The 55,705-nt window shown below is 73.1% G+C and carries 59 protein-coding genes and 1 tRNA gene (2 of these 60 only partly in view); 28 read left to right on the top strand and 32 right to left on the bottom strand.

What is annotated here, in order from left to right:
* The 8 genes from ABD976_RS13880 to ABD976_RS13845 form a co-directional block, all read left to right on the top strand.
* On the top strand, positions 1-143 hold the 3' portion of the coding sequence (locus ABD976_RS13880; protein WP_345362979.1) for an 8-oxoguanine deaminase. It extends 1,207 nt beyond the left edge of the window; 143 of the gene's 1,350 nt are visible here — the last part of the coding sequence; its start codon lies off the left edge, out of view; it ends in the stop codon at positions 141-143.
* Positions 140-2,434 (top strand): xanthine dehydrogenase subunit D, encoded by a 2,295-nt coding sequence (gene pucD, locus ABD976_RS13875; RefSeq protein ID WP_345362978.1) that lies wholly within the window; start codon positions 140-142, stop codon positions 2,432-2,434. The genes ABD976_RS13880 and pucD overlap by 4 nt, the downstream gene beginning before the upstream one ends.
* 65 nt (positions 2,435-2,499) lie before the next feature.
* Positions 2,500-2,994: a nucleoside deaminase gene (locus tag ABD976_RS13870; protein ID WP_345362976.1), complete on the top strand. Its 495-nt coding sequence runs from the start codon at positions 2,500-2,502 to the stop codon at positions 2,992-2,994.
* A 615-nt stretch (positions 2,995-3,609) separates the two neighbouring features.
* Positions 3,610-5,049: an NCS2 family permease gene (locus ABD976_RS13865; protein ID WP_345362974.1), complete on the top strand. Its 1,440-nt coding sequence runs from the start codon at positions 3,610-3,612 to the stop codon at positions 5,047-5,049.
* Between the two features lie 9 nt (positions 5,050-5,058).
* The gene (locus ABD976_RS13860) at positions 5,059-5,631 is read left to right on the top strand and encodes a nucleotidyltransferase family protein (protein ID WP_345362972.1); all 573 of its coding nucleotides are present in this window, start codon (positions 5,059-5,061) and stop codon (positions 5,629-5,631) included.
* A 121-nt stretch (positions 5,632-5,752) separates the two neighbouring features.
* Positions 5,753-6,058: a hypothetical protein gene (locus ABD976_RS13855; RefSeq protein WP_345362970.1), complete on the top strand. Its 306-nt coding sequence runs from the start codon at positions 5,753-5,755 to the stop codon at positions 6,056-6,058.
* Between the two features lie 109 nt (positions 6,059-6,167).
* Positions 6,168-6,761, top strand: a complete 594-nt coding sequence (locus tag ABD976_RS13850; RefSeq protein WP_345362968.1) for a TetR/AcrR family transcriptional regulator — start codon at positions 6,168-6,170, stop codon at positions 6,759-6,761.
* Between the two features lie 78 nt (positions 6,762-6,839).
* On the top strand, positions 6,840-7,568 hold the full coding sequence (locus ABD976_RS13845; protein ID WP_345362966.1) for an MOSC domain-containing protein: 729 nt from the start codon (positions 6,840-6,842) through the stop codon (positions 7,566-7,568).
* Between the two features lie 21 nt (positions 7,569-7,589).
* Here the strand turns inward: ABD976_RS13845 and ABD976_RS13840 are convergent, their stop codons facing one another.
* Positions 7,590-7,811 carry a DUF3618 domain-containing protein gene (locus ABD976_RS13840; protein ID WP_345362964.1) on the bottom strand — a complete coding sequence of 74 codons (222 nt, stop codon included), beginning with the start codon at positions 7,809-7,811 and terminating at the stop codon, positions 7,590-7,592.
* A gap of 132 nt (positions 7,812-7,943) precedes the next feature.
* On the opposite strand from ABD976_RS13840, the gene ABD976_RS13835 reads away from it, so the two are divergent.
* A tRNA-Leu gene (locus tag ABD976_RS13835) sits at positions 7,944-8,017 on the top strand.
* 87 nt (positions 8,018-8,104) lie between these two features.
* Positions 8,105-9,631: an FAD-dependent monooxygenase gene (locus tag ABD976_RS13830; RefSeq protein WP_345362962.1), complete on the top strand. Its 1,527-nt coding sequence runs from the start codon at positions 8,105-8,107 to the stop codon at positions 9,629-9,631.
* A gap of 10 nt (positions 9,632-9,641) precedes the next feature.
* Here ABD976_RS13830 and ABD976_RS13825 read toward each other — a convergent pair whose 3' ends face one another.
* Positions 9,642-11,606, bottom strand: a complete 1,965-nt coding sequence (locus ABD976_RS13825) for a heavy metal translocating P-type ATPase (RefSeq protein WP_345362960.1) — start codon at positions 11,604-11,606, stop codon at positions 9,642-9,644.
* On the bottom strand, positions 11,603-11,965 hold the full coding sequence (locus ABD976_RS13820) for an ArsR/SmtB family transcription factor (protein ID WP_345362958.1): 363 nt from the start codon (positions 11,963-11,965) through the stop codon (positions 11,603-11,605). Before ABD976_RS13820 ends, ABD976_RS13825 begins: the two co-directional genes overlap by 4 nt.
* Positions 11,966-12,087: 122 nt before the next feature.
* Between ABD976_RS13820 and ABD976_RS13815 the strand changes: the two genes are divergently transcribed.
* Positions 12,088-12,726, top strand: coding sequence for a class I SAM-dependent methyltransferase (locus ABD976_RS13815; protein WP_345362956.1), 639 nt, complete (start codon positions 12,088-12,090; stop codon positions 12,724-12,726).
* Here the strand turns inward: ABD976_RS13815 and ABD976_RS13810 are convergent, their stop codons facing one another.
* Positions 12,727-13,095: a BlaI/MecI/CopY family transcriptional regulator gene (locus ABD976_RS13810; protein WP_345362954.1), complete on the bottom strand. Its 369-nt coding sequence runs from the start codon at positions 13,093-13,095 to the stop codon at positions 12,727-12,729. It abuts the gene before it with no gap.
* 222 nt (positions 13,096-13,317) lie between these two features.
* On the opposite strand from ABD976_RS13810, the gene ABD976_RS13805 reads away from it, so the two are divergent.
* The 5 genes from ABD976_RS13805 to ABD976_RS13785 all read left to right on the top strand — a co-directional run bounded on the left by ABD976_RS13805 (position 13,318) and on the right by ABD976_RS13785 (position 16,935).
* Positions 13,318-13,896, top strand: coding sequence for a hypothetical protein (locus tag ABD976_RS13805; RefSeq protein ID WP_345362952.1), 579 nt, complete (start codon positions 13,318-13,320; stop codon positions 13,894-13,896).
* Positions 13,897-13,906: 10 nt separating this feature from the next.
* The gene (locus ABD976_RS13800; protein ID WP_345362950.1) at positions 13,907-14,341 is read left to right on the top strand and encodes an imine reductase family protein; all 435 of its coding nucleotides are present in this window, start codon (positions 13,907-13,909) and stop codon (positions 14,339-14,341) included.
* Between the two features lie 29 nt (positions 14,342-14,370).
* Positions 14,371-15,093, top strand: a complete 723-nt coding sequence (locus ABD976_RS13795) for a hypothetical protein (RefSeq protein WP_345362949.1) — start codon at positions 14,371-14,373, stop codon at positions 15,091-15,093.
* Between the two features lie 241 nt (positions 15,094-15,334).
* The gene (locus tag ABD976_RS13790; protein ID WP_345362947.1) at positions 15,335-16,201 is read left to right on the top strand and encodes a phosphotransferase family protein; all 867 of its coding nucleotides are present in this window, start codon (positions 15,335-15,337) and stop codon (positions 16,199-16,201) included.
* Positions 16,202-16,461: 260 nt separating this feature from the next.
* On the top strand, positions 16,462-16,935 hold the full coding sequence (locus ABD976_RS13785; protein WP_345362945.1) for a hypothetical protein: 474 nt from the start codon (positions 16,462-16,464) through the stop codon (positions 16,933-16,935).
* 100 nt (positions 16,936-17,035) lie between these two features.
* Here the strand turns inward: ABD976_RS13785 and ABD976_RS13780 are convergent, their stop codons facing one another.
* The 6 genes from ABD976_RS13780 to ABD976_RS13755 form a co-directional block, all read right to left on the bottom strand.
* On the bottom strand, positions 17,036-17,506 hold the full coding sequence (locus ABD976_RS13780) for an Imm1 family immunity protein (RefSeq protein WP_345362943.1): 471 nt from the start codon (positions 17,504-17,506) through the stop codon (positions 17,036-17,038).
* Positions 17,507-17,635: 129 nt separating this feature from the next.
* The gene (locus ABD976_RS13775) at positions 17,636-18,076 is read right to left on the bottom strand and encodes an Imm1 family immunity protein (protein ID WP_345362941.1); all 441 of its coding nucleotides are present in this window, start codon (positions 18,074-18,076) and stop codon (positions 17,636-17,638) included.
* Positions 18,073-18,834 carry a DddA-like double-stranded DNA deaminase toxin gene (locus tag ABD976_RS13770; protein ID WP_345362939.1) on the bottom strand — a complete coding sequence of 254 codons (762 nt, stop codon included), beginning with the start codon at positions 18,832-18,834 and terminating at the stop codon, positions 18,073-18,075. Before ABD976_RS13770 ends, ABD976_RS13775 begins: the two co-directional genes overlap by 4 nt.
* 135 nt (positions 18,835-18,969) lie before the next feature.
* Positions 18,970-19,476: a hypothetical protein gene (locus ABD976_RS13765; RefSeq protein ID WP_345362937.1), complete on the bottom strand. Its 507-nt coding sequence runs from the start codon at positions 19,474-19,476 to the stop codon at positions 18,970-18,972.
* The gene (locus tag ABD976_RS13760) at positions 19,473-19,682 is read right to left on the bottom strand and encodes a hypothetical protein (protein ID WP_345362935.1); all 210 of its coding nucleotides are present in this window, start codon (positions 19,680-19,682) and stop codon (positions 19,473-19,475) included. The genes ABD976_RS13765 and ABD976_RS13760 overlap by 4 nt, the downstream gene beginning before the upstream one ends.
* Entirely contained in the window at positions 19,679-19,915 is a 237-nt protein-coding gene (locus tag ABD976_RS13755; protein WP_345362933.1) for an HC3 family zinc finger protein, read from the bottom strand. Before ABD976_RS13755 ends, ABD976_RS13760 begins: the two co-directional genes overlap by 4 nt.
* Before the next feature lie 149 nt (positions 19,916-20,064).
* Between ABD976_RS13755 and ABD976_RS13750 the strand changes: the two genes are divergently transcribed.
* The 3 genes from ABD976_RS13750 (at position 20,065) to ABD976_RS13740 (ending at position 21,616) form a co-directional block, all read left to right on the top strand.
* A complete protein-coding gene (locus ABD976_RS13750; protein WP_345362931.1) occupies positions 20,065-20,910 on the top strand; it encodes a helix-turn-helix domain-containing protein in 846 nt (281 codons plus the stop codon).
* Positions 20,907-21,110, top strand: coding sequence for a DUF397 domain-containing protein (locus ABD976_RS13745; RefSeq protein WP_345362929.1), 204 nt, complete (start codon positions 20,907-20,909; stop codon positions 21,108-21,110). The genes ABD976_RS13750 and ABD976_RS13745 overlap by 4 nt, the downstream gene beginning before the upstream one ends.
* A gap of 107 nt (positions 21,111-21,217) precedes the next feature.
* Complete coding sequence (locus tag ABD976_RS13740) at positions 21,218-21,616, top strand: VOC family protein (RefSeq protein ID WP_345362927.1); 399 nt, start codon at positions 21,218-21,220, stop codon at positions 21,614-21,616.
* Here ABD976_RS13740 and ABD976_RS13735 read toward each other — a convergent pair.
* Genes ABD976_RS13735 through ABD976_RS13715 form a run of 5 tightly spaced genes read right to left on the bottom strand, consistent with a single transcriptional unit; the run spans position 21,603 to position 26,328 of the window.
* The gene (locus tag ABD976_RS13735; protein ID WP_345362925.1) at positions 21,603-22,658 is read right to left on the bottom strand and encodes a Gfo/Idh/MocA family protein; all 1,056 of its coding nucleotides are present in this window, start codon (positions 22,656-22,658) and stop codon (positions 21,603-21,605) included. The genes ABD976_RS13740 and ABD976_RS13735 overlap by 14 nt on opposite strands.
* Positions 22,655-23,392, bottom strand: coding sequence for a ThuA domain-containing protein (locus ABD976_RS13730; protein ID WP_345362922.1), 738 nt, complete (start codon positions 23,390-23,392; stop codon positions 22,655-22,657). The genes ABD976_RS13735 and ABD976_RS13730 overlap by 4 nt, the downstream gene beginning before the upstream one ends.
* A gap of 14 nt (positions 23,393-23,406) precedes the next feature.
* Positions 23,407-24,204 carry a carbohydrate ABC transporter permease gene (locus ABD976_RS13725; protein WP_345362919.1) on the bottom strand — a complete coding sequence of 266 codons (798 nt, stop codon included), beginning with the start codon at positions 24,202-24,204 and terminating at the stop codon, positions 23,407-23,409.
* 4 nt (positions 24,205-24,208) lie between these two features.
* Positions 24,209-25,117 (bottom strand): carbohydrate ABC transporter permease, encoded by a 909-nt coding sequence (locus tag ABD976_RS13720; RefSeq protein WP_345362917.1) that lies wholly within the window; start codon positions 25,115-25,117, stop codon positions 24,209-24,211.
* Positions 25,117-26,328 carry an ABC transporter substrate-binding protein gene (locus ABD976_RS13715; RefSeq protein ID WP_345362915.1) on the bottom strand — a complete coding sequence of 404 codons (1,212 nt, stop codon included), beginning with the start codon at positions 26,326-26,328 and terminating at the stop codon, positions 25,117-25,119. Before ABD976_RS13715 ends, ABD976_RS13720 begins: the two co-directional genes overlap by 1 nt.
* Before the next feature lie 460 nt (positions 26,329-26,788).
* Here ABD976_RS13715 and ABD976_RS13710 point away from each other — a divergent pair, with 460 nt between their 5' ends.
* The 5 genes from ABD976_RS13710 (at position 26,789) to ABD976_RS13690 (ending at position 32,371) form a co-directional block, all read left to right on the top strand.
* Positions 26,789-28,042 carry an ROK family protein gene (locus tag ABD976_RS13710; protein WP_345362913.1) on the top strand — a complete coding sequence of 418 codons (1,254 nt, stop codon included), beginning with the start codon at positions 26,789-26,791 and terminating at the stop codon, positions 28,040-28,042.
* Positions 28,043-28,081: 39 nt separating this feature from the next.
* Positions 28,082-29,266 carry a xylose isomerase gene (gene xylA / locus ABD976_RS13705; protein ID WP_345362911.1) on the top strand — a complete coding sequence of 395 codons (1,185 nt, stop codon included), beginning with the start codon at positions 28,082-28,084 and terminating at the stop codon, positions 29,264-29,266.
* Positions 29,259-30,266 (top strand): sugar phosphate isomerase/epimerase family protein, encoded by a 1,008-nt coding sequence (locus ABD976_RS13700; RefSeq protein ID WP_345362909.1) that lies wholly within the window; start codon positions 29,259-29,261, stop codon positions 30,264-30,266. The genes xylA and ABD976_RS13700 overlap by 8 nt, the downstream gene beginning before the upstream one ends.
* Positions 30,267-30,345: 79 nt before the next feature.
* Positions 30,346-31,788: a xylulokinase gene (gene xylB, locus ABD976_RS13695; RefSeq protein ID WP_345362907.1), complete on the top strand. Its 1,443-nt coding sequence runs from the start codon at positions 30,346-30,348 to the stop codon at positions 31,786-31,788.
* A 43-nt stretch (positions 31,789-31,831) separates the two neighbouring features.
* Entirely contained in the window at positions 31,832-32,371 is a 540-nt protein-coding gene (locus tag ABD976_RS13690) for a DinB family protein (protein ID WP_345362905.1), read from the top strand.
* 66 nt (positions 32,372-32,437) lie between these two features.
* Here ABD976_RS13690 and ABD976_RS13685 read toward each other — a convergent pair whose 3' ends face one another.
* Together ABD976_RS13685 and ABD976_RS13680 are read right to left on the bottom strand one after the other, a co-directional pair.
* The gene (locus ABD976_RS13685; RefSeq protein WP_345362903.1) at positions 32,438-33,067 is read right to left on the bottom strand and encodes a response regulator; all 630 of its coding nucleotides are present in this window, start codon (positions 33,065-33,067) and stop codon (positions 32,438-32,440) included.
* Positions 33,064-34,287, bottom strand: a complete 1,224-nt coding sequence (locus ABD976_RS13680) for a sensor histidine kinase (RefSeq protein WP_345362901.1) — start codon at positions 34,285-34,287, stop codon at positions 33,064-33,066. The genes ABD976_RS13685 and ABD976_RS13680 overlap by 4 nt, the downstream gene beginning before the upstream one ends.
* A gap of 174 nt (positions 34,288-34,461) precedes the next feature.
* Between ABD976_RS13680 and ABD976_RS13675 the strand changes: the two genes are divergently transcribed.
* The gene (locus ABD976_RS13675) at positions 34,462-35,532 is read left to right on the top strand and encodes an ABC transporter permease (RefSeq protein WP_345362899.1); all 1,071 of its coding nucleotides are present in this window, start codon (positions 34,462-34,464) and stop codon (positions 35,530-35,532) included.
* Positions 35,533-35,549: 17 nt separating this feature from the next.
* Positions 35,550-36,224 (top strand): ABC transporter ATP-binding protein, encoded by a 675-nt coding sequence (locus tag ABD976_RS13670; protein WP_345362897.1) that lies wholly within the window; start codon positions 35,550-35,552, stop codon positions 36,222-36,224.
* Between the two features lie 232 nt (positions 36,225-36,456).
* On the opposite strand, the gene ABD976_RS13665 is transcribed toward ABD976_RS13670, so the two are convergent.
* From ABD976_RS13665 to ABD976_RS13625, 9 genes are all read right to left on the bottom strand, one after another.
* On the bottom strand, positions 36,457-37,269 hold the full coding sequence (locus ABD976_RS13665) for a pentapeptide repeat-containing protein (protein ID WP_345362895.1): 813 nt from the start codon (positions 37,267-37,269) through the stop codon (positions 36,457-36,459).
* A 34-nt stretch (positions 37,270-37,303) separates the two neighbouring features.
* Positions 37,304-37,606: a hypothetical protein gene (locus ABD976_RS13660; RefSeq protein WP_345362893.1), complete on the bottom strand. Its 303-nt coding sequence runs from the start codon at positions 37,604-37,606 to the stop codon at positions 37,304-37,306.
* A gap of 38 nt (positions 37,607-37,644) precedes the next feature.
* The gene (locus tag ABD976_RS13655; protein ID WP_345362891.1) at positions 37,645-38,430 is read right to left on the bottom strand and encodes a TetR/AcrR family transcriptional regulator; all 786 of its coding nucleotides are present in this window, start codon (positions 38,428-38,430) and stop codon (positions 37,645-37,647) included.
* A 58-nt stretch (positions 38,431-38,488) separates the two neighbouring features.
* The gene (locus ABD976_RS13650; protein ID WP_345362889.1) at positions 38,489-40,474 is read right to left on the bottom strand and encodes a hypothetical protein; all 1,986 of its coding nucleotides are present in this window, start codon (positions 40,472-40,474) and stop codon (positions 38,489-38,491) included.
* Positions 40,471-41,196, bottom strand: a complete 726-nt coding sequence (locus ABD976_RS13645; protein ID WP_345362887.1) for a hypothetical protein — start codon at positions 41,194-41,196, stop codon at positions 40,471-40,473. The genes ABD976_RS13650 and ABD976_RS13645 overlap by 4 nt, the downstream gene beginning before the upstream one ends.
* 106 nt (positions 41,197-41,302) lie before the next feature.
* The gene (locus ABD976_RS13640) at positions 41,303-41,947 is read right to left on the bottom strand and encodes a Crp/Fnr family transcriptional regulator (protein ID WP_345362885.1); all 645 of its coding nucleotides are present in this window, start codon (positions 41,945-41,947) and stop codon (positions 41,303-41,305) included.
* Positions 41,948-42,025: 78 nt separating this feature from the next.
* On the bottom strand, positions 42,026-43,276 hold the full coding sequence (locus tag ABD976_RS13635) for an amidohydrolase (protein ID WP_345362883.1): 1,251 nt from the start codon (positions 43,274-43,276) through the stop codon (positions 42,026-42,028).
* A gap of 67 nt (positions 43,277-43,343) precedes the next feature.
* Entirely contained in the window at positions 43,344-46,184 is a 2,841-nt protein-coding gene (locus tag ABD976_RS13630) for a penicillin acylase family protein (RefSeq protein ID WP_345362881.1), read from the bottom strand.
* Positions 46,185-46,326: 142 nt separating this feature from the next.
* Positions 46,327-47,412 carry a LysR family transcriptional regulator gene (locus tag ABD976_RS13625; protein WP_345362879.1) on the bottom strand — a complete coding sequence of 362 codons (1,086 nt, stop codon included), beginning with the start codon at positions 47,410-47,412 and terminating at the stop codon, positions 46,327-46,329.
* 257 nt (positions 47,413-47,669) lie between these two features.
* Between ABD976_RS13625 and ABD976_RS13620 the strand changes: the two genes are divergently transcribed.
* Positions 47,670-48,173 (top strand): hypothetical protein, encoded by a 504-nt coding sequence (locus ABD976_RS13620; protein WP_345362877.1) that lies wholly within the window; start codon positions 47,670-47,672, stop codon positions 48,171-48,173.
* A 73-nt stretch (positions 48,174-48,246) separates the two neighbouring features.
* Here the strand turns inward: ABD976_RS13620 and ABD976_RS13615 are convergent, their stop codons facing one another.
* The 3 genes from ABD976_RS13615 to ABD976_RS13605 form a co-directional block, all read right to left on the bottom strand.
* Positions 48,247-49,110: a fumarylacetoacetate hydrolase family protein gene (locus tag ABD976_RS13615; RefSeq protein ID WP_345362875.1), complete on the bottom strand. Its 864-nt coding sequence runs from the start codon at positions 49,108-49,110 to the stop codon at positions 48,247-48,249.
* 58 nt (positions 49,111-49,168) lie between these two features.
* Complete coding sequence (locus ABD976_RS13610) at positions 49,169-50,188, bottom strand: zinc-dependent alcohol dehydrogenase (RefSeq protein WP_345362873.1); 1,020 nt, start codon at positions 50,186-50,188, stop codon at positions 49,169-49,171.
* 74 nt (positions 50,189-50,262) lie between these two features.
* A complete protein-coding gene (locus ABD976_RS13605; protein ID WP_345362871.1) occupies positions 50,263-51,051 on the bottom strand; it encodes an IclR family transcriptional regulator in 789 nt (262 codons plus the stop codon).
* Positions 51,052-51,315: 264 nt separating this feature from the next.
* On the opposite strand from ABD976_RS13605, the gene ABD976_RS13600 reads away from it, so the two are divergent.
* Complete coding sequence (locus ABD976_RS13600) at positions 51,316-51,915, top strand: lysoplasmalogenase (RefSeq protein ID WP_345362869.1); 600 nt, start codon at positions 51,316-51,318, stop codon at positions 51,913-51,915.
* Positions 51,916-52,537: 622 nt separating this feature from the next.
* Here the strand turns inward: ABD976_RS13600 and ABD976_RS13595 are convergent.
* The 3 genes from ABD976_RS13595 to ABD976_RS13585 form a co-directional block, all read right to left on the bottom strand.
* Entirely contained in the window at positions 52,538-53,326 is a 789-nt protein-coding gene (locus tag ABD976_RS13595; RefSeq protein ID WP_345362867.1) for a S1 family peptidase, read from the bottom strand.
* 567 nt (positions 53,327-53,893) lie between these two features.
* Positions 53,894-54,553 carry a response regulator gene (locus ABD976_RS13590; protein WP_345362865.1) on the bottom strand — a complete coding sequence of 220 codons (660 nt, stop codon included), beginning with the start codon at positions 54,551-54,553 and terminating at the stop codon, positions 53,894-53,896.
* Positions 54,546-55,705, bottom strand: partial view of a sensor histidine kinase gene (locus tag ABD976_RS13585; RefSeq protein ID WP_345362863.1) — the 3' portion only. Its footprint extends 103 nt past the window's final position; the window shows 1,160 of its 1,263 coding nt (coding positions 104-1,263); its start codon lies beyond the right edge, outside the window; it ends in the stop codon at positions 54,546-54,548. The genes ABD976_RS13590 and ABD976_RS13585 overlap by 8 nt, the downstream gene beginning before the upstream one ends.

Raw genomic sequence — 55,705 nt, 5'->3', positions numbered from 1 at the left:
CGCTGGTGCTCGGTCCCCCGCCGACGGTGGCGGCGCTGCTGTGCGGCGGTCGCACCGTCGTCACCGACGGCGCGGTGGCCCCCGAACTGACCGATGAGCTCCGCCGGGCCAGCGCCCACGTCCGCCAGGAGGGAACCCGATGAGCGATCACGCACCCGCTCGCAGCCCGCAGCACCTCGACGACGCCATCACCGGCGGGATCGGCGAATCCCCGCTGCGCCCGGACGGCGTGCTGAAGGTGCGCGGCGAGTACGCCTACGCCTCGGACCTGTGGGCCGAGGACATGCTGTGGGGTGCGACGCTGCGCAGCCCGCACCCGCACGCCCGGATCAGGTCGGTCGCCGTCGGCGAGGCGCTGCGGATGGCCGGGGTGCACGCGGTGCTCACCGCCGAGGACGTGCCCGGCGACAACCGGTACGGGCTCAAGTACGCCGATCAGCCGGTGCTCGCCGCCGACGTGGTGCGCTACCAGGGCGAAGCCGTGGCGCTGGTGGCCGCCGACCACCCGGAGACGGCCCGGCGGGCGCTGGACCGGATCGCGGTGGACTACGAGGTGCTCGACCCGATCACCGACCCGGAGCGCGCCGCCCACGACACCGCGCTGACCGCGCTGCACCCGGACGGCAACGTGGTCCGCCACCAGCGGCTGGTCCACGGCGATCCGGAGGCCACCGCCGAGGTCGTGGTGTCCGGGGTCTACACGGTCGGGATGCAGGACCAGGCGTTCCTCGGACCGGAGTCGGGGCTGGCGATCCCCGCCGAGGACGGCGGGGTCGACCTGTACCTGGCGACCCAGGACCTGCACTCCGACCTCGCGCAGACCGCCCGCGCCCTGGGCCTGCCGCCGGAGAAGGTGCGGCTGACGATGTCCGGCGTCGGCGGCGCGTTCGGCGGCCGGGAGGACCTGTCCATCCAGGTCCACGTGTGCATGCTGGCGCTGCGCGCCGGCAAGCCGGTGAAGATGGTCTACAGCCGCGAGGAGTCGTTCCACGGCCACGTGCACCGGCACCCGGCGCGGATGTACTACGAGCACGGCGCCACCCGGGACGGCGAGCTGGTCTACGTCAAGGCCCGGCAGTACTTCGACGGCGGCGCCTACGCCTCGAAGACCCCGGTGGTGGTCGGCAACGGCATCACCCTCGGCGTCGGCCCCTACGCGGTGCCGAACGTGGCGATGGAGAGCTGGGGCGTCTACACCAACAACCCGCCGTGCGGCGCGATGCGCGGTCTCGGCGCGGTGCAGCCGACCTTCGCCTACGAGTCGCAGATGGACAAGCTGGCCGCCGCGCTCGGGATGGACCCGGTGGAGCTGCGGATCCGCAACGCGCTCGCCGAGGGCGACGCGGTGCCGACCGGGCAGGTGCTGGACTACCCGGCGCCGGTGGCCGAACTGCTGGAGCGGGTCCGCGCGCTGCCGATGCCGCCGGAGCGCGCCGAGCGGCCCGACATCCGCGATCTGCCCGGCGGGGCGGCCAACACCACCCACGGCGAAGGCGTGGTGCGCGGCGTGGGCTACGGGGTGACGATCAAGAACATCTGCTACGCCGAGGGCGCCGACGACTTCTCCACCGCGCGGGTCCGGTTGCAGGTCGTCGGCGGGGAACCCGCGGCGATGGTGCACACCGCGGCCGCCGAGGTCGGGCAGGGCCTGGTGACGGTGCAGCAGCAGATCGCCCGCACCGAGCTCGGCGTCGAGCGGGTGACCATCCACCCGAACGACACCTCGGTCGGCCCGGCCGGGTCGAGCTCGGCGTCCCGCCAGACCTACATGACCGGCGGTGCGGTGCAGGTGGCCTGCGCGGCGGTGCGCGAGGCGGTGCTGCGCCGGGTCGACGGGCACGACCCGGCGTCGCTGGAGCTGCGCGGCGGCGCGGTGGTGACCGCGACCGGTGCGGTGGTGGCCGAGCTGACCGAACTGCTCGGCGACGACGTGGTCGAGGAGACCCGGGAGTTCCACCACCGCGAGACCTTCCCGCTGGACGAGCTGGGCACCAGCGAGCGCGCCCAGGTCCAGCACGCGTTCTCCGCCCACCGCGCGGTGGTCGACGTGGACACCGAGCTGGGCCTGGTCAAGGTGGTGCAGCTGGCCTGCGCCCAGGACGTCGGCAAGGCGATGAACCCGGAGGCGGTGCTCGGCCAGATCCAGGGCGGTTCGGCGCAGGGCCTCGGGCTGGCGGTGATGGAGGAGATCCAGGTGCGCGACGGGGTGATCCGCAATCCGTCGTTCACCGACTACCTGATCCCGACGATCCTGGACATGCCGCCGATGGAGATCGACGTGATCGAGCGCGGCGACCCGAACGCGCCCTACGGCGTCCGCGGCGTCGGCGAACCGCCGACGATCTCCACCACCCCGGCGGTGGTCGCCGCGATCCGCGCCGCGACCGGCAAGGAGCTCACCCACACCCCGGTCGCCCCGGAACACCTGATCTGAGAACCGCGCCGAGACGACGAAGACACGTGCCGGGCGACCGGCGCGCCCCGAGGAAGGAGACCGACATGGCCGTGGACCCCGCCACCGCACCGGACGTCGAGCAGCGGTGGCTGGTGCGGTGCATCGAGCTCGCCACCGCCAACGTCGCCGAGGGCGGCGGCCCGTTCGGCGCCCTGGTGGTGCGCGACGGGGAGGTCGTGGCCACCGGGACGAACCTGGTGACCGTCGACCTGGACCCGACCGCGCACGCGGAGGTCACGGCGATCCGCCGGGCCTGCCGCGCCCTGGGCAGCTTCACGCTGAGCGGCTGCGTGCTGGTGACCTCCTGCGAACCGTGCCCGATGTGCCTGGCCGCCGCGCTGTGGTCGCGGATGGACCGGGTGCTTTACGCCGCCGACCGGGACGACGCGGCGGCGGCCGGCTTCGACGACCGGGCGTTCTACGACATCGTCCGTGACCCGAGCGCGGGCAGCCCCACCCCGGTGGTCCGGGTGGACACCCCCCGCCGCAACGACGCCTTCGACGCCTGGCGGGCCAAGGCCGACCGGGTCGACTACTGACCCCTTACCCGTTCGGTACCTGAGTGAAGGGCCCCCTTGCCCAAGTTAGGACCTGTTTCAGAATGATCTGCGTGGCGGTGCGGGTAGCGGAACCTCAGCGGCCTTCTCGCTCCGGGAGCCGCTCCTGATGTACCAACCACGTACACGGCGTCACGGCTGTCCTCGCGAGAAGACCGCTGAGAACCCGCGGCGGTGCCGGTTGCGTGCCTCACCGCATGCGGCTCCGCCGCATTCTGAAAGGACCCCTTACTGGGACAAGGGCGCCCCTCACCCGGAATCACCCGGCGGTGGCCGCGCCGATCGGCTCCCGAGGTCCCGATCGGACGGCGCCGCGGCCGTCCTCACGAGCAGACCGCTGAGGACCCGCCGCGGTGCGGGCCGCGCGCCCCATCGCACAGCGGCTCCGCCGCTCCCCGAGCACGACCCTCACCCGTTCGGTAGCTGAGTGAGGGGCCCCCTTGCCCGAGTTACTGGGACAAGGGTGCCCCTCACCTGGAACGGATTCACCCCGCGGTGCGGCGGTGGCCGCGCCGATCCCCCACCGTCGACGTCCCGCTCCCCGGGACGCGACCCGACGTGCCCGCGCACGGGCCCACCAGCACGGGAGGACGGCCCATGACCCAGCGATCGGAGACTTCCAGACCCACCGCGCGCCCCGGCGCGGTGGACCGCTTCTTCGCCATCACCGAACGCGGCTCCACGCTCACCCGCGAGCTCCGCGGCGGCCTGACGACGTTCGTGGCGATGGCCTACATCGTGATGCTCAACCCGCTGATCCTCGGTTCGTCGGCGGACGCGACCGGGGCCCAGCTCACCTCCGCGCAGCTCACCACCGCGACCGCGGCCACCGCGGGGGTGATGACGGTCCTGATGGGCGTGGTCGGCAACGCGCCGCTGGCGATGGCCGCCGGGCTCGGCATCAACGCCGTGGTCGCCTACACCATCGCCCCCGCGATGACCTGGGCGCAGGCGTTCGGCCTGGTCGTGCTGGAGGGCGTCGTCATCGTGGTGCTGGCGGTGAGCGGTCTGCGGGAGCGGATCATCAACGCCATCCCGGACGCGCTCAAGACCGCGCTGACCGTCGGCATCGGCCTCTACATCGCGCTGATCGGGCTGGTCAGCGCCGGGTTCGTGACCCGGGTGCCGGACGCGGCGGGCACCACCGTCCCGGTGCAGCTCGGCGACGGCGGGCACCTGTCCGGGGTGCCGGTGGCGGTGTTCTGCCTGAGCCTGCTGCTGATGCTGGTGCTGATGGCCCGCCGGGTGCCGGGGGCGATGCTGATCGGCATCGCGGTGAGCACCGGTGTCGCCGTGCTCGCCCACGCCGCGCTGGGCCTGGACCCGCAGGGGTGGGGCACCGTGGTCCCGGAGCTGCCGGAGCGGATCGTCGGCAGCCCGGACTTCAGCCTGTTCGGCCAGGTCGACCTGTTCGGCGGTTTCGCCTCGGCCGGGGGCATCGCGGCGGCGGTGTTCCTGTTCACCCTCGTGCTGTCCGGCTTCTTCGACGCGATGGGCACCATCACCAGCGTCAGCAGCGAGGCCGGGCTGGTCCGCGACGGCAAGGTGCTCGGGATGGGACGCATCCTCGCGGTGGACGGGGTGGCCGCCGCGGCGGGCGGGTTGTCCGGATCGTCCCCGAACACGGTGTTCCTGGAGTCGGCCACCGGCGTGGCCGAGGGCGCCCGCACCGGGCTGGCGTCGGTGGTCACCGGACTGCTGTTCTGCGCGACGCTGCTGTTCACGCCGCTGGCGGCGATCGTGCCCGCGCAGGCCGCGGCCCCGGCCCTGGTGCTGGTCGGCGCGATGATGATGGCGCAGGCCCGGCACATCCCGTGGTCGGACCCGGACTACGTGGTGCCCGCGTTCCTGACCATCGCGGTGATCCCGTTCACCTACATGATCACCAACGGCATCGGCGCCGGGATCATCGCCTTCGCCGTGATCAAGCTCGCCCGGGGCCGCGTTCGCGAGATCGGCTGGTTCGTCGGGGTCCTCGCGGTGATCTTCACCGCCTACTTCGGCATCGAGGCGGTCGAGGCGGTGCTCGGCGGCTAGGTTGGCGCCGTGCGGGTAGCGGGAGTGGTGCTGGCGGCCGGGGCCGGACGTCGGTTCGGCGGGCCCAAGGCCCTCGTGGAGCTCGGCGGTTCGCTGCTGGTCGAGCGGGCCGCCCAGGTCCTCGCCGACGGCGGGTGCGATCCCGTCCTGGTGGTGCTGGGCGCGGCGGCGGCGGAGGTGCGCGAGCGCGCCGACCTCGGCGGCGCGGTGCTGCTGGACAACCCCGGCTGGGAGTCCGGGATGGGGTCCTCGCTGCGGGTGGCGCTGGACGCCCTGGCCGGGGGCGGGGCGGACGCGGCGCTGGTGCTGCCGGTCGACATGCCCGGCGTCGGGCCGGAGGCGGTCCGGCGGGTCGCGGCGCGGGCGGTGGACCGGGAGGTGCTCGCGGCCGCCGCGCAGGCCGGCCGGCGCAGCCACCCCGTGCTGCTCGGGCGCGCGCACTGGGCCGGTGCGCGGACGGCCGCGGTCGGCGACGCGGGCGCGCGGGACTACCTCCGGACGCGGGAGGTGGCCCTGGTGGCCTGTGACGACGTCGCCTCCGGCCACGACATCGACACACCGGAGGACCTGCCTCGTGGTTGACCCGTAAAGTCGAGTCACCACACTTGGCGTGACCGGTCCGGAACGTACGCACCGCCCGGTGTGAGCTGTTCCGGGCATGCGCGTCACACGAACGCCCGAGCAGGCCGGAGGCTGAGCACACATGGCGACCGGACACATCACCGCGAACTACGTGCCGGACGGAGACGACTGGCAGATCACCGTCACCGCCGGAGCGGAGCGCCGCTCGGCCCGCGCCGCCGGACTCATCGCGGCGCGGGACACGGCCGACCAGATCATCGAGGAGCTGGCCCCGAGTCCGGCGGGGCGCGTGGTGATCCACCTGCTCAACGGGGACGGCTTCGCGTTCACCACCGCCTACTTGCAAGCTCGGCACGGGCTGACCGACGAGGCCACCCGGCAGGCCGCTGCCGCCGCCGCGGGCAGCGCCCAGGCGCTGCGGCGGTGACACGAAGGCGTGCACAGTGGACCCGATGGCCCCGGTTCCCGGGCCGGGCTTCCCTAGGATGACTGCCGTGACAGCGTCGACGAGCAGTGCGCCCGAGGGGGAGCCAGCGGTGGATCCGAACCGTCCCGGACGCGGTCGGCCCCGGGACGCCAGCCGGGACGCCGCCCTGCGCCAAGCAGCGATGGAAGTGCTCGCCGAGGTGGGCTACCGCGCGCTGACGATGGACGCCGTCGCCGCGCAGGCCCGCGCCGGCAAGGCCACCATCTACCGCCGCTGGGACTCCAAGCTGGACCTGGTGATCGACACCTGCACCCAGCTCGTGCAGCGCAACATCCCCGAGCCCGACAGCGGCTCCGTCGAGCACGACCTGCGGGAGTTCCTCAGCGCGTTCGCGTCGTTCCTCACCGGCCCGGTCGGCAAGGCCGCGCAGGCCCTCGTCGGTGAGCTGCCGCACGAACCGGAGCTCGCCGCCGCGTTCCGCACCTCGTTCCTGCTGCCGCAGCGCGACGTGGTGCGCAGGCTCATCGACCGCGGCCTGCGGCGCGGCGAGATCGGCCCGGAGGCACCGGTCGACACGATCGTGGAGCTCACCGGCGCCGCGCTGCTCTACCGGCTGATGCTCACCGACGAACCGCTGGACGCCGAGTTCGTCGAGCGGCTGCTCACCCAGGCGCTGCTGCCCCTGCTGCACCGCGGGACGTGACCAGCACCGCACCGGCTGGCTAAGGTGCGACGTGGACACCGCCGCGCGGCGGTGTCGGCGAGTTCGAGGAGGCGCGGGGTGCTGGCTGGAACCGTTCGAGGGCTGCACCGCTGGCCGGTCAAGTCGCTGCGCGGCGAGGACGTCTCGGCGGCGCGCCTCGACGACCGCGGGATGGCGGGTGACCGCGCGCACGCGCTGGTCGACGGGCGCCGGGGGCGCGACGGCAAGGTCCGCACCGTGCGGCAGGACTCCGGGATGCTGAGCTGGTCGGCGGCCTACGGGGACGTGCCGGATCCGGTGGGCCCGCCGGAGCTGCGCGGACCCGACGGCACCAGGTGGACCTGGGGCGATCCGGGGCTGGCCGAGGCGCTGACCACCTCGCTGGGCGGACCGCTGGCCCTGCGGGCCGCACCCGGGCAGCAGGACCGGGGCCCGACGGTGCTGGTCACCTTCCAGGCGTCCCTGGACGGGTTGGGCGAGGAGCTGGGCGCCGAGGTCGACCTGCGGCGGTTCCGGACGAACCTGCACCTGGAGGCGGACCTGCCCGCGTTCGCGGAGCAGCGCTGGGAGCCGGGCGTGCGGCTCGCCGTGGGCGAGGTGGAACTGGCGGTGACCGGCGAGCACAGCGGTCCGTGCGTGCGTTGCGCGGTGCCGAGCTGGGACGCGGCGGGCCGGGAGCGCTGGCGCGGGCTGCAGCAGCACCTGATCGGCGCGCACGACAACCTGTTCGGCGTGATCATGCGGGTGACCAGGGCCGGGGACGTGCGGGTGGGCGACGAGGCCGGTGAGCCTTCCGCGCGGGTGTGATCCTCGCGGAGGCCCCCGTCCTCACTTGAACAGCTTGCGCACCACCGCGACGGTGACCAGCGCACCGACGCCGATCAGGGCGTAGCGGACCCGGGGGTCGCTGAGCTTGTCCCGCACGGTGGACTTGCCCGCCTCGACGAACCGCTTCGGGTCCGCCTTGACGCTGAGCTCGTCCAGCGTGGTGGCCAGCGCGTCGCGCGCCTGCTGGATCTCCCGCTCGATGGTGTCCGGATCACGTGCCACGTGTCCTCCTCACGTTCACCTGGCTGCTGACACGGTAGATCACCCCTCCGCCGGGGTGCAGCGGCGGTTCACCGTGTCGCGACCGAACACCCGTTCCGCCCCGGCCGCGGGCGGCGCTAGGCTGTCCCGGCGGGGGCCGTAGCCCAATTGGCAGAGGCACTAGGTTTAGGTCCTAGCCAGTGAGGGTTCGAGTCCCTCCGGCCCCACTCCACGCCCCTGCCGGCGGGTCCGACCGCGCGGGGCGTACCGGCGATCGCCTGCCGGTGCCTGGGCGGTTCCGGGATGATCCCGGGGTGGACGTCGATGTGGTGATCGTGGGTGCCGGGCCGAACGGGTTGTTGCTCGCGGGGGAGCTCTCGCTGCTGGGGTTGCGGCCCGTGGTGCTCGAACGGTTGCGGGAACGCACCGGGGAGCCCCGCGCGAACGGTGTGATCGGGCGTGTCGTGCAAGCGCTGGACCTGCGCGGCCTGCACGACCGGCTCTCCGGCGGCGAACCGCTCGGCGAGCCGGGGCGCTACTTCCAGTTCGGCGGGCTGGCGCTGGACCTCGGCGCGCTCGCCGACAACCCGCTGCACGGCCTGCGGATCCCGCAACCGAGGCTGGAGGCGCTGCTGGAGGAGTGGGCCGTGGAACGCGGAGCGCGGCTCCGGCGCGGGCACGAGTTCGCCGGGTTCGCGCAGGACGACGACGGCGTGCGGGTCGACGTGCGCGGGCCGGACGGCGCCGCCTACGCGGTGACCGCGGCCTACCTGGTGGGCTGCGACGGCGCGAGCAGTTCGGTGCGCAAGCTCGCGGGGATCGGGTTCCCGGGCACCACCGACGAGCACTTCGTCTCCCGCAGCGGCGACGTGGTGCTCCCCGGATCGGCGTTCGCCGACGAGCTCGGGAGCATCGACGCGCCCGGGCAGCGGATGTTCCCGTTCGCCTTCAACCGCACCGAGCGCGGGGCGTTCGTCTACGCGCCGTTCCAGCCCGGCGTGCACCGGGTGGCCGTGCACGAGTGGCGGCAGCCGCCCGCCGATCCGGACGCTCCCCTGACGCCGGCCGAGCTGCGCGCCGCGGTGACCAGGGTGACCGGCGTGGACCTGCCCATGACCCGGCCGGACTCCGACGCCCCGCTCGCGTGGCGGCGGCGGGTCGGGATGCACTCCCGGCAGGCCGAGCGGTACCGCGACGGCCGGGTCCTGCTGGCCGGGGACGCCGCGCACGTGCACTCCAGCGTCGGTGCGCCGGGCCTGAACCTCGGCATGCAGGACGTGTTCAACCTGGGCTGGAAGCTCGCGGCGACGGTCCTCGGCCGGGCACCGCGGGACCTGCTGGACACCTACGAGCGCGAACGGCACCCGGCGGGCGCCCGGGTGCTCATGCAGACCCGCGCGCAGACCGCGCTGCTCGCACCGGGCGCCGAGGTCACCGCGCTGCGGGAGCTGTTCGGCGAGTTGCTCGACGAGCCCGCGGTGCTGCGGCGGCTCGCGGAGCTGCTCGCCGGGGCCGACCTGCGCTACGAGATGCCGGGCGGCGGTGACCACCCGCTCGTGGGCGGCTGGATGCCGGAGCTGCACCTCGGCACGCCCGCTGCGCGGAGCCGGCTGGCCGCCGCGCAGCACCGCGCCCGGCCGGTCCTGCTGGACTTCGCGGGCGGTGTCGCGCTCGCGGGCTGGCAGGACCGCGTGGACCTGGTGCGGGCCGACGCCGAGGACCCGCCCGCCGACGCGATCCTGGTGCGCCCGGACGGCTACGTGGCCTGGGCGGGGTCGGACACCGGCGAGCTCACCCGGGCGCTGCGCACCTGGTTCGGCGAGCCCGCGGACGCCGGGTAGCCCGCCGAGGTCACGGCCGCGGGGCCTGGTCGCCGGTGCGGTCCCGTTCCGAGCAGGCGACCCGCTCAGGAGTCGGGGGTGGCGCGCTCCCGGGGCGGAGCCGGCCGGCGCGGACGCCGTTGGCGATGACGAAGACCTCGGCGAGCTCGTGGAGGAACACCACGGTGGCCAGGCCGAGCAGGCCGAAGGCCGCCAGCGGGACGAGCGCGAGCACGAGCACCGCGGACAGCGCGATGTTCTGCAGCATGATGCGGCGGGCGCGGCGGGCGTGGGCGAGGGCGCGCGGCAGGTGGCGCAGGTCGGTGCCCATCAGGGCGACGTCGGCGGTCTCCACCGCGACGTCGGTGCCCATGGCGCCCATCGCGATGCCCACGTCCGCGGTGGCCAGGGCCGGGGCGTCGTTGATGCCGTCGCCGACCATGGCGACCGCGCCGCGATCGCGCAGCCGCCGCACCAGGGCGGCCTTGTCCTCGGGGCGGAGTCCGGCGTGCACCTCGGTGATGCCGGCCGCACCGGCCAGCGCGGTGGCGGTGCGGGCGTTGTCCCCGGTGAGCATGGCGACCGCCACCCCGGCCGCGCGCAGCGCCCGGATGGCCTCGGCTGCTTCGGGGCGGAGCTCGTCGCGGATGCCGATGATGCCGAGCACCGCGTGGTCGTGTTCGACGACGGCGACCGTGGCCCCGGCGTCCTGCAGGCGGGTCACCTCCCGGTCGAGGGCGCCGGGGTCGAGCCATCCGGGCTTGCCCAGCCTGGCGCTGCGCCCGTCCACGGTGCCGTCGAGACCGGAGCCGGGCACGGCCGTCACCTCCTCGGCGGGCACCGGGTCGGGTGCGGCGGCGAGAACCGCGGCGGCCAGCGGGTGCTCGCTGCGGGCCTCCAGCGCCGCGGCCACGGCGAGCACCCGGTCGCGGTCGACGCCGCCGGCGGGCACGATCTCCACGACGGCGGGGTCGTTGCGGGTCAGCGTGCCGGTCTTGTCCAGCGCAACCGCGCGCACCGCGCCCAGGGCCTCCAGCGCGGCGCCGCCCTTGACCAGCACGCCCAGCCGGCTGGCGGTGCCGACCGCGGCGATCACGGTGACCGGGACGGAGATCGCCAGCGCGCACGGGGCCGCCGCGACCAGCACCACCAGCGCGCGCTCGATCCAGGTCCCCGGGTCGCCGAGCAGGGCGCCGATCCCGGCGATCAGCGCGGCGAGCACCATGACCGCGGGGACCAGCGGCCGGGAGATCCGGTCGGCGATGCGCTGGCGGACGCCCTTGCGCCGCTGGGCGTCCTCGACGATGCGCACCACCGTGGCCAGCGAGTTGTCCGCCACCGCGGCGGTGGCCTCGACGGTGAGCACGCCGGTGCCGTTGACCGATCCGGCGAAGACCTCGTCCCCGGTGCCGACCTCGACGGGCACCGATTCGCCGGTGATCGCGGCGGTGTCCACGCTGGATCGCCCGTCCACGACGGTGCCGTCGCTGGCGAGGCGTTCCCCGGCGCGCACCAGCATCCGGTCGCCGACCCGCACCTGCTCGGGCGGGATGGCGGTTTCGCGACCGCCGCGCAGCACGGTGACCTGGTCGGGCACGAGCGCGAGCAGGGCGCGCAGGCCCTGCCGGGCGCGCGACAGGGAGTGGTCCTCGAGGGCCTCGCTGATGGCGAACAGGAAGGCCAGCATCGCCGCCTCGGCCACCTGGCCCAGCAGCAGCGCGCCGACGAGCGCGATGGTCATCAACGTGCCGACCCCGACGCGGCGGTGCCGCAAGGCCCGCAGCGTGCCGGGGACGAAGGTCACGCCGCCGACGAGCGCGGCCACCCCGTGCAGCACCAGCCCGGTCCCCGGCGAACCGGCCCAGCCGGCGAGGAAGCCCGCCCCGACCAGCAGCCCGGCCACGGCGGCGAGCCGCACCTCGCGCACCTGCCACAGCCGTTGCGGCTGCTCGTGGGGCTCGTGGGCGCCGTCGGTACCGCAGCACTCGGCGCTCATGCCGGATCCACCTCGGCCGCGGGCGCGCTGATCGTCGCGAGGAGTGCGCGGGCGGCGCGGGTGAGCCGGTACATCACCAGCTTGCCGTCCCGCCGGGAGTCGACCAGCCCGGCCGAGCGCAGCGACCGCAGGTGGTGCGACACCAGGCCCTGCGAGGCGCCGACGATCCAGGCCAGGTCGCACACGCACAGCTCGTCCCCGGCGTGCAGGGCGTGGGCGATCCGCAGCCGGGTCGGATCGCCCAGCGCGCGCAGGCCCTCCGCGCGCGCCGCGAGCTCGCCGGGTTCCGGGAGGGCCGCGCGCAGGCCCTCGGCGTGGTCGAAGTCGATGCACAGCAGCTCGCAGCGGTCGTCGCTCATCTCGTCAATCTAACGTGCGTTGATATGTTCGGGCAACAATCGCGGAGTCGCGCCGGAAAAAGGAGTGGCACTACTACGCCAACGTAGTAGCATTGCGATCACCGGCGGGAAGGGGTGATCGCGTGGCGTCGGATCCGGAGCGGCTGCGGCGGTACTGGGACAAGCACGCCGACCACTACGACGAGCAGATGGGGTTCTGGGACCGGCGGTTCTTCGGCGATACCCGGCAGTGGGTGTGCCGCCAGGCCACCGGCGAGGTGCTGGAGGTCGCCATCGGCACCGGGCTGAACCTGCGGTGGTACCCGGACGACGTCCGGTTGACGGGAGTCGACTTCAGCCCGGCCATGCTGGCACGCGCGCGGCGCCGCGCCGAGCTGTCCGGACGCCAGCTGGACGCCCGCGTGGGCGACGCGCAGCGGCTGGAGTTCCCGGACGACTCGTTCGACTCGGTCGTGGCGACGTTCTCGCTGTGCGCGATCCCGGACGACGCGGCGGCCGTGGCGGAGATGCGGCGCGTGCTGCGGCCGGGCGGAACGCTGCTGCTGGCCGATCACGTGGTCAGCAGCTCGGCTCCGCTGCGCGGGGTGCAGCGCCTGCTGGAGCTGATCACCGTCCCGCTCGGCGAGGAGCACTTCCGGCGCCGACCCGTCAACCACGTGCGGGCGCAGGGGTTCACCGTGCGACGGCAGGAGCGGTTCAAGGCGGGCATCGTGGAGCGGCTCGCCGCGACCTGCCCGGCGGCCACCAGCGGCACGGGCTGATCAGCCGCCGTCGACCAGCCGCCGCAGCCGGGACCTCAGGTGTTCGTCGGCGTCCACCTGGTCGACGAAGGACACCAGCGCGGCGTCCCCGTAGTCGTCCAGCAACCGCCGCACCGCGATCTCGGCGGGACTGCTCGCCGCCGCCTCGTAGGCGTAGCCGCGCCCGGCCGGTCGCCGTCGCACCACGCCGCGCTCGGCCAGCCGGGACAGGACGGTCATCACCGTGGTGTAGGCCAGCGGCGACGTCCGGTCGCGGTTCAGCTCGGTCAGCACCCCGCGCACCGGGACGGCGTCGCTCCCGCGCCACAGCACGTCCATGACCTCGGACTCCAGCGGCCCGAGGGCGGCGCCGCGCTCGGTACGTCCCACGCGACCAGGCTACTACGGCAATGTCGTACCTACATCGTCCCGCCTGCCGACGCGACGAGGACGCCGGACGCCGACGGCCGGTGGGCGGCCCCCGATCCCGCCCACCGGCCGGGTCCGGGGAGTACGCCTGCCGCAGAGGATGTCCGGACGGCGGCGAGCGCTGTTGACCTCCAGCGCGCTGGAGGTACGAGGATCGCGCCACCGACACCCGTGGAGGTCCCGTTGCGCGACGCCATGCCCGACTTCACCCGCCCCGACGCCGGAACGGTCCTGATCAGCCCGTGGGACGTGGACGACCACGGGCGCCAGCGCCGCGCGGTGGACGCCACCATCGCCGAGTGGGAGCGAGCGCCGAAACCGGCGGCGTTCCTGAGCTTGACCTGCTTCACCAGCCTCGACGGGCGCCGGGTCCTGAACTACGCCCAGTGGACCGACGACGAGGCGCACCGCGAGTTCGTCCGGCGGCACCGCCCGGAGCTGGTGCGCGGCATCGACGACGCGGTGCCCGACATCGAACGGCCCGGTCTGGTGCGCTACCGCCTGCACCGCAGCACCGGCCCGGTGGCGGCCGAGCGCGGCGGCGTCGTCTCGGTCGAGGTCCACCCGGCGGACGGCCCCGAGCAGGCCCGGCGGCTCGCGGACGACCTGGCTGACGCCGCGCGAGACGCCACCGCGCACGTCCACGTGGACGTCGACGGCACCCGCGTGCTCGTGCTCCGCGAATGGCGCGACGCTCCGGCGCACCTGGAACAGCGGTCGTTCCGGCTGTACCGCAGCCTCGTGCACCGCCCCCGCTCGTGAACCGTCACGGGTGCGGCGCCGCCTGCTCGTAGACCTCGTTGCCCTCCCGTTCGACACCCGCGCGCAGTTGATGTACCAGGCGCAGCTCGACGTCTTCCTCACCACGTTGTCGTCGCTGATGCACGCCACCGCCCTGCTGGGCAGCGCCGGGCTCACCGCGCGCGAGGTCTTCGCCGACCTGGTCGGCATGGTGGCGGCGACCCCGTCCATCATCGGCGCCGCCGGGGACCTCGCCGCGCAGCTCGACGCGGGCGAGCACCCGGGCCACCTCAGCACGGCCACCATGATGGGCGCGACGACCGACCACATCGTCGCCGCGAGCGAGTCCGCGGGCATCGACCTCGCCCTGCCCCGCGCGGTCCAGTCCCACTACCGCCGCGTGATCGAGGACGGCCGGGGCGGCGACAACTGGACCCGCATCCTCGACGCCATCCGTGACCGCTGATCATCCTTTCGGGTGGCGTGTACGGCCGAATGCCGTACTACTCGCCCCTCCTGGCGAAGATCGGCCCCGCCGAACAGAGGGGGATCTTCATGCCGGACTTCTTCACCGACAAGCAAGGCAACGTAAGGCCGATCAACGGCAAGAAGGGAGGAGGTGGGATGGCGGTCACGGCAGGAGCGACCGCGCTCGCCATCGCCGCGTACTCCGGTGGTGCCGGTGTCACCTCCGGAGGGTTCGGATCGATCGCCGGGGAAAGCCTCTTCGCCCGCACGAGCCACGCGCAGCAAGCCGCGCGGAAGGGGCAGCACGACAAGGCATGGCAGCAACTACGGCTGCGGATCCCCCGGCAGCGGGCGCCGCAGCGGACCCTCGGCTGCGTCGTGCATTCGTTCGGCGAAGTACGTGAGTTCTTCGTCCGGAACCCGTGCCGCTCGCTCGTCCGGACCTTGGTCCCGCTCGAAGACGAACACGGCAACAGCGCGGTCGTCTCGATCGCCTGGGTGCGCATGCCCACCGGCCGCGGCGCCCGCGCTCTGGAACGGCTCAACCACCGGCAAGGCACCGGAGACCTGACCGCCCTCGGGCAGGGCGCGCTCACCGCACGAGGCGTGGTGTTCACCGGTGACCACTACCGGGGCGACGCGCGGGGAAAGCTCTTCGTCCGCGCCGAAACCGCCCCTGCGGTCGGGACCATGGAACCCGGCCTCATGGAGGCGGCGGCGAAGGTCGCGGTGCTGCTCCCCCCGCCGTGATCGGCGACTTCGGGCCGACACCGACGGCCGGGCCGCACCGGACGTGCCCGGGCTCAGCTCCGTCCGGCAGTTCTCGGCCGCCTCCGGGGACACACGGCCGGACCGGGCCGACCCATGGGGCTTCACTCACCGGCGTCCGCGATCGGTCGGGTGATCGTGGCGACGAGCCGACGGCGCAGGGCTTCGCATGTCCTAGCGTTGGCCCACCGGACGACGCGGGCACCCCGGACGGGTGCCGCCGATGAAGGGAACGCCAGCCGTGCAGCACGGGCTCTCCGATCGCCAGCGGGAGCTGGTGCGGGCGTGGCTGCCCGCCGCCGAGGTCACCGCCGACCGGAGTTGGGGGCTCGTCGGCACGACGGTGCTCGAGCTCCGGCACGGCGCGGAGCGCTACATCGTCAAAGCCGGTGACGACCACGATCAGCACATCGCCCGGGAGATCCGGGCCCACTCCGAGTGGCTGCGGCCCTGGACGTCGCTCGGTCGGGCACCCCAGGTCGTGCGCACCGACCGCGCCGCGAAGCTCGTCCTGACCCGGTACCTGCCCGGAAGGCTGGTGGAGGGCACCGACCACGAACACCGGCCGGAGACCTACCGGCAGGCCGGCGAACTGCTCGCCCGCCTGCACGACCAGCCCCACGTCGAGGACGCCGGGTTCGAGGAGCGGGCGCGGCGCAAGGCGCTGCGGTGGCTCGACCAGCCCCACCGCATCGACCCCGGCGTCGCCGCCCGACTGCGTTCGGTGATCGAATCCTGGCCGACGCCGCCGAGCACGCTGGTGCCGACCCACGGCGACTGGCAACCCCGCAACTGGCTGGTGCACGGCGCGACGGTGAGCGCGATCGACTTCGGCCGCGCCGACCTCCGCCCGGCGTTCACCGACCTGGCCCGGCTCGCGGCGCAGCAATTCCGCGCCGACCCCGCCTTGGAGGACGCGTTCTTCGAGGGCTACGGGCCTGATCCCAGGGAACCGGACGCCTGGTGGCGCCACCGGGTCCAGGAGGCCATCGGAACCGCGGCCTGGGCCTACCGGGTGGGCGACGAAGCGTTCGAGCGGCAAGGCCACCGGATGATCGCCGAAGCGCTCGCCGACCAGCCCCGGCACTAGCACTGCCTTGCCGCTCCGGCACTGTGTCTCCGATGGACCCACCCCGCAGCGCAGGACGGAGCCACGTCGGCACCGGGCCGCTGGAACGGGACCTATCCTGCCCAGGATGCGGCCGACAGGAGTGAGGCACCGGATCCGGCGACTCCGCGAGCGGGAGGAAGAACACGACCGGGCCGCACCTGCAACTGCGGCGGGCGCTGACCTGGTTCGTCCACGGCTGCGCCCTGCTGGGCTACGACGACACCAGCACCAGCGCCGTCGTGGACACCTTCCGCCGCGTGCTCGCCCTGCACGACGATCCCGATCAGCAGTGCACCGGCAGCGACCTGGAACTCGCCGCCCTCGGCTGCGTGCGTCGACTGCGGTCCCACGACGACCTCGCGCAGGCCGCTGCGGACCCGCAGCGCCACGCCGCCCGCGACGAGGCCCTCGCCCACGCCGCCTTCCTGCGCATCCCGCCCCAGGTGTTGACCGGGCGTACCGACCACGGCGCCTACTTCCCCATGGCCTGCTTCAACGCCGCCGGATCCAGCGCGGACGGCGTCCTCACCCCCTACCAGGCCGCCACCTTCATCTGCGGCGTCGGCTACTACGAGCCCACCGAGGAACGCGCGCTGCTCACCGCGATGCGCGAATACCGCATCCGCTACGAGGACGAGCCCGAGCACCGCCCCGAACTGGACGGGGAGATCACCCGTCGACTCCGCGCCTGGTTGCGGGATTTCACCAGCTGAACCAGCTGGCCCCGCACCGGCCTGACGCACCGCCACCGATCCGGCGGGAGCCGCCGACATCGAGGGTCTGCGAGCAGCAGCGCACCCCGCCGAGCGCCGATCAGTACCAGCACCCGGGTTGCCACCGCACGCACGCCGGCCGCAGCCCGGTCCCGCAGTACTCCGCGACGGCTTCCCGGACCCGGTCCAGCGGCAACGACGCCGAGGCCGGGAACCACAGGTCACCTTCCTCGTCGAACAGCAGCGGCGGAGTGCGCTCGTCGGCATCGGGGTTGAACGAGTCGACCAGTTCCCCGCCCGCCGCACCTGGCCGGGCATCCGCCCAGTTCAGCGCTCCCCAGCCGGTCCCCGGGTACGACGACACCCGCAGTCGTACCGCTGGCGCCGCCGGTCCGCCCGGGTCGCGGTGCGACAGGCACGGCCGGTCCCACACCGTCACGTGCACCATCGGATCGAGCGGTGCCTCGACGATCTGGTCGATCAGCGCCGCGATCTCCCGGGGCGTGCGCGCGTAGCGGTAGATGTGGTGGAACACGACCGTGACCACGGTCGCGGTGCCGGTCGCCGTCATGGCCTGCCTTCTCCTGAAGATCTCGATCGGCGCGGTAGCGCCCGGTTCCCACAGGGCCGCATCGCGCGCGTGGGTCCGGCTCCGCCCGGCTTCGGGGACACACGCCCGGACACGACCGCCCCATGGGCTTCACCAGCCGGACGACGACGGCCCCACGAAGAATTCCCGCCAGGTGACAGCGGTGGGCCGCTCGGCGGTGCGCAGGAACTCGCTGATGGCCAGCGTGAAGGCCTCCAGCGGCAGGCCGGAGCCGGGGGGAAACTCGTCGTCGTCGAATTCGCAGCCCTCGGAGCTGGGGTCACCTACCGGGTAGGCCTTGTCCCGGGTCGAGTCTTGATGGCTGAGGTATCCGAACCCGTCCTGGACGGTCGCGTACACGTCGTGGTCCAAGAACCGTCGGCTCTCGTCCCACCACGGTCGGTCGCGGTGGATGAGCCGTGCGAGGTCGGCAGCTGGATCGGCGAGCAGACCAACGAGTTCGGGGACCTGCTCCGGATCCCGGATGAGCTGGTTCATCCCGCGCTCCTCTCCGTCGTCGGTGAGCACGGACCAGCGGGCATCGATGGTCATCGGTTTCCTTCCTTGCCTCTGTAGAGCCTCCCGTTCGGGCTGCTGCCGTCCTTGACCCTCAAAGTGGTTCCCGGCGGGAGGAACCGCTCGAGCTGCTTGTCGCACGTGTCGGTCAGGTCGTCGTCCTTGCCGGGCGTGGTGCCGCAGACCCGCCGGTTGATTTCGATTTCGGCATGGTCGATCTTCTGCTCGTCCATGCGCATGGCGAACTGCACTTCGACATGCCGGGCTATCGCGGCCTCGGCGTTCGGTCGCCCGTAGGTCAGGCCGAGTTCGACCGCGCGCCTCCGGGCCGTCTCGTAGTACGCGCCGCCACGGCCGCTTTCCAGCATCACCACATCGCCGTCGTCGCTGAGCCAACGGCCATGTGTCTTACCAGATCGAGGTGGTCGCGGTAGCTCGGACCGCTCGGCCGTTGACGGGAGCCGACGGGCCATCCAGTCGGCCTCTCGGACAGGTGAAGGGTCCAGTGCTGCTGGTTCAGCGCCAGGTATGCCGTGAGCTTGCCGGTAGATCTCGAGCAGGTTTGCGACGTCGCGCACTTGTTCGCGCGAAGCTGCGAGTTGGTGGGACACAGCTCGTCGTTGGTGGAGCGCGGTCAGCATCTCGTGGTCGGTGGTGCCGCGCAGCGCCCTCCCCAGATGTTCGTCGCCCTGTTCGGATCGGTTCATCGCCCGGGTGAGATCGTCGGCGGCTGCGCCGATCTTGCGGATCGCGTCCGCGATCACTTGGCCGACCTTCTCTATGGCGGAGGCCATCGACGCCCCTTCGATCGACCAGACGGATCCCGAGCAGGATCACGCCTTCAGCCTCGGACATCTTCAAGCGACCACGAGCCCTTTCGCGGCGCCCCGCCCGATCGAGGTGTTCGGCCTCCGCTGCCGGGTGCGCCGTCAGCGGGCGGCGCGGGCGGTGGGCGGCTCGGTGCGGTGGTGGTGTGGGGCAGTCCGGTTGGCGGCTTGCACGTAGGCCGTGATCAGGGGGAGCTGGTCGGTCCGCCACGTCGACGGGTCGGGGACGGGGCGCGGCACCGCCGGTCGGCGGCGGCCCGCCACGGTCACCGCCTGGTCGAACTGGCGGTGGGTCGCGCGCAGCGCGACGCAGGAGTCGCACGGCACGTGCGTGCCGGGGATGATCGCGTCCAGTCCGGTCGTCCGGACCCAGGGGCCGCGCAGCGGATGGCCGCACACCGCCCGCGCCGCGTCCGCGCTCAGGTGGAACCGGCTCTGCTCCGGTGAGATCACCCAGGTCGTCACCGGTCTGGCAGAGGTCGGCTCCGCGGCCTCCGGAGGCGGCTCGTCGTCGGCTTCCTCGTGGCTCGACGTGGAGTGGGAGAGGACGATCCCGACCAGCGCCACGAGCACCACCGCCGCGAAGAGCAGCCATTCCCGCGCGCTCACCGGTCGGCCCGCACGGCGTCGATGACCAGCGGCGCGGGGGCGGCGGCCGCGCGGAGCTTCCCGGCCAGCACTTCGGCCGTCCGCGCCAGCTCGACCAGCTCAGCCGGTGCGGGGCGGTAGCCCTGCTCGACGTTCTGCGCCGTGCAGTCCAGCGCCAGCGCCCCGGCCCGCAGGTACGCCGCGAGCAGGGCGGGTTCGGGGCTCATCCCGCAGCCGCCATCCGGCGCCGACGCGGCATCGGCACGCCCGCGATGCGGTGCGCCTCGACGTCGCACCGGACGCACGTCGGCCACAACCAGCTCTCCACCGTGTCGACCGGCCGGATCTCGGCCCCGCACAGCGCCGCGACCGAGTCGGCACCACGCCACTCCCCTTCCCGCGTCGCGTGCCGCTCCGCAGCGCCCGGCGCCCAACTGAACGGATGTGGTCGAAACGGCATGGTGACCTCCCGATAAGCTTCCCGCTTCCATCTTGGTACCGGCCGTTTCCAGTGGTACCAAGACGAGAGTGACAGTCGGTACCAGCGCCCGGCAATGACCCGATGGGAGGAACGATTCACGCCGATGGGAAGGCTCTATGCTCTGGTGCATGGCTGGTACCACTCCAAAGGCCAGAGCGATAGGCACCGAGCTTCGTGCAGCACGCGAGGCGGCAGGCATTGGCCTGCGTGAACTCGCTGACCAGCTCGAAACCTCGCACGCGACGGTATCTCGATGGGAAACCGGCGCACGCTCGCCGAAGCCGGAGTACGTCGCCGCCTACCTGGCAAAGGTCGGCGCGAGCGCCGAGTTGCGAGAACAACTCGTTGAGCTTGCTCGCGACCCCGACGGGTCTCACTGGTTGTCGGTTGGGATGCCGGACCAGCACCGTCAGCTAGCAACGCTGCTGGAGATCGAACGCGAGGCCACGCGTATAGCGACCGTCTCACCGTTGTTGATTCCCGGCCTGTTGCAGACAGGTGACTACGCTCGCGCGATCATGACGACGGGCGGCGTTCCGACTGCAGAGATTGATACGCGGGTCGCGGTTCGGGTCGGCCGACGTGAAGCGATCACACGACGGAACCCAGCACATCTGCGTGCATACATCGGCGAACCCGTGCTGGCGCAGATGATCGGCGGCCCAGCCATCATGTTCGACCAGCTCCAGGCATTGCAGAAGTACGGCGAGCTTGACAACGTCGAAATTCGGATCATACCCACGAGAACCGACTGGCATCCCGGGCTCGAAGGACCGTTCTCCCTGGCTGAGTTCAGACAGCGGAACCCGGTTGTGCACTTGGAGAACCGCGTTTCGGCATTGTTCCTGCATGAACCCGCCGAGGTCGACGCTTATCAGGCGGCCCTTGACAGGATGGAAGAGATCGCGATGAGTTCGGCCGCATCCGCCGAGCTCATCGTGGCTGTCACCAAGGAAATGGAGACGACGCCATGACGCTATTGCCTGCCGACCCCGACGGCTGGCGCAAGTCCAGCCGGAGCACGAACACCGACAACTGCGTCGAGGTCGGCCGGGTCGGTGGTGGTGCCGCCGTGCGCGACACCAAGCACCGCGCCGCCGGGCACTTCACCACCACCCGACCCCAGTGGACCGCCTTCGTCGACGCCATCAAGGCCGGGCGCTACGACTCCTGAGCCCACCACCGGGAACGCCTGCCCGGGCTTCCGGGCAGGCGTTCCCGCACGTCCGGCCGTTGTCGGGGGTCGGTGGGACGCTGGAACCCCGACCCGAGGAGGTAGCGATGGCCGCGCCGCAGATCACCACGTTCCTGATGTTCGAGGGCGACGCCGAGGAGGCGATGGAGTTCTACATCGGCTTGTTCGAGGACTCCGAGATCGTCTCGCTCAGCAAGTACGGCCCGGAGGGCCCCGGACCCGAGGGCACCGTCGTGCACGCCACGTTCGTGCTGGCCGGGCAGCGGTTCATGTGCATCGACAGCTCCGTCTCGCACGATTTCACCTTCACCCCGGCGACCTCCCTGTACGTCGAGTGCCGGTCCGAGGCCGAGATCGACCGCCTGCACGCGGCCCTGAGCGACGGGGGCGCGGAGCTGATGCCGCTGGACTCCTACGGCTTCAGCACCAAGTTCGCCTGGGTGAACGACCGGTTCGGCGTCTCCTGGCAGCTCACCCTGCCGTGAGCAGCCTGCCGACGTCGGCTTCGGCCGCCGCCAGCACCTCGTCGATGCGGACCCGCTCGCCCCGCGACGCCGAGGCGATGGCGGCGTGCACCATCGCGAGGCTGCGCAGGTTGTCGTGGCACTCGCCCATCGGCGCTTCGCCGGTGCGCAGCGCGCGGACGAACAGGGTGAGCGAGCCGAGCAGGTCGTCACCGGGGTAGTCGTCGACGGCGTCGGCCGTGGCGGGAGCACCGCCGGTCCGCTCGGCCACCGGCCTGCCCTCGCCGTCCCAGGTCGCGCTGCCCCGCTCGGCGCTGAGCCGCCACCGGCTGTTCCACGCGGTCTCCAGCCCGGGGCTGCACCAGCTCCCGGTGTAGACGAACCGCACCCCGCCGGTCATCTCGAAGATCGCGGTGGCCGCCGCGTCACCGCCGTACCAGCTCCACCCGGGGTTGTACTCCTCGCAGTACACCGCCACCGGCTCGGCGCCGAGCAGGAACCGGGCCGCGTCGAAGTTGTGGATGGCCATGTCCAGCACCAGCGGATTCGCCATCACCTCGCGGAACCCGCCGAAGTGCGGTGCCTTGAAGAACTCGTGGGTGAGGATGCCGGCCCGGCCGAGCTGACCGGCCAGCCGCCGCAGCTCCCACAGCCCGCTGTGGAACCGCCGGTTCTGGCTGACCGCGAGCAGTTCCCCGGTCTCCTCGGCGATGCGCACCAGCGCCAGCGCCTCGGCGGGGGTCGCGGCCATCGGCTTCTCGCTCAGCACCGGCAACCCGCGCCGCAGCGCCTCCCCGGTCACCGGCAAGTGCGCCTCCGGGATCGTGACGTTGACGACCGCGTCGGGCCCGGACCGGTCCACCACCTCGGCCAGCGTCCGGCCGACCACGGCGCTCGGTGGCGCCGCGTCCTCGGCGGCGGCCAGATCGAGGTCCACCACGCCGACCGCCTCGACCAGCGCGCTGCTGCCGATCGCCCGCAACCAGTTGCGGCCCATCTGACCGGCGCCGACGACGACCAGCCGCAGCGGGCCGTCACCGGGAACGGTCCGGAACGCCGTCACTCGAACCACCCCAGCGGCCGGTTGCGCAGCTCCGGCAGCGCCCGCTCGCCGCGCGGGGCGACCCAGGCCGCGCCGTTGGCGATCACCCGCCGGACGTCCGGGTGGTGGTAGACCGGGTACTCCTGGTCGCCGGGGCTGAAGTAGAAGACCGTGCCGTTGCCGCGCCGGAACGTGCAGCCGGAGCGGAACACCTCACCGCCGGAGAAGGAGCTGACGAAGATCAGCTCGTCGGGCGCGGGGATGTCGAAGTGCTCACCGTACATCTCCTGCGCCGGGATGATGATCGGGTGCGGCACGCCCTCGGTGATCGGGTGCGTCGGGTCGACCGTCCACACCAGCTCGCGGTCGTCGGCGTTGCGCCAGGCCAGGGTGCAGGTGGTGCCCATCAGCCGCTGGAAGACCTTCGACAGGTGCCCGGAGTGCAGCACCACCAGGCCCATGCCGGACAGCACGTGCCGCTGCACCCGGTCGACCACCTCGTCGGCCACCTGCTCGTGCGCGGCGTGCCCCCACCAGGTCAGCACGTCGGTGCTGGCCAGCCGCTGCTCGGTGAGCCCGTGCTCCGGTTCGGCCAGGGTCGCGGTGGTCACCTCGACGCCGTCGCCGAGGTGCTCGACGAGACCGTCCGCGATCGCCCCGTGCATCCCCTCCGGGTAGCGTTCGGCGACCTCGGGTTCGGTGGTCTCGTGCACGTTCTCGTTCCACACGGTGACCCGCAGCGGGTTCCCGGCCATCTGGCGATCCCCTCTCACTTCACCGAGCCGCGGCTGATCCCCGCGGCGATGTAGCGCTGCGCGAAGACGAGCAGCACGGCGGCGGGCAGGCACGCGAGGACCGCGGTGGCCATCACGGCCGCCCAGTTGGCGACGTCGGCGCCGATGAACTCGTAGATGCCGAGCGTGATCGGCACGATGTCGCCGGTGGTGGTCAGCGTCAGCGCGAACAGGAAGTCGCTCCACGCGAACAGGAACGCGAAGACCGCGCCGGTGATCAAGGCGTTGCGGCTCATCGGCAGCACCACGGAGACGAAGGCGCGGAACCGGTTCGCGCCGTCGACCACGGCCGCCTCCAGCACCTCGCCCGGCAGCGACACCAGGTACGCGCGCAGCAGCACCACGACGAACGGGATGCCCAGCGCCGCGTCGGCCAGCACCAGCCCGGCGTAGGAGTCGACCAGCCGCAGGTCCACGTAGGCGCTGTAGACGGCGTTGGCGATGACGATGTCCGGCACCATCTGCGCCACCAGCGCGCCGAACAGCACCCACCGCCCGCCGGGCAGGTCGAAGCGCGCCAGCGCGTAGGCGGCCGGGGCCGCGATCGCCAGGCACAGCGCGGCGGCGCCGACGGCGATCAGCACGCTGGTCGCCAGGTTGCCGGTCTGGGACCCGAGGGCCTCGGCGAATCCGCCCCACCCCGGGTCCAGCGGCACCGGGGTGATGGCCGCCAGGCTGGTGCCCGGTTGCAGCGCGATGTTGAGCATCCAGTACAGCGGGAACAGCAGCACCGCCAGGATGGCGATCGCTCCCGCGGTCCGCAGCCACCTCATCGGCTCACCTGCCCTCGGCTCGGTTGGCGCGCAGGTAGATCAGCGCGAACACCAGGCAGGCGACCATCAGCACGTTGCCGACCACCGCGCCGCGCCCGAAGTCCAGTTGCAGGAAGGAGTTCGCGTAGACCTGGGTGCCCAGCGTCTCGGTGGCGTTGGCCGGTCCGCCGCCGGTGAGCACCAGGATGATGTCGAGCACCTTCACGGTCGCGATGAAGCCCAGCAGCAGCACGACGGTGACCACCGGCCGCAGCATCGGCCAGGTGATCGAGATGAAGGTCCGCCACCGGCCCGCGCCGTCGATCGCGGCGGCTTCGTAGAGGTCGGACGGGATCTCCTGCAAGCCGCCGTAGAGGATGACCATGTTGAACGGGATGCCGATCCAGATGTTGACCAGCACCACCGACAGCAGCGCGAGCTGCGGGCTGCTCAGCCACGGCACGCCCTGGTCCAACAGGCCCGCGCCGCGCAGGAAGTCGTTGACGACGCCGCCTTCCTGGTCGAGGAGCTGCCGCCACACCGTGCCGGCCACCACCAGCGGGACCAGCCACGGCAGCAGCAGGAGCGCGCGCACCACCCGCCCGAGCGGGAAGTGGCGGCGGAAGAACAGCGCCAGGGCCAGCCCGATCGTGAACTGCCCGACCAGCGAGCCGACGGTGAACAGGGCGGTGTTGCGCACCGCCGTGCCGAACACGTCGGAGGACAGCACCGCCGCCCAGTTCTCCCAGCCGGTGAACGGCGCCTCCCCGGTCCAGAAGGTCGCGGCCGTGTAGTGCCGGAAGCTCATCACGATGTTGTTGACCAGCGGATACCCGAAGAACGCGAGGATGTAGACGGCGGCGGGCAGCACGAACGCCCACTGGGCCAGCAGCGCACGACGGCCCGAACGCGGGGTGAGCTTCCCGGCGGCCATCAGGAGTCCGCGTCGAGCTGTCGTTGGGCCCGTTCCAGCGACTGCCGCGCCGTCGCGCTGCCGGTGAGCGCGGACTGCACCGCCGTCCACATCGCCTGCGCCGTCTGCGGCCACCGGGTGCCGAGCTTCGCGGTGCGCGAGCGGGCGTCGGGCACGGTGTCGTAGAAGATCCGCAGGTCGGGCACCTGCTCGCGGAGCCGTTCGGCGACGGCGGGGCTCGCGGGCACCCGGTCGGCGGCCAGCGCCACCGCGGCCTGCGCCTCCGGGGAGCTCAGGCAGCGCACCAGGTCGGCGGCGGCGCGCTGGCGCTGCGGGGTGGTCTTCGGGATGGTCAGCACCTCGCCGCCGAGCGCGGTGGCCGGTGGCGCACCGGGATGCGGCACCGGGATCGGCACCACGCCCCAGCGCAAGCCGGGCGTTTCGCGCAACGTCGGGGCCTGCCAGCTCCCGTTGACCATCATCGCGACCCGGCCCGCGGTGAACTGGTCCCGCACCTCGGACTGGCCCCAGTTCACCACCGCCCGCGACGCCGAACCCGACTCCACCAGGTCGACCCAGAGCTGCAACGCCTCCACCGCCTCCGGGCTGTCCAGCCGCCGCTCGTCGGCGCCGTTGGGCCACAGGAACGACAGGAACTGGTAGGCGCCCTCCAGCCCGGCCAGCGCGCTGAAGGCGATGCCGTACTGCTGCTCGTCGGTCAGCGCCGCCGCGGTCGCGCGCAGCTCCTCCCAGGTGCGCGGCGGCTCCACCCCGGCCTGCTCCAGCAGGTCGGCGTTGTAGTACAGCGCCAGGGTGTTCACCGTGGGCGGGATGCCGTAGAGCGTGCCGTCGTAGGTGCTGGCGGCCAGCACGTTGGGGTAGATGCCCTCCCCGGTGATGCCCAGCTCGGGCAACGGGTTGAGCGCCTGCGTCGCGGCGAACTGCGGCAGGTCCGGGTTGTCCAGCATCAGCACGTCCGGCAGCGAGCGGGACGAGGCCCTCCGCAGCGCCTTGGGCACGAGCTGGTCGTTGACGACGCTGCGGTGCTCGATCCGCTTGCCGATCTCCTCGCCGCAGCGGGCGAGCTGGGTTTCCATCGCGCTGTGCATGGGTTCGTCGGTGTGGTAGTCCATCACCGTCAGCACCCCGGGATCGGGTGCGCTGGCACAGCCGGTCAGGACCGCGGCGCACAGCGAGACGACGAGCGCCTTCCTCGGGACGTGCTCCACCACAACGCCCTCCCTCCGGGCTCCGGTGCGCTGAGGGATTCCTGGACTGGGGACTGCTTTTCGCTGCTGGCCCGCGCGGCGGTGCCGGTAGCGGAACCTCAGCGGTCTTCTCGCTGCGGGATCGCCTCCTGATGTACCAACGACGTACACGGCGTCGGCGCTGTCCTCGCGAGAAGACCGCTGAGAACCCGCCGCGGTGCAAGCTGCGTGCCCCACCGCATGCGGCTCCGCCGCATCCTGCAAGGACCACTTAGTTCACGGGGCGTACGAACGACACGGCGAGCACGAGACTCGCAACACCGGCGGCGGCGGTCAACATTTTCCGGAAGCACCACACGAATCGCCTAATACCCGTTCGTGCAGGCACGATTCGGCCGAATGGCCGCCATTGCCGCCGATCCGTTGTGCCGGGCTCGGTGGCTGCCTTAGTTTGGCCGCTGTCCTTACTGCGCTGGGAGTGTGGTTGCGAGAGCACGGCGACGCGACGACCGGACCGTCCCCGGTCGACCAAGCAGCGGTGCGGCGGGGCAACCTCGCGCGGGTCCTCGCCGAGATCCGCCGCCCCGGCGGGCATTCCCGCGCGGCGCTGGCCGCCACCACCGGGCTGACCAAGGCGACGGTGTCCAGCCTGGTGGCCGAGCTGATCCGGCGCGGGCTGGTGCGCGAATCCGGGCTGCGGCAGGAAGGCGTGGTCGGGCGGCCCGGGCGGCTGCTGGAGCTCGACGGCGCGTCGCTGGCCGCGCTCGGCCTGGAGATCGGCGCCAACTACCTCGCGGTGCGCGGCGTCGACCTGGCCGACCGGGTGCTGCTGGACCGCCGGGTGGGCTTCGACGCGGTGCGCGCCGGTGCGGCGGGCGCCGTCGACGAACTCGCCGAGCTCACCGCCGACGCGCTCGCCGAACTCCGCCGCGCCCGCATCGAGGTGGTCGGCATCGGGGTGGCCGTGCCGGGTCTCGCCGACATCGCCACCGGGACCGTCCACTACGCGCCGAACCTGCTGTGGCAGGACGTGCCGGTCGCCGACCGGCTGCGCGAGCGGCTCGGCACCGCCGGGGACGTCGCGGTGCTCGTGGACAACGAGGCGAACCTCTCCGCGCTGGCCGAGTTCCGCCGCGACCCGGTGACCGACCTGGTGTACCTGACGGCCGGGATCGGCGTCGGCGCCGGGCTCATCGCCGATGGCGCGCTGCTGCGCGGGGCGACCGGGTTCAGCGGCGAGGTCGGGCACCTGCCGGTCGACCCGGCGGGCGGGGCGTGCGGCTGCGGCCGGCACGGCTGCCTGGAGACCAAGATCGGCCTGGCGGCGGTCGTCCGGGCCGGCGCCCCGGACCTGCTCGACGCCCCGCGCGACCCCGAGGAGCTGGCCGCGGCGCTGCGCCACCGCGCCGAAGCCGGGCAACCGCGCGTGCTGGAGGCGCTGGACGACGTGGGCCGCTGGCTCGGCATCGGCACCTCCATCCTGGTGAACCTGCTCAACCCGGGCGCGGTGGTGCTCGGCGGGTACTTCGCCGCCGTCGCGCCCTACGTGGTGCCCGCCGCGATGCGCGAGCTGCGGTCCCGGGCGGTGGCCGGTGAGGCGGCGATCTGCCGGATCACCGGGTCCGCCTTCGGTTTCGGAGCGGCGGTCCGGGGCGGGGCGAGCGTGATCGCGGACCGCGTGTTCGACGACCCGACGGCGGCGCGGCTGCGCGCCGGCCCCGGGGTCGAATCCGCCTGACGGCGCCGCGGCGGCGCCGACGACGAGGAGGAGGCACGGTTGGACGACTACACCCCGACACCCGCGGACCGGTTCTCGTTCGGGCTGTGGACGATCGGCTACCGCGGGCGCGACCCGTTCGGCGCCGACACCCGCGCCGAGCTGGACCCGGTCGAGGCGGTGCACCGGCTCGCCGAGCTGGGCGCCTGGGGCATCACCTTCCACGACGACGACCTGATCCCGTTCGGCAGCGACGACGCCACCCGCTCCCGCCTGCTGAGCCGGTTCCGCTCCGCGCTGGACGAGACCGGGCTGGTGGTGCCGATGGTGACCACGAACCTGTTCGCGCACCCGGTGTTCAAGGACGGCGCGCTGACCGCCAACGACCGCGACGTGCGCCGGTTCGCGCTGCGCAAGGTGCTGCGCAACGTCGAGCTGGCCGCCGAGCTGGGCGCCAGGACGTTCGTCGCGTGGGGCGGCCGGGAAGGCGCCGAGACCGACGCCGCCAAGGACGTGCGGACCGCGCTGGACCGCTACAAGGAGGGCGTGGACCTCGTCTGCGCCCACATCCGGGAGCGCGGCCACGACCTGCGGCTGGCGCTGGAACCCAAGCCGAACGAACCGCGCGGCGACATCCTGCTGCCCACCGTCGGGCACGCCCTGGCGTTCATCGACCGGCTGGAGCACCCCGAGATGGTGGGGGTGAACCCGGAGGTCGGGCACGAGCAGATGGCCGGGTTGAACTACGTGCACGGCGTCGCGCAGGCGCTGTGGTCGGGCAAGCTGTTCCACCTCGACCTCAACGGCCAGCACGGCATCAAGTACGACCAGGACCTGCGGTTCGGCGCCGGGGACGTCAAGAGCGCGTTCTTCCTCGTCGACCTGCTGGAATCCGCCGGCTACGACGGTCCGAAGCACTTCGACTTCAAACCGCCGCGCACCGAGGACCGCGACGGCGTGTGGGCCTCGGCCGCCGGCTGCATGCGCAACTACCTGGTGCTCCGGGAGCGGGCCGCGGCCTTCCGCGCCGACCCCCGGGTCCAGGAGGCGCTAGCAGCGGCGCGGGTCCCCGAGCTGGCGGTGCCCACCGTCGCACCCGGGGAGACCCCCGCCGACCTGCTCGCCGACACCGACTTCGACGTCGAGGCCGCCGCCGCGCGCGGGATGCACTACGAGCGCCTCGACCAGCTCGCCCTCGACCACCTCATGGGAGTCCCGTCGATCAAGGGAGATCGCGATGCCTAGACCCGTCACGCTGTTCACCGGCCAGTGGGCCGACCTGCCGTTCGAGGAGGTGTGCCGGCTGGCCTCCGGGTGGGGCTACGACGGCCTGGAGATCGCCTGCTCCGGCGACCACTTCGAGGTCGACCGCGCCGTGTCCGAGGACGACTACGTGCGCCGCAAGCTCGACCTGCTCGACTCCTACGGCCTGAAGGTGTGGACGATCTCGCACCACCTGGTCGGGCAGGCGGTCTGCGACCACCCCATCGACGAGCGGCACCGGGGCATCCTGCCGCGCCGGATCTGGGGCGACGGCGAACCCGAGGGCGTGCGGCAGCGCGCGGCGGAGGAGCTGAAGAACACCGCCCGCGCGGCGGCGAAGCTCGGCGTGTCCACGGTGGTCGGGTTCACCGGATCGTCGATCTGGCACACCGTGGCGATGTTCCCGCCGGTGCCACCGGCGATGATCGAGCGCGGCTACGCCGACTTCGCCGAGCGCTGGAACCCGATCCTGGACGTCTTCGACGAGGTCGGGGTGCGCTTCGCGCACGAGGTGCACCCCAGCGAGATCGCCTACGACTACTGGACCACCCAGCGGGCGCTGGAGGCGATCGGGCACCGCGAGGCGTTCGGGCTGAACTTCGACCCGAGCCACTTCATCTGGCAGGACCTGGACCCGCTGACGTTCCTGTGGGACTTCCGGGACCGGATCTACCACGTCGACTGCAAGGAGACGGTCACCCGGTTCAACGGCCGCAACGGCCGGCTCGGCTCGCACCTGCCGTGGGCCGATCCCCGGCGCGGCTGGGACTTCGTGTCCACCGGGCACGGCGAGGTGCCGTGGGAGTCGATCTTCCGCGGGCTCAACTCGATCGGCTACGACGGCCCGATCTCCGTCGAGTGGGAGGACGCGGGCATGGACCGGTTGATGGGTGCGCCGGACGCGCTGGCGTTCGTCCGCGCGCTCGTCGCGATCGAACCGCCCGAGGCGTCCTTCGACGCCGCCTTCGCGGTGGACGACTGAGCGTCCCACCCGCCCGGAGCGGTCCCCGCCGCGCGTGGGGGACCGCTCCGGGCGGCACGGGCCGCGGACTGCGCCCATCATGATCAGCGCGGCGGTACCGCCGCTTCCCGCCAACGAGCCCCAGCAGGAGGTTCCGGTGTTCGTCATCGGTGTTGACTCGTCGACCCAGTCGACCAAGGCGCTGGTCCTCGACGCCGGGACCGGCGAGGTCCTCGGCCGGGGCCGGGCCGCGCATCCGGACGGCACCGAGGTCGATCCCCGCGCGTGGTGGCGGGCCGCCCAGGACGCCATCGCGGCGGCGACCGCCGAGGCTCCCGGCCCGATCGCCGCCATCGCCGTCGCGGGGCAGCAGCACGGGATGGTCGCGCTGGGCGCCGACGGCGAACCGGTCCGCGACGCCCTGCTGTGGAACGACACGCGCTCGGCCCCGCAGGCCCGGGCGCTGACCGAGCGGCACGGGGCGGCGGAGCTCGCCCGGCGCACCGGCAGCGTCCCGGTCGCCAGCATCACCGCCACCAAGCTCGCCTGGCTGGCCGAGCACGAACCGCACCACGCCGACCGGGTGGACCAGGTCCTGCTCCCGCACGACTGGGTGACGTACCGGCTCACCGGCCGCGCCTGCACCGACCGGGGCGACGCGTCCGGCACCGGCTACTTCTCCCCCGCCGACGGCCGGTGGTTGCCGGACCTGCTGGCCGACGCGATGGGCGGGCGCTCGCCCCGGCTCCCCGAAGTGCTGCCGCCCACCGGGCGCGCCGGGCACGCCGAGCTGCTCGACGGCGCGGTCGTCGCCGCCGGGACCGGGGACAACATGGCCGGAGCGCTCGGGCTCGGCGCCGAACCCGGTGACGTGGTCGTCTCGCTGGGCACCTCCGGCACCGCGTTCGCCGTCACCGAGCGGCCGTCCGCCGACGAGACCGGCATGGTGGCGGGCTTCTGCGACGCCACCGGCCGCTTCCTGCCGCTGGTGTGCACGCTGAACGCGGCGCGGGTCCTGTCGGCGACCGCGGCGGTGCTGGGCACCGACCTCGCCGGGCTCGACCGGCTCGCCCTCGACGCGCCGTCCGGTGCGGGCGGGCTGACGCTGCTGCCGTACCTGGAGGGCGAGCGCACCCCGAACCTGCCGGAGGCGACCGGCACCCTGCTCGGTCTGCGCGGCACCAACATGACCCCGGAGAACCTGGCCCGGGCCGCGGTCGAGGGGATGCTGTGCGGGCTGGCCGACGGCGTGGACGCGCTGCGGCGCACCGGGGTCGAGGTCGGCCGGGTGCTGCTGATCGGCGGCGCGGCCGAGTCGGCGGCGGTGCGCGCCGTGGCGGCGCCCCTGTTCGGCGTCCCGGTCGAGGTTCCGGAGCCCGCCGAGTACGTCGCGCTCGGCGCGGCGAAGCAGGCGGCGTGGGCGGTCGGCGGCGCCGCCGAACCACCGCGCTGGCCGCTGCGCACCGAGCGGCGCGAACCGGCGGAGGAGGGCAGCGAGGTCCGCGCGGCCTACGCCGCGGCCCGGCGGCAGGTGCACGGCTGAAATCCGCTGTCCGACCGGCGGTGCGGCGTGCCAGGATCCCGGTGTGGCGACCCGACTCGACCTGCTGCGCGACCAGTTCGACCTGACCTGGGCGCTGCTCGAACTGCACCTCGACCAGCTCGCACCCGAGGACTTCCGGTGGGAACCCGCGGCGCACTGCTGGACGGTGCGGCCCGGCCCGGACGGCGGGTGGGTCGCCGACTTCGCCGAGGTGGAGCCGGAGCCGATCCCGGTGCCCACGATCGCGTGGACCACCTGGCACCTCGGCTGGTGGTGGAGCGCCGCGCTGGACCACCTGCGGGGCGACCCGCCGCGCGCCCACCAGGACGTCCGGTGGCCGGGCGACGGTGCCCCGACGACCGACTGGCTGCGCGGGCTCCGCACCGAATGGCTCGCCGCCCTGGACCGGCTCACCGACGCCGACCTGGACGCCACCGCGACCTTCCCGTGGGGCGAGGAGGCGCCGAAGACCGTCGCGCACACCGCGGCCTGGGTCAACGCCGAGCTGATGAAGAACACCGCCGAACTCGGCCAACTCCGCCTGCTCCGCACCGCCACCACCACCCGAAAGGGTCGTGAGTGAGGGGCACCCTTGCCCGAGTTACTGGGACAAGGGTGCCCCTCACTCACTTCTCGAACGGGTGGTGCTTCAGCGGATCAGGCCGCGGGACTTCGCCTTGGCGACCGCGGAGGTGCGGGACTCGACGCCGAGCTTGTCGTAGATGTGCACCAGGTGGGACTTGACCGTCGACTGGCTGAGGAACAGCCGCTTGCTGATCTCCTGGTTGGACAGCCCCTCGGCGACCAGCCCGAGGACTTCGATCTCCCGGCTGGACAGCGCCGCGGCGGGCGCGCGCATCCGGTCCATCAGCCGGTGCGCGATCGCGGGCGCCAGCGCCGACCGACCCGCCGCGGCCGTGCGCACCGCGTTCGCCAACTCCTCCGGCGGCGCGTCCTTGAGCAGGTACCCGGTCGCGCCCGCCTCGATGGCCGCGAGGATGTCGGCGTCGGTGTCGTAGGTGGTGAGCACGAGCACCCTCGGCGCCGCCGGGCGCTCGACGATCGCCGCCGTGGCCTCGGCCCCGTGCATGCCCGTCCCGAACTGCAGGTCCATCAGCACCACGTCGACCTCGGTCCCGGCGGCGAGCCGCACCGCCTCCTCGGCGGACGCGGCCTCCGCGACCACCTCGAAGTCCGGTTCGGTGTCGAGCAGGGCGCGCAGCCCGGTGCGCACCACGGGGTGATCGTCGGCGAGCACCAACCGGATCCGCCCGCTCATCGACGCTCCTCCCCCGCCGGCGCGGTGCCGTGCGCGACGTCGCGCGGGAAGCTCACGGCCAGCGCCGTGCCCTGCCCTGGTGCGGATTCCACGGTCCAGGTGCCGCCGAGCGAGCGGGCCCGCGCGCGCATCGCGGCGAGCCCGAACCCGCCGTCCTCGCCCCCGGCGCGCGAGGCCACCGCCACCGGGTCGAAACCGATCCCGTCGTCCACGGCGTCCAGGGCGAGGCGGGTGTCCATGTAGCTCAACGTCAGCTCCGCGCGGCTCGCCTCGGCGTGCCGCACCGCGTTGGCCAGCGCCGACTGCGCGATCCGCAGCAGCGCCACCTCGTACGGGGTCGGCACGTCGAACGGCTCGCCGCTGAGGTGGAAGTGCACCGGGAGGCCGGAACGCTGCTGCGTCGTCGCGCACAACCGCCGCAGCGCGGCGGGCAGCGAGCTGCCCTCCAGCTCCACCGGCGCCAACGCGTGCACCAGCCGCCGCGCCTCGGTCAGGTTGTCCTGCGCCGCTTCCCGCGCCCGCGCGACGTGCGGCGCCGCCGTGCCGGGCCGGTCGGGCAGCGCGCGCTCGGCCGCCCGCAGCAGCAGTTGGATGCTGGACAGGCCCTGCGCGAGCGTGTCGTGGATCTCGCGAGCCAGCCGTTCCCGTTCGGCGAGCACACCGGCGGAGCGCTCGGCGGCCGCGAGGTCGTTGCGGGTCGCGCGCAGCTCCTCGATCAGCTCCTGCCGCCGCTGGCTCTCCCGGTGCAGCGCCTGGTAGCCCAGCACCGTGGCGACGGCGACGGCGGCGCCGAGCGTCGGCCCGATCACCATGCCGATCGTGAAACTCCCCTGGTGCCCGATGAATCCCGCGATCGCCAGCGCGGTGGTGACCGCGACGACCGGCAGGCCCCACCGCGTCGGCAGCAGGTGCAGGTGGAGGAAGAACAGCGGGAACGCCAGCCACACGCCCTCCGGGGTGAGGCACAGCAGCACCAGCCACACCGCGCCGAGCACCGCGAGCCACCCGGCGGCGGCGCGCGGCGAGCGCCCCACCCGGGGCAGCAGCGGCCCCGCGGCGTAGACCGCGCCCATCAGCACGGCCGCGACGGCCACGAACGGCGCGTGCGGCAGCCCGTCGAGGAAGGCGCGCACCACCACCAGCGCGAGCAGCCCGGCCAGCAGCAGGTGCAGGCACACGCGCAGCACGCGCAGCGGCCGGTCCAGCGTGTGCGGGTTCACGTCCACCTCCCGCCGCGATTGTCCACGCGGGCCGCGGCACCGGCATCAACCGAAGGTTCGATCCGCGGGTGCGCAGTTCGATGCCGCGGAACCGTTCCGCGGCCCGATGTTCCCGCGGCCGGGCGCGAGCACGGTGAACCCGTACCGACCACGAGCAGGAAGGAACGCACCACGATGTTCGTCGCGTGGAGGGATCTGCGATTCGCCAAGGGGCGGTTCGCGCTGATGGGGACGGTCGTCGTCCTGATGACGTCGCTGGTCGGGCTGCTCTCCGGGTTGACGGCGGGCCTCGGCGAGCAGAGCACCTCGGCCATCACCGGGCTGAAGGCGGACCACCTCGCCTTCGCCGCCCCGGGCGACGGCGAGGACCCCTCGTTCACCCAGTCCGTCGTGCACCCGCCGCAGTGGGAGCGGTTCGCGGAGGTCCCCGGGGTGCGCAGCGCGGACCCGCTCGGCATCGCCGCCACCAAGGCGAGCACCGGCCCCGGGGCCAGCAGCGCGGCGGTCTCGGCGTTCGGCGTCACCCCGGACTCCGGCCTCGCGCCCGGCGCGGTCGCCCCGGGGACGGTCGTGCTCTCCACCGAGGCCGCCGAGGAGCTCTCCGCGCGGCCCGGTGACGCGCTCACCCTGTCCGGGCACCGCGTGACGGTCGGCGCCGTCGCCGGGGACGCCTCGTTCAGCCACGCGCCCGTCGTGTGGACCAGCCTGTCCGACTGGCAACGGCTCTCGCCCGAGTCCGGCACGCACGCCACGGTGGTCGCGCTGACCGCGGACGCGACGTCCGGGTTCGCGGACGCCGACGCCCGGCTGGGCACCAGCACCGTGACCACGGAGGACTCGCTGTCGGCGATCGGCTCCTACACCTCCGAGAACGGGTCCTTGCAGCTCATGCGCGGATTCCTGTTCGCGATCTCGGCACTGGTGATCGGCGCGTTCTTCACGGTGTGGACGATCCAGCGCAGCCGCGACATCGCGGTGCTCAAGGCCCTCGGGGCGACCACGAAGTACCTGCTGCGGGATGCGCTCGGGCAGGCCATCGTGCTGCTGGTCGGCGGCACCGCGATCGGGACCGGCCTCGCCGCCGCGCTCGGCGCGCTGGTCTCGGGCACCGTGCCGTTCGTGCTCAGCGCCACGACGGTGCTGCTGCCCGCGGCGGTGATGATCCTGCTCGGCGCGCTCGGCGCCGCGCTCGCCGTGCGCCGCATCACCTCGGTCGACCCGCTGACCGCCCTGTCCCAGCACTGAGAGATCGGAGCGAAACCATGAGCCTGCACCTGTCCGACGTCACCCTCACCTACCCCGACGGCGAATCCCGCCTCACCGCCCTCGACCGCGTCGGCCTGGACGTGCCTGCCGGGAGCGTCACCGCCGTGATCGGCCCGTCCGGCTCCGGCAAGTCCAGCCTGCTGGCCGTCGCGGCGACGCTGATCACCCCGGACAGCGGGCGGGTCGTCGTCGACGGCACCGACACCACCGGCGAGGACCGGGCGGCGTTGACCGAACTGCGCCGGAACAAGATCGGCATCGTCTTCCAGCAGCCCAACCTGCTGGCCTCGCTCAGCGCCGTGGAACAACTGCAGGTCATGGCGCACCTCGACGGGACGCCGCCGCGCCAGGCCCGGGCCCGGGCGCGTGAGCTGCTCGACGCGGTCGGGCTCGCGGACAAGACCGCCAACCGGCCCGGTCGGCTCTCCGGCGGGCAGCAGCAGCGGGTCAACATCGCGCGCGCGTTGATGAACGAACCCGCCGTGCTGCTGGTCGACGAGCCGACCAGCGCCCTCGACCACGAGCGGGGCGCCGCCGTCATCGACCTGCTCACCGCGATCACCCACCGCAAGGCGACCGCGACCCTGCTCGTCACCCACGACCGCTCGCACCTCGACGGCGTCGACGCCGTCCACGAGGTCGTCGACGGGCGCATCCGCCAACCGGTCTGAGCCGCCCCGGCGGGTTCAGGGGTTCCTTCAGAATGCGGCGGAGCCGCATTGCGGTGCGGCACGCAACTGGCACCGCGGCCCGTGCTCGGACGTGATCGCTCAGCGGTCTTCTCGCGAGGACAGCCGGAACGCCGTGTACGTGGTTGGTACATCGCCGAACGGCTCCCGCAGCGAGAAGACCGCTGAGGTTCCGCCACCCGCACCGCCACGCAGACCATTCCGAAACAGGTCCTCAGGCGGTCCAGTGCGCGGGCCGGTCCAGCGCCGCCGGGATGCGGGTCGCCGCGTCGCCCTTGGCCGCGGCGACCTGCGGCTGGGTCAGGAACAGGCTCTCGGCGAGGTCGGCGCCCCGCAGGTCGGCGTCGCGCAGGTCCGCGCCGATCAGGTCGGCCGCGGCCAAGTCGGCGCCGCGCAGGTCGGCGGCGATCAGGTAGGCGCCGCGCAGCCGGGCCCCGCGCAGGTCGGCGCGGCGCAACCGGGCCCCGATGAGGTCCGCGCCCCGGTGGTCGCGCCGCCGTCCCGGCACCGAGGACCGCACCAGTTCGCTGACCCGCGTCAGCCGCTGGTCGATCCGCGCCCGCACGGCGGGCACGTCCACCGAGCGCAGCTCGTCGGGCCCGGCGTCGGCCAGCCGGGCCAGTTCCGCCCGGTCCGCCCGCAGGTCCTCGTGCACCGGGGCGGCGGCCTCGCGGGCGAGCGCTTCGGCGACGTACCAGCGCAATTCGTGGAGCTGGCGCAGCACGCCGAAGACGTCGAACATCTCCCGCGCGATCCCGGGTTCCCGCCGCCAGTCCCGGCCCGCGAAGGTGTGCGCGGAGGTCTGCTGACCGGCGCCGAAGCAGTCGAACACGGTGCAGCCCGGATAGCCCCGGTCGCGCAGCTCCGCGTGGATGCCGCACCCGAAGTCGGCCAGCAGGTTCCGGCACGGTTCGCCCGCCGCCTTGTCCACCGCGAAGTCCGCCGAGGCGGTGAAGGGCAGCGCCACGCAGCACAGGCCGGTGCAGCGCGCGCAGTCGGCGCGCAGGGCACCCCGGTCGTCGGTCATCGGTCCCATTCTCCGGCTCCGGGCGGACGGGGGATCAGCCGGGCCGGATCGCGGGGGCGGGCAGCCACCAGGTGTGCCAGACGCCACCGCTGCCCCGGCCCCGCCGGACGCGGAACCGCACCTCGCCCCACCAGCGCCGGTGCACGTCGCGACGCCAGCAGATCAGCTCGCCGTCGACCACGGCGTCCATCGCCCAGCCCTCCGGGAAGGTGCCGCGCTGCTCCGGGACCGGGTAGGCGAACGCCCTGGCCAGGTCGACCCGGACCGGCAGCCGCGGGGTGCGGTAGCGGTCGTCACCGGGTTGCTCCGGCGGTAGCGCGGGGACCTTGTCGAACACGTGGTCTAGTATGGCTACTGCGTTCGGGTGATCGCCAGTCAGCGGCGGTCGACGGCCGCCTCGACGCCGTCGAGGAACATCGCCAGCGCGTCGGTGAAGGCCCGCTGCGCGCTCTGCACGACGTAGAGGCGGGAGTCGTCGGTGAACACGTCCTCGGACTCCATCCGGACCAGGTGCGGGAACCGCTCGGCGAAGTCCGGCGCGACCTCGTCGAGCCGGGCCGACCGGTCGTACCACCACGCGTCCTCGGCGACCCCGGTCTCCTCGCCCGCGCGGTGGGCGTCGGCGATCGTCCGCGCCGCACCCCGGACCAGGTGGAACAGGGCGCTGGTCGCGCTGCGCAGCTCGCGGGCGGACAGCCCGGTGCCGTGCAGCGCCCGCAGCAGCGCCTCCAGGACCGCGAACTCGTGCGGGCCGAGCACCGGCCGGGCCTGCGACACCTGGAGCAGCCACGGGTGCCGCTGGTAGCAGCCGCAGAGGTCCTCGGCCCACGCGGTGACCGCGCGCCGCCACCCGCCGTCCGGCTCGTACTCGCCGGCCAGCTCGGCGTGCGCCTTGTCGTACATCAGCTCGACGAGCTCGCCCTTGTTCGGCACGTAGGTGTAGAGCGCCATCCCGCTGCGCCCGAGCTGCCGCCCCACCGCCCGCATGGACACCGCCGCGAGCCCCTCGGCGTCGGCGAGCCCGATGGCCGCGTCGACGATGCGGTCCACGGTCAGCGCGGGTTTCGGCCCGGGCCCGGACCGCTCCGCGGCGCTGCCGGGACTCCGCCACAGCAACGACATCGACCGGCGCGCATCCCCCTGGCCCGCGAAGACGACCATCGACGAGCTCCTCGGTTCGGGTCCGCCAACCGTATCAGCGCACCCCGCCGCGACCGGGTCACCGGCTCGCCGTGCGCAGGTCCCGCTCCGCCCGGCGAGCGGCGCGGAAGACGCGGCTGATCGCGCTGCGCCGGTGCGGATGGCACGCACGCAGCGCCGCGACCCGCCGGTGCCGCCGCCACCAGCGCAGGTCGGGCACGACCAGCGACGTGATCCGCACCAGGTCCGCCGCCTTCTCGTCGTCCCACCGCGCGTGCAAAGCCAACCCGAGGAGGTGATCCACGGCGAGCTCCCCGTACTCGGGATCCGCCATGACCCTCCGCACGAGCGTCCCGATCTCATCCGGGCATGATTGGGCCAGCCCACGCACGTCGAAGTCCACACCCGAGCACAGCCCCGCCACCCAGAGACCGACCGCGAGTCCGACCCGACGCAGACCCGTCCGCTGGTGCTGGGGCGCGGACCAGCCCAATACCTCGCGCAGCACCAGCTCCGGTTCGACCTGATCGCTGAGCATGCCGAGGACTCCCGCCACGACCGTGTTCTGCGGCACCTGGCGAGGGGACCGCGCGATCCGCGCAAGACGCACCAAGGACGAGCGCACGTTCTGCTGTCCGAACGACGAGGAGAGGATGAGCGCGGCGGTCGCCTGCCGGTAGGCGTGATCGGAGCCGGTCCATTCCTCCAAGGTCTGCTCGACCAGCGGCCGGAGGCGCTCCTCGTCGGCGAGCTGCACCACGGTCGCGGCCGCGAGCAGGCGGTCCGCCCAACGACGACCGCCGGCCAGCTCGTTGACCAGTCGCAACGGGTCGTGCGCCGGCACGTCGCAGGTGATCGTGGTGATGGCGCGCCGAGCCGCTTCGCCCGGAAAGGCCCGGCTGCACAACCACGTGCCGAGCACGCCGTGCAGCGCGGGATACTCCCGCCAGGCATGGCACAGCACCGCCCTGGCCCACCCCTGCCGTTCGAACCGGACGGTCTCCTCTACCAGCCCTGGGTGGCGGGGATGCTCACGTGCCACCACCGTGGCGCGGATGTCGCGGAGGAGGTTCTCCCGCGACTTGTCGAAGACCCGGCGCGGGCGCAACGGCTTGTCCTCCGGAAGTTCCGCCGTCCGGACCGCCTCGTCGAGTTCCCACGCGTTCGACGCGACCACGTCGAACGGCTCGCCTTCCAGCACCGCGACCGCGAGGGCCAACGCGTACTCCCGCACCGACCAGCCCGCGAACCATCGGTCGACGGCAGGACCGACATCCTCGAGCAGCTCAGCCGACGCCTCGGCAGCCGTCAGCTCCTCGTTGTGCACCCGGATCGCCAGCTCCGCCGCACGCACCGCCTTCTCGGGCGGGTCAACGGGGAGCAGCGCGTCCGCCAGGCTCGTCTTGACCTCGCCGATCGGCCCCTCGGAGTCGTCCGGGCACTGGTACCGGATCGCCGAAGCGGCGACCTCCAGAGCGTCCGGCGCGGTGAGCGTGATCGTCTTCGCCTGGGCCGCGCTGCAGGACTGCACGTGGTGGTCCAGCACGATGACGAGCCAGCATCCCGCCGCCCTGATGACCCCCGCGAGCTGCTCGAAGCCACCGTCCTCGATCTCGGTGTCGCGCACCTCGTCGAGGTGCCAGACGTAGCCGATCCCCTCGTCGAGCTCCTCCACGCGGACCGAACGAAGCGCCCGATCGCGATTGACCTCGATGATCTCGGACAAACCCGCGTCGACGAGCAGCCGCTTGGCCGCGTGGGCCCTGCCGGTGCCCCGGCCGCACAGCACGACGATCCGGTACGCCCGCAGGACTCGCCCGGCCTCGTCGTACTTGCCCGGTGCGACGAACTGGCCGGTGACCTCGCGCAGCTCCTCCTCGGCCGCGCGCCGGACGCACAGATCGGGTTCCGCCGACATCGCCCCGTTGAGGGTGATGTCACCGAGAACGGTGCCCGCCTGCACACCGCTGTTGTCCCCACCGGCGGTGTTCGTCGCCTTGCTCCTCGGCACGAACCGGAATTCGGGATCGTCCGTGTTCGGCCCGTTGCCGAGCGAGGCGCTCACCGGCCGGTCCTCCCGATGTTGATGTCACCTCGGACGGACCCGGCCTGCACACCTCTGTTCACCTGACCCGCGCTGTTGTGAGTCGTGATCGTCGTCGGCGGATCCGGGGGCTCGACGGCTTCCGGCCTCTCCGCCTGTGCACCGCACAGCCCGCGCAGGGTGTCGACGTCGACACCGGGGACGCGCACCCACGCCGTGGAAGCGTGCTCCTTGTTCCGCACCTCCAGCGGCGCGAACTCACCGCGCCGCACGAGCCGGGCGTAATCCCCTCCGAAGACGACGTCGCGCACGTGGCCGGAGATGATCATCGCGGAGTTGATCAGCTCGTCGTCGTTGCGTTTCCTGCACTTGGCGAACAAGTCCTTGAACGCCTTCGCTTCGAGCATCCGGCACAGCGACACCTTCGGCGTGTAGAAGCCCTGGTCCGTCCCGACCGGACCGGTTTCCACGGCGATGCGGAACCGGGTCTCCGGCTTGGCGCGCCGGTTGTGCAGCCACGCCTGCTCGTCCAGCCGAGAGCCGAGATCCACCAGAGCCCCGAGCGCGGACGCGGGCAGTGTGAGCAGCGCGCCGTCACCCTGCGGTTCCCAGCTCTCGACCAGCGCTGGATCGATACCACTGTCAATCAGCGCCATCAGGACCAGCCGCTTGACCGCCTCGCCGACCGCGTGCTTCTGGTGGCCGGGCGCACGGCCCGCACCCACCACGTCGACGGCGAGCAACGCGCGGTGCTCCGGGACAACGTTCACCACTACCTCCTGCGTTCCGGCTCAGGGCCATGAAGCCTGCCCGGAGCGCGGCGGAAGTTCTCCCGGATATCCGGGAGTATCACCACGCGGCTCGGCTGATCACCTCGTCGAGCGCGTCGGGGTCCGGGAGCGCGTAGCGCAGACGACCGGTGTGCAGCAAACCGCCCTCCCGCAGCTCGTGCAGCACCGCCTCCACGCTCTTGGCCGAGGCCGCGACGGCTTGGGCGATGTCCTGCTGGCTCAGACCGCGCACCTCCACTCCGCGCTCGGTGGGCACGCCGAATTCCCGCGCCCAGCGCTGCAAGGACAGCGCTACCCGGGTCGGGACCTCCCGGTGCTGCATCCGCTGCCGTTCGTCCGCGTGGTTCTGGCGCTTGATCCACGACCGCAGGAGCAGTTCGTGCACGTCGCGGTCCCCGCTCGGGAACGCCGCGCCCGCGACCTCGACCACCCGTCCCGTCGTGAGGGCGATGACGTGTGCGCTGCGCGGACGCCCGGAGAGCACGCCGATCTCGCCGAGGAGCTCCCCCGCGGAGAACAGCCCCGCCACCGGGTCGTCCCCGTCGTGGCCGGGAAGCACGACCTTCACCAGCCCGGATTCGACGAGCAGCACTCCGGTGCTGGGAGCTCCGGCCATCATCAGGACGTCACCTCGCCGGAAGCGACGCGACCGTCCCGCAGCGCGCAACAGCCGTCGTCCTCGGTCCGGATCGGGAGCGCCCACGGATGATCATCCTGCCCGGCTCGGGCGCGAGGCGCGGTGATCTGGATGCGGCCCACTCGTTCGGAGCAGGCCACGGGCTCAGGCGCCGTCGAGCCACTCCAGGGCTGCGGTGGTCATGGCGGTGATGCCGGTGGTGAGGGTGGGTTCGATGACCGGGGCGAAGAACGGCGAGTGGTTGGACTGGACGTCGCGGTTGAGGGTGCCCGCCGCCTTGGCCTTCGCGTAGAGCTCGGGGTCGGCGCCGCCGAACATCCAGTAGACCGTCGGCACGTCCGCCGCGGTGCCGAACAGGCCGACGTCCTCGCTGCCCATCAGCGGCGGGGTCTCCCGCACCTGCTCGTCGCCGAGCCGGGCGCGCAGCGCCGCCACCGTGCGGTCCGTGGCCGCCGGGTCGTTGACCAGCACCGGGAAGTCGACGAGCGGCTCGAAGTCCGGCTCCCGGTCGGCGCCGGAGGCCGCCGCCTCGGCGCGCACGATCCGGTGCACCGCCTCGATCACCTGGGTCCGCACCGGCTCGGTGAAGCTGCGGATGTTGACCCGGATCTCGGCCTGGTCCGGGATGATGTTGTCCTTGGTGCCCGCTTTGACCGAACCGACCGTGACCACCGCCGTGTCCAGCGGCGCGACCTCGCGGGAGACCACCGTCTGCAACCGCAGCACCGTCGCGGCGGCCATCACCACCGGGTCGACGGAGCTCTGCGGCTGCGAACCGTGCCCGCCCCGGCCGTGCAGGGTGATCTTGATGCCGTCGGCGGCGGACATGCTGGGCCCGCTGACCCACGCCACCGAACCCGCCGGGAACGGGAACACGTGCTGGCCCAGGCACACGTCGGGTTTCGGGAACCGTTCGAGCAGCCCGTCGTCGAGCATCGCCCGCGCCCCGGCACCGATCTCCTCGGCGGGCTGGAACACCGCGACCACCGTGCCGGACCACCGCTCGCGCGACCCGGTGAGCAGGTCCAGCGCGCCGAGCAGGCAGGTCACGTGCATGTCGTGGCCGCACGCGTGCATCACCGGGACGTCGTCGCCGTCCGGGCCGGTCCCCCGCGCGGTGCTCGCGTAGGGCAGGCCGGTCCGCTCGGCCACCGGCAGCGCGTCGAAGTCCGCGCGCAGCAGGACCGTCGGTCCCGCACCGTTGCGCAGCACGCCGACCACCCCGGTGCCGCCGACGCCGCTGGTCACCTCCAGCCCGAGCGCGTCGAGCCGGCGGGCGACCTCGGCGGCGGTGCGGTGCTCGGCGAAGGAGAGCTCCGGATGGGCGTGCAGGTCCTGGTACAGCGCCACGAGGTCCTCGTGGATGTCGTCGATCCGGCCCCACATGTCGCCCATTCCAACCTCCTCGTCGTCCGGAGCTCCACCGTAGGCGGCGGAGGGGCCCGAGCACCATGCCCGCCGATCAGGGGCGGCGGGCCGGGAACTCCACGACCTGCTGGTACGTCGGCCGGTTCTGCCAGCTGATCTCGTCCTGCGCGATGCCGCCGATCTTGTTGTGGATCAGCGCGTCGGCGCACCACTGGTCGCCCGGCTCGCAGTCGGCGTCCCCGGGGTAGGTCCGCTCCGACGGGACCGCCGCGGCTTCGACCAGGGCGTCCAGCAGGACGTCCCGGCAGGCGCCGAGATCACCGCCGCCGCACAGCGGCTCGCCGAACCCGCCCGGCACCTGCTCGCCGAGGACGCCGCGGAGGTCCTTCGACACCTGGCCGAACCAGCCGTACTGGAACGCCGAGCCCTGGTGCGGCTGGCCGACCTGCAGCCCCGGCTCGCCGTTCTGCCAGCCGGACGGCGACTCGTTGATCCCCATCACGTCGGTGAGCGCCTGGTAGGCCTCGGTGCCCAGGGCCGGTTCGAACTGGCCGCGCACCAGCAGCGGCCACCAGGCGTCGAGCAGCTCGATCGCCTCGGCGTGCGCGTACTCGCGGCTGCCCGGCTCGGTCTCGACCCGCTTGCCGCCGTCGGCGGCCCAGTCCCGCAGCAGGTCGACCAGCGCGGCGGTGTCCGGGTCCTCGACCGGCGCGCTGTCGATCACCCGCAGCAGATCCGGCAGCACCCGTTCGACGCGCAGGTCGGTGACCCCCGCCTCGGCCATCGCTCGGGTGAGGTCGGCACGGGTCACCTCGCCCCGCTCGACCAGGGCCCCGACCCGGCTGTCGAGCAGATCGCCCCGCTGCACGGCGTTCTTCTCCATCGTGTCGGCCGCGGTGCCCGGCGCCTGCTTGTTGTTCCAGCTCGTGTAGTAGTCCTGGTTCACCGAGTTCGGGTGCGCGCTCATCGGCACCTCGGCGAAGGTGTTGTCCGCCGGGTTCCAGCCCTGCCACTCGTAGGCGGGGTCGGAGACGATCGGCATGCTCGGGTCGACCACCGGCTGCCGCACCACGTTGGCCCCGGAGTTGAAGTAGGCGGTGTCGTCGGCGTCGACGTAGAACCAGTTGAAGGTGTAGTTGATCTCCTGCGCGGCCCGCTGGAAGTCCTGCGCCGAGGTGATCGCCGCCGGGTCGTTGAACATCTGGAACCCGACGATCGAGTCGACCTCGTGCAGGAACGTCGTGCGCGCGGTGGTGTAGGCGACGGGCTTGCCGTCGACCGTGGCGCGGTGGGTCACCGGTCCGTAGCGGGTGCGGAAGGACACCAGCCGGTAGCCACCGGCCTCGGTGTCGTCACCGAGGTTCGGCGTCCAGTGGTTCTCCCGCTCGACGGTCCGGAACGGCAGGCATTCGCCGTGGAACCGGTAGAAGCCGGACTCCTTCGTGGGCGCGCTGCCGTCCGGCTCGCACAGCTCCACCGCGTAGGTGTCGATGATGTCCTGGGACGCGGTGGTGGCGCTCCAGGCGTAGTCCTGGCCGCGCCCCAGCAGCGTGTAGAAGCTCAGGCCGGCGAAGGACGCGCCGCGCGAGGAGATCCCCGGCCCCTGGAGCTCCTGGAGGGTGAGCAGCTGCGGCGCGAAGTACCCGGTCTGCGGGCCGAACACGGCCACCGGGTTGCCGCTGGCGGTGTGCTCGCCGGAGACCACCAGCGCGTTGGACATGCCCCGCCGCTCGCCCATCCCGCCGGGCACCACGCCGTCGTCGAACAGGCCGCGCAGGCTCTCCACCGGGTCGTCGGTCGCGGGCCGAGGCGCCTCGGCGTCCGGCTGCGAATCGGGCTCGGCGGGTTCGAGCGCCGAACCGTAGGCGTCGTGGACCAGCGGTTGCGCGGTGACCGACCCGGGGTCCGGCAGCGCCACCCCGCGCGGGTCCTCGGGCGTCGTGCCGTAGGGGAACGACCGTCCATCGTGGAGCGTCGTGATGGCCTCCGGGTCGTTCTCGCCGCGGAAGGTGCGCCAGACCTGCTCGCCGCGCTCGGGGCCGAACCGCTCGTGCAGCTCCATCCGGGCGATGGCGTTGCGCACCTCACCCCCGCCGCCACCGCCGAACTGCGCGCCGACCAGGGCGGCCAGCACGACGAGATCGGTGAGCCGGAAGGGTTCGATCCGACCGGCGTTGGTGATCGGGTCGACGTGCCCGGTGGCGACGTACTCGCCGGGGAAGTACCGGCCCCGGTGGGCGCGCTCGATGTAGGCGTTGATGCCGTCCAGGTAAGACCGGGCGTCGGCCAGCGCCTGCGCGCCGCGTTCGCCCTGCGCGGCCACCGTGTCGATCTGCCGCTGCAACTCCTGCTCGGTGTAGGGCGCGACGGCGAAGAACTGCTGCTCCAGCTCCCGGTTCATCGGCGCGCCGCCAGCGAACGAGGTGACCTCGCCGCGTCCGGCCCGGCGCAGCACGTCCATCAGGAACAGCTTGTCCTCGGCGGTGGCGAACCCGGCGCCGAAGGTGGTGCCGTCCCGGGTGTTCCCGTAGACGTGCGGGATCCCGGCGGTCTTGTCGCGCACGATGGTGACGTCCTCGCGCGGCTGGTAGATCCGCTCCACCTCGTCGGGTTCGACGCCGAAGGAGTTGTCGTTGAAGAACTCCCGGATGGTGTCGGTGGTGAGGTGGGAGTACCCGCCGATCAGGTCGTCGTACTTCTGGATCTGGTCGTCGGAGTGCGGCGGCCGGGTGCCCAGCAGCAGGTGGCTGACGAGGTCGGCGAAGGTGGCGTTGCCGTTCTGCCCCGGCGGCAGGATGTGGTGGCACTGATCGCCGCAGTAGTCCGGCGCGGGCTCGGGCAGTTCGGGGCCCGCCGCGGCGGGGGGTGCCAGCAGCAGCGATCCGGCCACGGCCACCACCGCCACGAGCGCCGCGGGGCGCTGAGCTCGACGCATTGCCCGTCCTCTCGTCGTCCGGCAAGCGCACCGTAGCCAGCCGGACATGAAACCGAAATGCGTTCATGTTCGATTGACCCGAACGGCCCAGCAGCCGTGGCGGCCTCGTGATCCCGGGCAGCATCCCTGGTGCGGGGCACCTTCAGCCGGGTATGCCGGATGAAGGTGCCCCGCACCAGGGCTCGGCCGGGCCGAGCAGGTCCTTCCAGCGCTCGTTCTCCCGCTCCAGCGCCGACCACAGCAGGTTCAGCGGGTGCTCCGCGGCGCACCCGTCGCGCTCCCCGCGCCGCGCGAACGCCCCGACCAGCACCTGCCTCGCGGGGTCCACCTCGTCGACGAGCTCCACGGTGCGCAGACCCCGGCCCTCCGGGAGCCGCCCGTCGTCGGCGGCCTCCCCCACGCCCCGGGTGACGACCATGCAGCCCTGCATCAGCCCGCGGCGCAACAGGTCGAAGCCGTAGCGCACGTCGTCGACCTCGGAGACGATGTCGAGCTCGTCCCGGTAGTCCCGGCCGAACCAGGCACCGAGGAAACCGGAGATCAGCCCGCTGTTCGGCACCACCAGCGGCAGCGACGGCAGCCGCCCGACGCCGATCCGCCGCTCCCCCAGCACCTCCGGCGGCAGGTTCGTCACCAGCACCAGCCCGCTGCGCCGCCACTCCAGCACGTCGAACCCGTCGAGCTCCGCGCCGTCGGCGGTCACCAGCACGCTGCCGCAGACCAGGTCGGCCTGCTTGGTGCGCAACGCGTCCAGCAGTTCCCGGGTGCGCAGGTGCAGCACCCGCATCTCCACCCCGCGCCGGGCGAACTCCTCGGCGACGTGCTCACCGGCGTTGGCCATGAACTCCAAGGTGAACCGGGTGGTCCCCACGGTGATCGTCTCGCCGCGCACCCGCCGCGCGTCGCGCACCCCGTCCAGCCACTCGTCCAGCGTCCGCCCGGCGAGGTCCACGAAGGACTGGCCGGACGGGGTGAACAGGACGTCCTTGCCCCGCCCCTGCTTCACCACCAGCGGTTCCCCGCACAGCCGCGCGAAGTTGCGGTTGAGCGTGTCGAGCTGCTTCTGCACGCTGGACTGCTCCCGGCCCAACCTGCGCGCCGCCGCCAACGCGGTGCCGAGCTCGCGCACCAGCACGAGGGTGCGCAACTGGTCCATCGTGGTGTCGAGCAGCGGACCGGGAATGTCCAGCAGGCCCGGGACGGGACCGCCGGATGCGGCTGAGGGCATCGCCGACCTTTCGCATGCGTACCGGACCGATCAGTCTAAGGACTTCAGAATGGCCCTGCGTCGCGGTGCCGGTAGCGGAACCTCAGCGGCGCGCTGATCTCGGGGCCAGCCCGAATGATCTCGGGAAATGTTGCTCCGAACGCTGGAACGCGGTGCGGCCCGGTGGAAGGATCGACGTCGTCGCCGCGGACCGTCGCGTCCGCCCGGCGCTCCGGCGCCCAGCCGACCGACCCCGACCCGGAGGACCGCACCGCACCATGCGCATCGCGACCGCGCCACCGGCGTGGGCGGCGTCGTCCGCGCTGGCCGGGCTGATCGGTTCGGCCGCGGTGCTGGTCGGCGGACGCGACCTCGCCGAGGAGCACACCGCGGTGCTGGCCGAGCGGGAGCCGCGAGCGCTGGGTGCCCAGCACGTCGTGCCGGGCACCGACGTCGCGGAGCTGCTGCGCGCGGTCGGGCACTGGGAGCCGATCGTGGACCACGCGTGGCGGGCGCTGCTCACCACCGCGGTGCTCGGCCTGGTGACCAGCGCCGCGGTCGCGGTGTTCGCCGCGCTGGTCGCGCGCGGCCGGACGCGGGGGCGACGGCTGCTGCTCACCGCCGGGCTCGCGCTCGCCGGGTGCGCGCACCTGGCGACGCTGCTCGGGTCCGCCCCGGCGGTGCCCACCGCGGCCGCCGCGGTCGCGGTGGGCACCGGCCTGGTGGCCGCACTGCTGTGCTGGCTACCGGGAACCGGACGGCGTTCGCGCGCCGTCCCGTGAAAGCGCAGCGCCGGCTGGGGGTCGGCGCTGGATCACGCGGTGCGCCCGGTCACGACCGGGCGCACCGCGCTGCTCACGCCTGGCCCATCGGCTGCCGCTGGCGGCCGAGCCCGTCGATCTCCATCTCCACCACGTCGCCCGCCGCGAGGTACGGGAAGCGCCCGGACAGCGCCACGCCCTCCGGGGTGCCGGTGTTGACCAGATCGCCGGGTTCGAGCACCACGTACTGCGAGAGGTGCCGGACGATCTCGGCCACGCCGAAGATCATGTCCGAGGTGCTGGAGTCCTGCCGGATCTCGCCGTTGACCCAGGACCGCAACCGCAGGTCCTGCGGATCGGCGATCGCACCGGTCGGCACGAACCACGGCCCCACCGGGTTGAACGTCGCGCAGCACTTGCCCTTGGACCACTGGCCGCCGGAGTGCTCGTTCTGGAACGCCCGCTCGGAGACGTCGTTGGACACCACGAAACCGGCGATGTGGGCCAACGCCTGCTCGGCGTCGTCGAGGTAGCTCGCCCGCGCGCCGATCACCACGCCGAGCTCGACCTCCCAGTCCGTCCGGGTGGCGCCGCGCGGCACCAGCACCTCGTCGAACGGGCCGACGACCGTGTTGGGGTGCTTGAAGAACAGGATCGGCACCTCCGGCGGGGCCGAACCCGACTCGGCGGCGTGCGCGGCGTAGTTCTGCCCGATGCACAGCACCGCGCCGGGCCGCGCGATCGGCGCGCCGACCCGCAGGCCGCTGCCGTCGGCCGGGTCCTCCACCTGCGGCAGCCCGCCGTCGGCCAGCGCCGCCCGGGTCCGCGCCACGCCGTCGCCGCCCAGGAACGCGGCGTCGATGTCGACCGCGACCGGCGTCAGGTCGAACAGCCGCCCCTGCTCGTCCAGGACGTGCGGACGCTCGGCCCCGGCCGGGCCCAGCCTCAGAAACTTCATCATGCTCCTCCAGGTGCGAAAAACGGGCCCTCATCAGGCAGTTCCTCGACGACGAGGATCACCGCGCCGGGCGGATGAGGATCTTGCTGGCATCGGAGGCTCCCGAAGCCAGGTCGGCGAACGCGGCGGCGGCGCCGTCCCACGGCACCCGCCCGTCGATCAAGCGGTCCACGCGGTCGTCGGCCTCGGCGACCCACCGCGCGGTGCTCGCGAACTCCTCGCGGCTGTAGCAGAAGGCGCCGATGAGCTGCCGCTCCGCCGTGCTGATCGCGTAGGCGGGCACGGTGAGCTCCTGCTCGTTCATCCCGACCAGCACGATCCGGGCGCCCCGCGCCGAGGCCGCGCAGGCGTCGCGCACCGTGGCCGAGGAACCGACCGCGTCGAGCACCAGCGTCGGCGCGGCACCCAGCGCGGCGGCGGACCCCGCCACCACCTCGGCCGGGTCGAGCACCTCCGCGCCCAGCGAGGCCACCAGTGCCGCGCGCTTCGGGTGCGGCTCGCTGACCACCACGCGTTCCGCGCCGAGCCGGTGGGCGGCCAGCACGCACGCCTGCCCGATCGGTCCGCCGCCCAGCACCAGCACCGCGTCCCGCGGCCCGCACCCGCCCCGGCGGGCGGCGTGGTAGCCGACGGCGAGCGGTTCGACCAGCGCACCGCGCTCCTCGGCGATCCCGGCGGCCAGCGGGACCACGTTGCGCGCCCGGACCACCATCAGGTCGGCGAAGGCGGAGCTGATGGCCGGATCGACGCCGATCACTCGCCGGTCGGGGCAGGTCTGCTCCTCGCCCGCGTCGCAGGCCGGGCACGCCAGGCAGCCCAGCACCGGGTTCACCGTGACCACGTCGCCGACCGCGAGGCCGGTGCCCGCGAGATCACCACCGGCCACCACGGCGACGGTCTCGTGGCCCATCACCTGATCGGGATGCCTGCGGCCGTTCTCGCCGGTGTAGCCGTGCACGTCGGAGCCGCAGATGCCGGTGGCGGTGATGCGCAGCAGCACCTCGCCCGGACCGGGCTCGGGATCGGGCCGGTCGTGCACCGCGATCGAGCCGGGCCCGTGGAACACCAGTGCGCGCATCGACCCTCCGGTTCAAGGACGTGAAGTCACTTCGGCCGGATGAATCTCAGCAGTAGCCGAGGGCGACGTCAAGGTCAGCGGCGGAGCTGTTCCTCCACCGCCGCGACGACCTCGGCCAGCGGGCGGCGGGTCCGTTCGGTCCAGTCCGGGCCGCAGCGCGGCGTGGGCGCCGACACCGACAGGGCCGCCACCACCTCGCCGGTGTGGTCCCGGATCGGCATCGCCACGCAGCGGCAACCCACGATGTACTCCTCGTCGTCCACCGCGTAACCGAGTTCGCGGACCCCCTCGACCTCGGCGCGCAGGGCGTCGAGATCGGTCACCGTGCTGTCGGTGAAGCGCTCCAACCGCACGCCCCGGTAGCGGCGCTCCCACTCCTCCGGGGACAGCCCGGACAACAGCGCCTTGCCCAGGCCGACCGCGTGCGCGGGCAGCCGCATACCGACCGCCGAGACGAGCTTCATCGGCTGCGGCGACTCGGCGATCGCGATGTAGACGTTCTCGGTGCCGTCGAGCCGGGAGAGCTGCACGGTCTCCTCGGTCTCGGCGGCGAGCCCCTCCATCAGCGGCAGCGCGAGACCGACGATCCCGCGGTGCCCGGTGTAGCCCTGACCGACCGTCCACGCCTTCAGCCCCAGGCCGTAGGTGCGCGTCGTCTGGTCGAACTCGGCGAAGCCCCGGTGCACCAGCGTGCCCAGCAGCCCGTGCACGCTCGACAGCGGCAGGTGCAGGATCTCGGCGATGTCGCTGAGGCGGTGCCGCCCCCGGGACAGCAGCTCCAGGATGACCAGCGCGCGGTCCGCGGACTTCACCACGCTGGGCCCGCTGCCCGCCTGCTCCGGGACGGTCGATTCCGCCTTCACACCGCATTCCCTTCCCTCCGCCGCCACCGGCGACGCTCCTACCTGCGTAGATGCTCTCCTACCGCACAGTACAGCGGGCCGTCGACCATCGCGCAGCCGCTCGGTAAGTCCACAGTGGAGTCCGTCGGCGCAGCGGAACGCCCGCCCGGCGCCGGGCTGCTACCGGACGCGGCGGACCGTGGTCCATGATGTCGGAACCCGGCGTGGCGAGAGCGGCAGCCGCCGAGCAGGCGTCCCGGACACGGGCCAACCCGAGGAGGAGATGTGCGAGCGGCTTACCTGGTGACCTCGGTGACCGACGTCGTCCTGTCCGCCTGCGGCGCCCGGACGGCGCGCCGGATCACCAAACCCGCCCTGATGCCGGTGCTCGCCGCCCAACGGCCGCCGCGCGGGGCGGGGGCGGCGATCGGGCTGGCGGGGTCCTGGGCGGGCGATGTCGCGCTGCTCGCCGAGGGCGACCGGCCGTTCCGCGCCGGGCTCGGCGCGTTCCTCCTCGCCCACCTCGGCTATGCGACGGCCTTCGCGCGAGGCGGGCGGCCCCGAGCGGCGCACCTGGTCCCCGCGGCGGTGTTCACCGCGACCAGCGCGGTGGTGTTCGGGCGGCTGGCGGGACCGCTCGGCCGACCGGTGCGGGCCTACGCCGTCGCGATCGGCGCGATGGGCGCCGCCGCGACCACCGTGCGCGGCCCCGGCGCGCGCCGCATCGCCGCGGGCGCCGCCCTGTTCATCACCTCGGACGCGCTGCTCGGGCTCGGCCGCTTCGGGGTGATCGGCCGACGTCCGGAGCTCACCGATGCGGCGGTGATGACCACCTACGCGCTCGCGCAGTGGCTCATCCACGACGGGCTCAGCGCGCGGAACTGACCCGAGCGAACGGCCGGAGCGGTTCCGGACGGCGGCGGCCGCTGCGACCGGCGGCGGAGCCGGGGCGGGTCGCGGCGGCGGGCCGTGGGGATCGACCGGCTGCCGAGCCGGTCCCGGGAGGCGTCGGCTGTGGCGGAGGCCCGGTCGCGACGACGACCGCAGCCGATCACGGTGGGGCATCGGCCACGGAGGAGGCCCGGTCGCGAGCGGCCACAGCCGAGCCCGGTGGGGCATCGGCCACGGACGAGTTCCGGTCGCGAGCGGCCACAGCCGAGCCCGGCGGGGCATCGGCCACGGACGAGTTCCGGTCGCGAGCGGCCACAGCCGAGCCCGGCGGGGCATCGGCCACGGACGAGGTCCGGTCGCGAGCGGCCACAGCCGAGCCCAGTGGGCATCGGCCGTGGAGGAGGTCCGGTCGCGACGGCGGGCCAGTCGCGGAGTCCGGCCGCACGCGGAGTCCGGTCACGTCCACCGCCAGCGGGGCGGTCGCCGTCCGCCGACTGCGCCTGGCCACCCTGCCCGGTGGCGACGACCTCGTCCGCACCGTCTTCCGCAGGAAAGGGCGACGTCGATGCCCGCGGCGGGGCGGGTCGGTGCGCACCGACCCGCCCCGCCGCTGGTGTCAGCCCAGCTGGGCGACGATCTCGTCGTGGTAGGCACCGACCCGCGCGTAGACACCGGGGCTGCCCGGTCGCGCGCACCCGTTGCCGAACGAGGTGACGCCGATCACCCTGCCGCCCGCGACGATCGGGCCGCCGGAATCGCCCTGGCAGGTGTCCACGCCGCCCTCCGGGAAGCCCGCGCAGACCATCGCGCCGGGGTCGTACTCGGGGTAGGCGCTGCCGCAGTCGGCGTCGGAGTTCACCGGCACGGTCGCCCGCTGCAGGTGGTCGGCGCTCGCACCGCCCTCGGAGGTGTTGCCCCAGCCGAGGATGGTGGCCTCGGTGCCCGGCGCGTAACCGGGGTCGTCGGCCGTGGCCAGCTCGATGGGAGCCTCCTGGACGGGAGCCGACAAGGTCAGGACGGAGACGTCGAAGCCCTCGGAGGCGGCCCGGTACTCGGGGTGCACCCAGACGTCGGTGACCTCGGAGACGGTGCCCTCGCTCGAGGACATCACGGTCCGGCCGCTGACCACGTTGATCTCGGCGGGCCGGGAGTCCGCGGTGCAGTGCGCCGCGGTGAGCACCTTGTCCGGGGCGACCAGCGAACCACCGCAGAACTGCTGGCCCGACGGGGTCACCAGCGCGACGGTGAACGGGTGGTCCTGGATGTCGGCGTCCTGGCCGCCGACGATGAACGGCGTGACGTCCGGCGCGGGCTCGGCCTGCGCGACGCCTGCGGTGGCGGCGGCGGTGAACAAGGCGGCGGCGACACCGGCCAGCCTGGTCCAGCGGCGAGGGGCTGGGGCCATCGTGCTCTCCTGTCTGTCGTGCCGGCCACGGGACCGGACGGCTGATCACGCAGGACTTCCAGGCACGATAGCGGCGCGCGGCAGCCGCCCCAAAGCAATCGAATCTGCCGGTTTTCCCAGTGCAGCAGGGAAAACGGACATCGGCGGAGATATCCCCGGCGCACCCCGATTCGCACCGGGGATACCTCCAGTCGCGGCCGGACCCCTCCGACCAGCGTTGCCACCGATCCCCGAACCGGCGGCGCACGTCCGCGGCCCCGACTGCCACATGAACGGACGTGCGCCCCCTGGTGTACCGAAGATCGGACGGAATATTCCAGGCCCGTTCGGGGGGTATGCGGTAGTCACTTGTTCAACTAGTTGGCCTAGGGGGCGCGGCGGCGAGACGCCCGAACGCACTCCCGGCGAGACGGCTCGGCATCCCGCACCACCGCGCCCGACCTGCGGTTCCCGCGCAGGTGCCGCGCGGCAGCCGATTCCCCCGGGTGAACGCCGACCGCACAGCACCCAGACCGGACCACCGGAGGTGCCGGTTCGCCGCCGAGGCGCACGACCGGCGCGCTCGGGTCAGCGCGGGGTCAGTCCCGCGTCGTAGGCGAGCAGTCCCGCCTGCACCCGGTTGTCGCAGGACAGCTTCACGAGCAACCGGGAGACGTAGCTCTTGACCGTCGCCTCCGACAGGTGCAGCCGCTCGCCGATCAGCGCGTTGGACAACCCCTGGCCGAGGCAGCCGAGCACGTCCACTTCGCGCTCGGTCAGGTTGCGGACCAGCTCGACCGCCTGCCTGCGGGTGTCCTGCTCGCGCGCGGACGCCGCGACGAGCCGCTTCTTGGCATCGCTGGACAGCACCGTGTGCCCGTCGGCGGCCACCCGGACCAGCCCGATCAGGTCCTCCGGCGGCGTGGACTTGACCAGGAACCCGGCCGCCCCGGCGCGCAGCGCACGCAGCACGTTCTGGTCGGCGTCGAAGGTGGTCAGCGCGACGACCGCGGGCGGATCCGGCATCCGGCAGATCCGTTCGATCGCGGCCAGGCCGTCCACGCCCGGCATCCGCAGGTCCATCAGCACCACGTCGGGGCGGTGGCGCACCACGGACTCCACGGCGGCAGCACCGTCCTGGGCGTCGTCCACGACGTCGAGGTCCGGGACCGAGCCGAGGATGGTGCGCAGGTGCGCGCACACCATCGGCTCGTCGTCGACGACCACGACCCGGATCGCGTCAGGCATCCGCGCTCGCCTCCCCCGTCGGCACGTACGCGGGGAGTATCACATCCACCTCGAAGCCGCCCTCGTCCGTCGCCCCCGCGCGGAACGCGCCGCCCACCAGCTCCACCCGCTGCTGCAGTCCGAGCAAGCCGGTTCCGGAGCCGCTGCCCGCGAGCCCTGGTACCGCGTCCAGCAGCGGTGGCGAGTTGCGCACGAACAACCGGACCCGTTCGTCGCTGTAGATGGTCCGCACCGTCACCGCGGCCCCGGGCGCGTGCTTGTGCACGTTGGTGAGCGCCTCCTGCACCACCCGGTAGGCGGTGCGCCCGACGGCTGCGGAAACGAGCGCGGGATCGCCGTCCTCGACGAGCCGCACCGGTACCCCGACGGCTTCGGACTGGCTCACGAGCTGGCCGATGCCGGGCACCGCTTCCGGCGCGGCGTCCTCGGCGGGGGCCGCGGGCTCCGCCGAGCCGCTCCGCAGCACGCCGACGAGGTCCCGCAGCTCCTCCAAGGCTTCGCACCCGCTGGCGCGCAGCTCCCCGGCGGCGCGCCGGGTCTCCGGGTCCTGCGCGGCCACCCCGAGCGCGCCCGCCTGGAGCACCATGAGGCTCACCCGGTGCGTGACCACGTCGTGCATCTCGGCGGCGAGCCGCGTTCGTTCGTCCGCGCGGGCCTGGTGGGCGAGCAGTTCCTGCTCCCGCTCGGCGCGCTCGGCGCGCTCGCGCAGCGCGTCGACCAAGCGGTGGCGAGCGCGCGCGTACAGCGCGAGCACCGACGGGAGGACGGTGAGCACGACGGCGTTGACCAACGTCTCGCCCGGCGGTTCGGCCCACGGGCGCACCGCGAGCAGCGAGGTGATCGCGACGAGGTCCCAGGCGAAGATCCACCGCCGGCGCGGCTGCGCGTAGCGGATGGCGGCGTAGATGGTCCACGGGGCGGTCGCCGGCATCCACGGGTCAGTAGACCTGTTGATCACGAGCAACGGCCCCGGGCCCAGCTCGATGAGCACCGACTGCACCAGCGTCAGCACGGCGACGCAGGTCATCAGCGCGACGGGGAAGCGCCGGCGCACCAGCAAGCCGAGCGTGAGCGCGTGCATGATGAGGGCGTCGGCCCAGGTGCCGCCGGCCCAGTCGTAGGTGCCCGCCGGGATGTCGGACGGGAACAGGA

The sequence above is a fragment of the Saccharopolyspora cebuensis genome (genome assembly GCF_039542665.1).
GTDB lineage: Bacteria > Actinomycetota > Actinomycetes > Mycobacteriales > Pseudonocardiaceae > Saccharopolyspora > Saccharopolyspora cebuensis.
The sequence above is the reverse complement of the archived record's forward strand: the minus strand, read 5'-3'. Positions and strand labels throughout refer to the sequence as shown.

Bases quoted from the DNA above. Each gene is read 5' to 3' on its own strand.
- pucD (WP_345362978.1), top strand. From the start codon at position 140: ATGAGCGATCACGCACCCGCTCGCAGCCCGCAGCACCTCGACGACGCC.
- ABD976_RS13870 (WP_345362976.1), top strand. From the start codon at position 2,500: ATGGCCGTGGACCCCGCCACCGCACCGGACGTCGAGCAGCGGTGGCTG.
- ABD976_RS13865 (WP_345362974.1), top strand. From the start codon at position 3,610: ATGACCCAGCGATCGGAGACTTCCAGACCCACCGCGCGCCCCGGCGCG.
- ABD976_RS13855 (WP_345362970.1), top strand. From the start codon at position 5,753: ATGGCGACCGGACACATCACCGCGAACTACGTGCCGGACGGAGACGAC.
- ABD976_RS13825 (WP_345362960.1), bottom strand. From the start codon at position 11,606: ATGAGCGCCGAGTGCTGCGGTACCGACGGCGCCCACGAGCCCCACGAG.
- ABD976_RS13820 (WP_345362958.1), bottom strand. From the start codon at position 11,965: ATGAGCGACGACCGCTGCGAGCTGCTGTGCATCGACTTCGACCACGCC.
- ABD976_RS13795 (WP_345362949.1), top strand. From the start codon at position 14,371: ATGCCGTACTACTCGCCCCTCCTGGCGAAGATCGGCCCCGCCGAACAG.
- ABD976_RS13790 (WP_345362947.1), top strand. From the start codon at position 15,335: ATGAAGGGAACGCCAGCCGTGCAGCACGGGCTCTCCGATCGCCAGCGG.
- ABD976_RS13780 (WP_345362943.1), bottom strand. From the start codon at position 17,506: ATGACGGCGACCGGCACCGCGACCGTGGTCACGGTCGTGTTCCACCAC.
- ABD976_RS13775 (WP_345362941.1), bottom strand. From the start codon at position 18,076: ATGACCATCGATGCCCGCTGGTCCGTGCTCACCGACGACGGAGAGGAG.
- ABD976_RS13770 (WP_345362939.1), bottom strand. From the start codon at position 18,834: ATGGCCTCCGCCATAGAGAAGGTCGGCCAAGTGATCGCGGACGCGATC.
- ABD976_RS13760 (WP_345362935.1), bottom strand. From the start codon at position 19,682: ATGAGCCCCGAACCCGCCCTGCTCGCGGCGTACCTGCGGGCCGGGGCG.
- ABD976_RS13755 (WP_345362933.1), bottom strand. From the start codon at position 19,915: ATGCCGTTTCGACCACATCCGTTCAGTTGGGCGCCGGGCGCTGCGGAG.
- ABD976_RS13750 (WP_345362931.1), top strand. From the start codon at position 20,065: ATGGCTGGTACCACTCCAAAGGCCAGAGCGATAGGCACCGAGCTTCGT.
- ABD976_RS13745 (WP_345362929.1), top strand. From the start codon at position 20,907: ATGACGCTATTGCCTGCCGACCCCGACGGCTGGCGCAAGTCCAGCCGG.
- ABD976_RS13740 (WP_345362927.1), top strand. From the start codon at position 21,218: ATGGCCGCGCCGCAGATCACCACGTTCCTGATGTTCGAGGGCGACGCC.
- ABD976_RS13730 (WP_345362922.1), bottom strand. From the start codon at position 23,392: ATGGCCGGGAACCCGCTGCGGGTCACCGTGTGGAACGAGAACGTGCAC.
- ABD976_RS13725 (WP_345362919.1), bottom strand. From the start codon at position 24,204: ATGAGGTGGCTGCGGACCGCGGGAGCGATCGCCATCCTGGCGGTGCTG.
- ABD976_RS13720 (WP_345362917.1), bottom strand. From the start codon at position 25,117: ATGGCCGCCGGGAAGCTCACCCCGCGTTCGGGCCGTCGTGCGCTGCTG.
- ABD976_RS13700 (WP_345362909.1), top strand. From the start codon at position 29,259: ATGCCTAGACCCGTCACGCTGTTCACCGGCCAGTGGGCCGACCTGCCG.
- xylB (WP_345362907.1), top strand. From the start codon at position 30,346: ATGATCAGCGCGGCGGTACCGCCGCTTCCCGCCAACGAGCCCCAGCAG.
- ABD976_RS13685 (WP_345362903.1), bottom strand. From the start codon at position 33,067: ATGAGCGGGCGGATCCGGTTGGTGCTCGCCGACGATCACCCCGTGGTG.
- ABD976_RS13675 (WP_345362899.1), top strand. From the start codon at position 34,462: ATGTTCGTCGCGTGGAGGGATCTGCGATTCGCCAAGGGGCGGTTCGCG.
- ABD976_RS13670 (WP_345362897.1), top strand. From the start codon at position 35,550: ATGAGCCTGCACCTGTCCGACGTCACCCTCACCTACCCCGACGGCGAA.
- ABD976_RS13665 (WP_345362895.1), bottom strand. From the start codon at position 37,269: ATGACCGACGACCGGGGTGCCCTGCGCGCCGACTGCGCGCGCTGCACC.
- ABD976_RS13655 (WP_345362891.1), bottom strand. From the start codon at position 38,430: ATGGTCGTCTTCGCGGGCCAGGGGGATGCGCGCCGGTCGATGTCGTTG.
- ABD976_RS13635 (WP_345362883.1), bottom strand. From the start codon at position 43,276: ATGGGCGACATGTGGGGCCGGATCGACGACATCCACGAGGACCTCGTG.
- ABD976_RS13630 (WP_345362881.1), bottom strand. From the start codon at position 46,184: ATGCGTCGAGCTCAGCGCCCCGCGGCGCTCGTGGCGGTGGTGGCCGTG.
- ABD976_RS13625 (WP_345362879.1), bottom strand. From the start codon at position 47,412: ATGCCCTCAGCCGCATCCGGCGGTCCCGTCCCGGGCCTGCTGGACATT.
- ABD976_RS13620 (WP_345362877.1), top strand. From the start codon at position 47,670: ATGCGCATCGCGACCGCGCCACCGGCGTGGGCGGCGTCGTCCGCGCTG.
- ABD976_RS13615 (WP_345362875.1), bottom strand. From the start codon at position 49,110: ATGAAGTTTCTGAGGCTGGGCCCGGCCGGGGCCGAGCGTCCGCACGTC.
- ABD976_RS13610 (WP_345362873.1), bottom strand. From the start codon at position 50,188: ATGCGCGCACTGGTGTTCCACGGGCCCGGCTCGATCGCGGTGCACGAC.
- ABD976_RS13595 (WP_345362867.1), bottom strand. From the start codon at position 53,326: ATGGCCCCAGCCCCTCGCCGCTGGACCAGGCTGGCCGGTGTCGCCGCC.
- ABD976_RS13590 (WP_345362865.1), bottom strand. From the start codon at position 54,553: ATGCCTGACGCGATCCGGGTCGTGGTCGTCGACGACGAGCCGATGGTG.